Below are 57671 nucleotides of genomic sequence, written 5' to 3' on the forward strand. Positions count from 1 at the left end.
TAATCAAATAATTGTAACAAGCGATGCTCTGAGTCTTCTGTTGATATTTCAGCGGCCATAACCGATTTGTAATGCAAACGCTGCGCTAAATTTTCAATCATTATTATTGAAACACTCGGATTTTCAGCGATTAGCTTTAAGAAGTTTGGTTTTGAAACACAAATTAGCTCGGAGTCTTCAACAGCTTCGGCATTAGCGGGGTACGTTCTCTCTAAAAACAATGGAGGTTCGCCAAAACACTGATGTACTGTAAAAAAGCCTTGAATGAACTCCCGACCCTCGTCATTGAAGTTATTCATTTTAACGGATCCCGAAATGATTTGGTAATAATGCGTAGCAAAACTATCCTTTTCAAAAATTATTTCTGATTTTTTATAAAACCTACGTACTGCATCATATTTTTCGAGAATTTCTATTGGGATCATGCGCTTTTTACTATTAGATTAGATATCTACAAACAAAGATAAGTTTTCTTAAAGTAATGCTAACTTTCACAAAAAAGGATACTTTTACGCCAATTATGAAAAATAGAAAGGAGAATATATACAACCAGATACTAAATGCTAAGCTAAACAGGCAAAAGTTACTGGCAATTCTACTGGATCCAGACAAGATTATTTGGTCAGAAATAGATAATCTGATTGCTAAAATAAATCAGTCACCTGCTTCTCATATTTTCATTGGCGGAAGCCTTGTTCAAAATAATATTTTAGACAAATTAATTTTTAGAATAAAAGAGAGCTGCATTTTGCCCATTGTTCTTTTTCCAGGTAATCCGTCCCAAATTTCTAATCAAGCTGATGGAATACTATTTTTATCCTTGCTATCCGGTAGAAATTCTGATTATCTAATAGAACATCAAGTGCAGGCAGCGCCAATTTTAAAAAAAACCGATTTAGAAATTATTTCTACGGGTTATATATTGATAGAAAGCGGAAGCGAAACTGCCGTGCAGCGTGTTAGCAAAACCAAACCATTAGATAGGAAAAATGATTCTTTAGCTTTGGCAACAGCTCAAGCAGGTGAGATGCTTGGTAATAAATTAATTTATCTCGAAGCTGGAAGTGGAGCTAAACAAGCGGTTCCCTTAAAAATGATTGACTTAGTTTCTAGAAATATAGAAATTCCTTTAATTGTAGGTGGCGGAATTGTAAGTTTACAAGGGATTCAAGATGCGTATGAAGCAGGAGCTGATCTAGTAGTAATTGGAACTGCTTTTGAAAATAATATAGAATTTTTTAATTTGGATAAAATATAAACTTTTATGTTTGATTATTTTTTTGCTCAATATAGTACGTATCCACTTCATGAAGTTTACTTAGAGCTTGTTGCAGTGTTTTTTGGATTATGTAGTGTTTGGTATGCTAAAAAAGATAATCTTTTAGTTTTTCCTACAGGATTAATAAGCACTTCGATTTACGCCTATTTATTATGGCAGTGGAGTTTATTAGGCGATTCAATGATTAATGTTTATTATTTTATAATGAGTATTTACGGTTGGTATCACTGGACTCGTAAAAAAGATGACGTTGAAGAGTTTCCTATCTCGATAATGACGTTAAAAGAGAAAAAGATGGCCGTAATTATTTTTATAGCCACTCTTATTTTTGTTGTAGTAGTCTATTTGTATTTTAATAAGTTTACGAGTTGGTATTCCTATTTAGATACGTTACTGACGGGAATTTTCTTTGTAGGAATGTGGCTTATGGCCAAGAGAAAAATAGAAAACTGGATATTTTGGATTGTTGGAGACATACTTTCTATCCCACTGTATTTAGCAAAGGGATATACTTTTACTAGTTTTCAATATATAGTATTTACAATTATTGCCATTTATGGTTATTTAGAATGGAGAAAAATCTTAAACAAAAACAATCTGCCGTTATAAAAATTGCATTGTTTGGTCCTGAAAGTACAGGCAAAACAACCTTAGCAAAACAACTTGCGGCGCATTATGAGACGGCTTGGGTTCCTGAATTTGCGAGGGATTATCTGCAACAAAAATGGGATCGAGAGCAGAAAATATGTGATGTTGACGATATGCTGCCTATCGCAAAAGGCCAGATGAAGTTAGAAAATGAAAAATTGGCTGTTGCCAATAAATATCTTTTTTGTGACACTAATATTTTGGTAACAAAGGTTTATTCTGAAGTGTATTATAACTTTTGCGAACCTATACTTGACGCTGCTGCGAAAGAGCATGAATATGATTTGTTTTTTCTTACTGATATTGATGTGCCTTGGGAAAAAGATGACTTAAGAGACAAGGCTGAAGGTCGTGAAACTGTTTTTAAGATATTTAAAAAGTCACTAGTTGACAATAAAAAACCTTTTATTAAACTAACTGGTAATAAAGAATTACGGCTAAAAATGGCAATTGCTATTTTAGAAGAATTGACTACCGCTAAAAGTTTAGGCCTTTCATCTACTGATTTCGTCCAAATCTATAATCATGGTATTGCAATAGCAAACATTCAAAAGCAACTGGAATTTCTAAAAACTGGAATTTCTAAAACGGTTTTAATCAGTCCAGCTTCTATCGATAATGGAGTCTTGAAGATTTCTGATGCTGATTTAAAAGACAAAGCTGATCTGTTCACTAGTAAGAAGCAATCTTTAACTTTATTAAAGTTTGTGCCTGCATCTGGCGCTGCAACTAGAATGTTCAAGTTCTTAATCACCTTTATTGAGGAATATAAGTTGGGAACAGAATCGATCAACGCATACATCAATAGGAAGAAAGACAGTGATTTGTCTCTTTTTATTATTGCTATGAACAAGTTTCCTTTTTTTGAGCTAATTGATCAAAAGCTCAGAGCAGAAGTAGTGGACTTTGATTCTTTAGAAAATGATTGTAAGAATTATTATTTTATTAAAGAACTACTTTCCTCTACGGCGTTTAATTATGCTAATAAGCCAAAAGCAATACTATCTTTTCATAAATATAAAAATACAATAGCAACTCCTATTCAAGAACATTTGTATGAGTGCGCTTACTACGGAACTTCTAATGATAAGTCGCAGTTGCATTTCACAATTTCTGAAGAACATCAAAGTCAATTCGAGGAAATTGTCAGCTTGGTAAAAAATGACGTTCAAGAAAAGTTCAACACTACTGTAGATGTTAGCTATTCGTACCAAAACAAGAGTACTGATTCCATAGCAGTTGATTTAAATAATGAAGTACTTAGAGATGCAAATGGTGCCTTGGTATTTAGACCTGGCGGTCACGGTTCGTTAATACAAAACTTAAATGATTTAGATGCTAATATTATTTTTGTTAAAAATATTGATAATGTAATTCATAATCATAGTGATAGAATTGCACTCTACAAAAACGCATTAGCAGGAATACTTCTTGAATTACAGCAGCAGATATTCGCTTATTTAAATTTAATAGAAAGTAAAGAATTAACAGAGAAAGAGATCGAGGAGATTTGCTCATTTATGAGCTTGAAGTTAAATATTAAAGTTGCTGTAAGTAGTTTACCGTTGAGTGAAAAACTTCAATATTTAAAAACCACATTAAATAGACCAATTCGTGTATGTGGAATGGTGAAAAATGAGGGTGAGCCAGGAGGCGGGCCATTTTGGGTTTTAGATAAAAATGGAACAGTATCCTTGCAAATTGTTGAAAGTTCGCAAGTAGATTTAAATAATGAAGATCAAAAAAATATTTTAAACGCCTCTACTCATTTTAATCCAGTGGACTTAGTATGTGGAGTCAAGAATTATAGAAACGAAAAATTTAATTTGGTTCAATTTGTTGATACTAATGCGGGCTTTATTATCGAAAAAAATACTTTTGGCAAAAATATAAAATCCTATGAGTTGCCTGGCCTTTGGAATGGAGCAATGGCAAACTGGATTACTATTTTTGTTGAAGTACCCTTAGTGACTTTTAATCCTGTTAAAACAGTCAATGATTTGTTGAAACCAGGACATCAGATTTCTAAATAAAAAATTTACATGCAATGGAAATAGATAAAATTTTATCTGAAGTGACTTATAAAGCGGTTCGAAGCAGCGGAGCGGGAGGGCAGAACGTAAATAAAGTTTCTTCAAAAGTGGTACTGAGTTTTGATTTAAAAAATTCTCAAGCACTTTCTGATGAAGATAAGTTGCTTTTAGAAACTAATTTGTCGTCGAGGTTAACTAACGATTTAGTCTTAATTTTAAATTGTGACGAAGATAGAAGCCAACTGAAAAACAAAGAAATTGTAACAAAGCGCTTTTTGGCTATTGTGAAAAATGGCTTGATAATTCCCAAGGAACGAAAACCAACAAAAATTCCTAAATCGGTAATTAGAAAGCGAATAAAGTATAAAAAATCTATTTCTGAAATTAAGAAGACAAGAAGAAAGCCTGACTATTGATTTTTTTAGAATTTGTATTTGGATACTTGGACTTTATAGGTTTATCTTTGCGCCGTCTCAAAGGGGTGCTTAGATTCTGAAAATTCAGAATGACAGGCTGAGATCATACCCAACGAACCTGAGCAAGTAATGTTGCTAAGGGAAAAAACGATATAATAGTAGCGTGCACACTATATTTATATCGTAGTAAACAATCAATAATTTAAAAAAAGAATAATTCCCCCTTTTATTCGTAATCTTTTTTACGGATGAAAACTATTTACAATTTTTCTAGCCGCAAAGGCACAAAGACACAAAATGTAACTTTTTTAGTGTCTATCTTCTTTTCTTTATCTTCTATCGGATCTTTTGCGCAAGTAAAAGACAGTACTAAAGTCAATCAATTAGATGAAGTTCTCGTATCAGCAGTTCGTGCCAATTCTAAAACACCAGTTAGTTTTAGCAATCTAAGCAAGAAAGACATCAAATCTCGTAATCTTGGTCAAGACATTCCTATTTTAATGAATTATTTACCATCAGTTGTAACAACTACTGATGCTGGAAATGGAGTAGGCTACACAGGAATTCGCGTTCGTGGGAGTGATGCTACTCGTGTGAATGTGACTATAAATGGAATTCCTTATAATGATTCTGAAAGTCATGGAACCTTTTGGGTTAATATGCCTGATTTTGCTTCTTCGGTAGAAAGTCTGCAGTTGCAGCGTGGAGTAGGAACTTCAACAAACGGTGCAGGTGCTTTTGGTGCTAGTTTGAATATGCTGACTGATACTTACGCTAAAGAAAGCACTGGTGAAATATCTAATTCTTTTGGTAGTTTCAACACTAGAAAACACACTGTGAAATTTAGTACGGGTTTGATGAATGACCATTTTGAAATCGCTGGTCGTCTTTCCGCATTAAAATCAGACGGGTATATTGACAGAGCTTCTTCTGATATGAAATCCTATTTCTTGCAGGGAACTTATCTTGGGGAAACGACTTTAATCAAAGCTTTAGCTTTTGGTGGAAATCAAAAAACGTATCAATCTTGGAACGGTTTAGAAGATTTGGATAAATTAAAAAATGACCGAACATTTAATCCTGCTGGTAAGTATAAGGATGAATTTGGACAACTTCGATTTTATGAAAACGAAACTGATAATTACCAACAAGATCATTACCAATTGCATTGGAACGAAAAAGCTAGTGAAAATTGGAGTACTAATTTAGCTTTTCATTACACTAAAGGGGAAGGGTTTTATGAAAATTATAAAGAGAATCAGAAATTTGCGGGTTACGGATTAACTCCAATTGTTATTAATGGAACAACTATAAATAGGACAGATTTGATTCGTCAGAAATGGTTGGTAAATGATTTTTATGGAACTACATTTTCAGCAAATTATAAACAAGAAAAATTAAATGTGATTTTTGGTGGAGGTTATAACAAATATGAAGGAAATCACTTTGGAAGAATTATTTGGGCTCGCTATGCTTCAAAATCAGAATTAGACGATCATTATTATGATGATTCTGCTACTAAAACTGATGGAAATATTTTTGCAAAAGCAAACTATCAAATCACTGAAAAGTTAAATTTATATGGAGATTTGCAAGTTAGAAATGTTCATTATAAAGCGAATAATGCCGAAGCTGGTTTAGTCAATGATAATTTCAATTTCTTTAATCCAAAAGCGGGTTTGAATTACGAACTCAGCGCTAAAAACGCCTTGTATTTTTCATATGCAAGAGCGAATCGCGAACCAAATAGAAACGATTATGAAAACGGAACTCCTAGGCCAGAAAAACTAAATGATTTTGAATTAGGAATGCGTCATGTGGATTCAAAATTAAAACTGAATGCTAATGTGTATTACATGGCTTACAAGGATCAATTGACCGTTACTGGAGCTTTAGACGATGTAGGAGCGCCAATTCGTGAAAACAGTGGCGATAGCTATCGTTTAGGAATTGAACTTGATGCTACAATTTCCATTTTAAACAATTTATTTATTAGACCAAACGTAACCATTAGTTCGAATAAAAATAAAGATTTTTTCTTTAAAAGAGATGGTGTTTTAACATCATTAGGCGATACCAATATTGCTTTTTCACCTGATTTTATTGCAGGAAATATTGTGAGCTTCGTGCCAACAAAAAATCTTCAAGTATCATTTTTATCGAAATATGTTGGTGAGCAATACATGGCAAATATCGATGCCGAAGGCTCTAAGCTGAAATCCTATTTTACAAACGATTTAAATGTTTCGTATGAGTTTACTCCAAAAGCGGTTTTTAAATCAATTTATCTTTCTGCTTTAGTGAACAACATCTTTGATTACAAGTATATTTCAAATGGTTTCTTCTATACTTTCGATGATGATGAATCTAATCCTCCAGCTATTGCTACATTTGAAGGAGCAGGTTATTATCCTCAAGCAGGAATCAACTTTTTAGTAGGAATGACTTTGAAGTTTTAATTAGAAGGAAACATTTTTGAAGAAGGCTAAAGGTTTATGAACTTCTAGCCTTTTTTTAGTTCTGTGTAGGAATTTTATTTATCTGCATGTTTACTAGTTTAAGCGATAAGACTTGTTAAATTCTTGTTAAAAAATTAATTAAATTCTTATTAATTAATTTTTTTTTTTTTGATATTTACCTTGGTTAACCAGAAAACTATTTATAAATTTAAACCAATTTAATTATGAAAAAATTAGTATTTACCGCTTTTGCAGTGGTAGCGTTTAGTGGAGTTGCAATGGCAAATACTTTGGTATTGAAAGAGGGGAAAAAATAGAAACAGAAAAAGGAAGTTGTTTTAAAAGTGCAAGATTGTACTACAAAAGCAATGAATTATGTAGACGGCGTTTATGATCGTAATGGCACACATTCTGCAGAGCAAAATTATGCAGCTTATCAAGGTTATTACCAAGCTTGTGAAGATGCGAAAACTGCACAGAATTAATTAATTATTAAAAAATACAAACAAAACTATTGAAAGTTTTGTTTGTATTTTAAAGTTTAAATCATGAAAAAATTAAAAATTATATTCATTTGTATTTTCGCTGCAACGATGGCTAATTGTTTTGCACAATCAGTTTCTGGTAAAGTTATTTATAAAATTCAATTAGTTGGTTATGGGGCAGATAGTAAAGACCCAGAATTTACGAAATTAAATGAGGCAACAGTTGAAATCGCAAACAAGCAAACTTGTACTTTGCAATTTAACAGTACACAGTCAAGTTCTATTTTGGACAAGTATCTAATTTCTGACGCTGAAAATAATGGCTTAAGAAAAATGGCTAGGACAATGGCTTTTATTGTAACGAACGAAAGTGATTATTTTTTCGATAAACACACTAATACTGCAATAAAACGGGAGGACAATGGAAAACTCATAAAGAAAACACATGAAAAATTAGAATGGGAAATATCGAGTGAAAGTAAGATAATTGATAATTATTTATGTTACAAAGCCACTTATTTTATGAAGTTTGTTAATAGGTTAGGAGTAAATACCAGCATTCCTATTACTGCATGGTTTAATCCAAGTTTACCTTATGCATATGGTCCTAAATATTTTAATGGCTTGCCAGGACTCATCTTGGAACTAGTGGATAGAGAAACCACTTTTTATGCTACATCCATAGAGATTTTCACAGATAAGGAACTTGAAATTGATTTTCCAAAAGGCAAAACAATTAGTGCAGAGGTTTATGAGAAAGAAATAAAAACACAAATGGGAATGTAAATTTTTAAGTTCATTTTTATTCATATTTCATTTTTAATGTTTAAAATACTTTTTTTATTACTTTTCAGCACTCTCTCCTTCTCCCAAACAAAAATTCTTGTAGGAGTAGTTTCTGACGATCTAAATAAACCATTAGAATCTGCTAATGTTATTGCTAAACCATTACAAGAGAAAGCCAATCTAAAATTTGCTATTGCAGATAACAAAGGACGTTATCGACTAGAACTAGATGCGGATGTAAAATACGAAATCACTGTTTCCTATATTGGTTTTGTAGAAGAGGTCTTTATAATGACACCTGATGCCACTACTAAAAGTCATGATTTTAAGCTCAAACCTACGGGAGAACAACTCAAAGAAATTGTCATCAAACATGAGTTTAAGCCTATAGTAATCAAGAAAGACACGATGACATTTGATGTTAAAAGTTTTGCCAACGGTAACGAGCGCAAAATGAAAGAAATTCTCGAAAAATTACCCGGTGTTGAAGTAGATAAAAAAGGAAATGTTACGGTACAGGGTAAAAAAGTAACCAAAATGCTTGTTGAGGGAAAATCATTTTTTGGCGGAGGCTCAAAACTAGCTGTCGAAAATATTCCTGCTGATGCGATGGACAAAATTGAAGTTATAGACAACTTTAATGAGGTAGGCTTTATGAAACAAGTTTCGGACAGTGATGAACTGGCTATGAACGTAAAACTAAAAGCCAATAAAAAAAAGTTTGTCTTTGGTGATGTCGAAGCGGGTGCCGAAGTAGGCAATGCTGATAACGGTTTTTATCTCGCTCATGCTGCTTTGTTTTATTATGCACCTAAAACAAATTTGAGTTTTATAGGAGATGCCAATAACATCGGCAGAAGCACTTTTACTTTTGACGATTTAATGCGCTTTGGCGGTGGCATGAGCACGTTTCTTTCGGGGAGAAAATCGTTTACTAATCTATATTCTTTTGCAAATGATAATACGGATGTGGTAACCAATCAATCCCAATTTGCAGCTTTAAATTTTAGCCACGAAACCTCTTCAAAATTGACAATTTCGGGTTTCAGTATTTTTTCTAAAGTGTTAACTACAACCAAAACAGAAAGTAAAAACGAATATCTACAAAATAATGCCATTGCTTTCGAAAATAAAGTGCAAAATGGCGAAAATCGTTCCGTACTGGGAATAGGGAATATAAAACTAGATTATTCGCCTACCAATAAAGAGAAATGGTATTACAACGCCCAATATCAATCCAGTACTAATGATTTATCGAGCACTGTAAATTCAATAACAGCTGCAAATTCAACTATTTTTGAAACCATCAGTAAGGCAGATAATGTTTCGGTAAAGCAATATTTAGAATGGCACAAAAGTTATAATGAGCAGCACACCACGACTTTTGTAATAAACCAAGCGTATGATAACAATTCACCAAAAAATCAATGGTTTACTGATAAACCTTTTTTTGTTGGCTTAATTCCATTACAAAATGATGTTTCTTACACGATTAACCAAATCAAAAAAGTAAGAATTAATAGTATTGATGCTTTATTTAAGCATTATTGGATTATTAATAATTTCAATCATTTGTATACTAATATTGGGAATAATTTGGGTACTACAAGTTTTACAACTGCCGAAAAACAAATTCTTACTAACGGAACTAGTAATGATTTTGCATCGGCTGGATTTGGTAATGATGTAAAATATCAATTGAATGATGCTTACGCTGGCATTGAGTATAAATTTAGAATAGGAAAATGGACTAATAAACCTGGTCTTTATGTCCATTTATATAATTTAAAAACGAATCAAATTAATAAAGAACAACACTTATCTAAAACACTTATACAACCACAGTGGAATAGCGAGTATGAATTTAATAAATCTGAAACGCTAAATTTTACTTACAAATTAGAAAATAATTTTCCAGAAGTAAGTCAACTGGTTTCTAATTATACTTTGCAAAATTACAATTTGGTGTACAAAGGAAATTCACTTTTAGAGAACGAACAATTCCACACTGCTAATTTAAGATATTCAAAAATGAACATGTATCGAGGTATCACTTGGAATGCAATGGCTAATTTCATTAAAAAAATAAAAAGCATTCGAAATGAGATTCAATTAGATGGAATCGATCAATTTAATACTCCAATTTTAAGCGACAATCCAGAAACTACTTATGGTGTAAATGGTTCTTTTAGTAAACGGATTTATCGTTTTAATCTAAAACTAAACACGCGCTTGAATTGGTTTAATTACATTCAAACTATAAATACTGTTGTTACCAAAAATGATAGAAATAGCCAAAATGTAGGTTTAGTTTTTAAAACTGCTTTTCGCAATTGGCCAGATTTTAGTATTGGTTATAATAAAGGATTTAGTCAGCTTTCAGGATTGACAAAGTCAAATTTTCAAACTGATGCAATAAATGCAGATGCAAATGTGAATTTTCTTAAATCTTGGATTTTTAAATTGGAATATGAAAACCTGAAAAACACAAATAACGCAAATCAAAGCAATTTTTATGATATTGCTAATGCTTCTTTACGTTACCAAAAGAAAAATAGTCCATTTGGATTTGAACTAACCGCCAACAACTTGTTTGACAATAAACTAAAAAACGATTATTCATTTTTTGATTATTTAATTAGTGAGAGAACGACTTATGTTTTACCAAGAGTTTTGCTTTTTTCAATAAGCTACAAGTTGTGATTTTAATTATAAACTCGTAAAACTGTACCGTTAACTTCTACTCGATATTGTTTCAACGGATATTGTAATTTTCCTTGTCCGGTAAATAGACTGTATTCTTCACTATCGCATGCACAGACAGCATTTATTCCTTTAATAGTCATAGTGGAGCAAGATGCTAAAGTTTGATTGGGACATGCGGCATCAAATGCATTGTATCCGCTTCCAGTATTAAAAACGATGACGCCACGAACTCCTTTCCCAGTTATTAAAACAGCGTTGCTTATAAATTTTAAATTGGAGTATTCTGGTAAATTTAAGTTGAGGTCTATAAGCACAGAGTAATTAGGTAAGTAAGGATTAGTATTCTTAAAACCAGAATCGCTACACGAAAAAAGTAAAGGGAAAATTAAGAAAAAGAAGGAATATTTTTTCATTTTAAAATAGTGTCAAAGTATTAGCGAAACAAATTTAATTTATTTAACTTTGAATTATATATGATTAACATATATTTATAGACGAAAAAAAAATAATAGTATCTTTGTGGAAACAAATCCCGTCCCGATGGGATTTTTTCTATTTATATAAATAAGGAAGTTATGAGTACAGTATCGTATTACAGCGCAGATGGGTTAAAGAAATTAAGGGAAGAGTTAGATTATTTGAAGAGTGTAATGCGTCCAAAAGCATCAGCTGATATTGCTGAAGCAAGAGATAAAGGTGATCTTTCTGAAAATGCTGAGTACGATGCAGCAAAAGAAGCTCAAGGAATGCTAGAAATGCGCATTGCTAAATTAGAAGAGGTGCATTCAAATGCTCGCTTAATTGATGAAACACATTTAGATCTTTCTAAAGTGTTAGTTTTATCGATTGTGAAGATTAAAAATCAAACTAACGGCATGGAGATGAAATATACTCTTGTTGCTGAAAATGAAGCCGATTTAAAAGCTGGAAAAATCTCAGTTACTTCACCTATTGGTAAAGGTTTACTTGGGAAATCTGTTGGAGAAGTTGCTGAAATTACAGTTCCAAACGGAGTTTTAAAATTTGAAATTTTAGAAATTACAAGAGACTAAATAGCTTTATTTTAACTAACAAATCATTTTTGAAATGTCAAGTATTTTTACCAAAATAGTCAACAAAGAAATTCCTTGTTACAAGATAGCTGAAGATGATAATTTTTTAGCATTTCTTGATGTAAACCCTAATGCCAAAGGACATACGCTTTGTATTCCAAAAAAAGAAATCGATAAGATTTTTGAAATGGAAGAGGATTTATATTTTGGATTGATGCAATTTTCACGAAAAATTGCTATTGCTTTAGAAAAATCAGTTCCCTGCAAGCGAGTAGGAATGGCGGTTGTTGGGCTAGAAGTGCCACATGCTCATGTACATTTGATTCCATTAAATGAAATGGATGAAATGCGTTTTCAAAATAAAGTATCACTGACAAAAGAAGAATTTGAAGCGTTAGCGCAAAAAATCAAAGACAATTTATAAATAAAAATTTATTTTTTTAATTCCACAAATTTGGTAATCATTTATCTGAGTTTGTGGAATTTTTTTATTTTGACCATTATGAAAAAGCTATTATTTTTTATTTTTTTATTATTTCCGTTTTTGGCATTTAGCCAAGAAAAGAGTAGTCATAATTATTACTGGAATGACTACGATGTGCATGAAGCAATAGTTGGTGCTGCAAATTGCTATGTTAGAGAATTGCCTTCTATACAATCGCGATTATTAGATTCTTTACAAATGGGTAAAAAGATAAAAGTGCTAAAAACGACAGACAATGATTTAAAGATTAAAGGTTTAAATGTGTCTTGGGTCGAAATAGAATATGAAAATAATTCAGGAAAATTAACTAAAGGATATTTGTGGAAAGGCTTTGTAGCGCTTGGATCTTTTAAAAAAGAAAATTTTACTTATCTCACTCTGATAGATAAAATTGAAACTAAAAAGGAATCGGAAGATTACGAAATTAGTAATGTTACAATTTCAGTAAAAATTTTAGACGAAAACAATACTCTTGTCGGTCAAAAAACGGTACTAAAACCTCTTGGCGGAAGCTTTTACTTTCAAAATAAAACTATTGGAAATTTAGGTTTAGCTAATTTATCAGATATTTATAGGATCAATTTTAGCGGCGAAGCCTGTGGTATTCCAACACTATACTACTATTTTGGTTGGAACGGAACGACTTTTTTAGAATTGCCAGAAAAAAGAGAAGTAAGTGATGCAGGTGTTTATTATTATGTTGAAAATTTTATATTTCCAAAAGAAGCTGGTGGAAAACCTGATTTAATACTTAAAAATATTGAAGAAGGTGAATACGATCAAAATCAAGGTGAAAATAATAATTATGTTTTAGATGTTTCTAAGTGGACAGAAACTTTCAAATGGACTGGTGAGAAAGCCGTTTTTATTTCAAAATCAAAACCAATTAAATCGAAAAGTAAACAAACTAATTAAAATTTCCTTCTATATATTTACTTCTTTTCAATACGAATAGTGAAAATAGAAAATCTTAATTTTCATTTCATTTATCTTGATTGTACAAATAAAACAAACTGGTATGGTTTTCGTTTAAAGGAATAAGGTGTGCAATTTTTGCATTTTAATTTTTAGAATACTCTTCTACATGAAAAAGACTTTACTATTCTTCAATTTATTATTTACCATTTTAAGCTTTGGGCAATCTCCAAATAAATTTGAAGCAGTCGATGCTAAAATGATTATTATTCCGTCTCGTTCAGCAGCAAGTACTGACGGAATTGCTAGTTATATTAATGATAATTTCAAGTCAGAAAGTGATAAGATTAGAGCAGCTTTTTTTTGGACTGCATCGAATATTAGTTACGATGTTTCAAATATGTACTCTGTTAAGTATGATGAAACCGTTCAAGATAAAATTGCAGGCACATTAAAATCTAAAAAAGGAGTCTGTTCTAACTACGCTGAAGTTTTAAATGATATTACAATAAAGATTGGAATTCAATCTCATATAATTGAAGGCTATAATAAACAGAACGGTAAGATAACAGATCTAGCTCATGCTTGGACGGCAGCAAAAGTAGATAATAAATGGTTTTTATTTGATGCAACTTGGGGTTCAGGATATGTAAATGATGGACGATTTTCCAAAAAACTAAATAATGCTTATTTTAAAGCGGATCCTAATCAATTAATTTCATCACATATTCCATTTGATTATTTATGGCAATTTTTAAATTATCCTATAACTAATGGTGAGTTTTATGAAGGAAAAGTTCAAATTAATAAGTCTAAAAAATATTTTGACTTCGATAAAGAAATTGCCAGATACAATTCTTTGCCAGAGACAGACCAATTATTTGAATCGGCTCAAAGAATAGAGAAAAACGGTTTAAAGAATGCAATGATTGTCGAGCGTTACGAATTTAAAAAGGGCAAATTAGCTTCTATTCGGAAGAATAATAATATTGACAAGTTAAATGCTTTAGTAAACGAAATGAATTACGCTGTTGCGATGCTGAATGATTTTATACACTATAGAAACAATAAATTCAAACCTACTTTTTCTGATAATGAAATCAGTAATATGATTGCTGCGCCAAAAGAAAAACTTTTGAAGTGCCAAAAAGAAATTTTCGAAATAGGGGATGTTGGTAATGCAAACGCAGCGAACTTTGCATTAATAAAGAAAACATTGAATAAGACTTTGGCGCAAGCCGAAGAACACAACGCATTTGTAAAAGAATATTTAGGCAAGTCAAAATTAATTAGAAAAACAATGTTTTCTAAAATGTCTTTTGCTACGAGTAGATCAAAATAATTCATTTTTTTTCAGTCTTACTTGGAACGTTGTGCCTTTTCCAATTTCGGAATGTAGAACTTTGATAGTTCCTTTATGATATTCCTCAACAATTCTTTTTGTTAATGAAAGTCCTAATCCCCAACCTCTTTTTTTAGTGGTAAAGCCAGGTTCAAATATGCTTTTAAATTGTTTCTTGTGGATTCCCGCGCCCGTGTCAGTAACTTTAATAGTTACATAATCAGCTTCGTCTTCAATTTCTAAAGCTAATTTACCTTTTCCCTTCATGGCATCAATTGCATTTTTAACTAGGTTTTCAATAGTCCAACTGTGTAATGTGGGATTCAAAGAAACTAGTATTGGAGATTGCGGTGCTTTAAACGAAAACTCAATTTGTTTAGAAAAACGAGATTGTAAATAATCGTAAGACTGTAGCGTTTCTTCAACGATATCCTTAGTTTCTAATTTTGGTTCTGATCCTATTTTAGAGAAACGATCGGTTATGGTTTGCAAGCGCTCAATGTCTTTCTCAATTTCCAGTGTGGTGCTTTCATCCACATCTTCTGATTTTAGTATTTCGACCCAGCCTATTAGTGATGATAAAGGTGTTCCTATTTGATGTGCTGTTTCTTTAGCCATTCCTGCCCAAAGTTTGTTTTGAGTGGCCATTTTAGTACTTCGATAAAAGTTATAAACTAAACCACCAAAAAGAACTATAATAAGCACTAAAGCAATGGGATAATATTTTAATTTATTAAGTAAAGCTGAATTGCCATAATAGAGTTTTTGAAATTTACCAGCAACATATTCTATGACGATGGGTTCGTTTTCACTTTTTAAATCGTGCAAGAAGTTCATTGCTTTTTGATTGTCCTTTACAATGACCTCATCTACATTTACGGTATTTATTATGCTGTCATTCTCCGTAAGGATGATAGGAATAGAAGTATTATTACTGAAAATTTGAAGCGGAAGCTCCACATCTGTATTTTCTCCAGCATTAATGAAAGTTTTTTGTGCTTTAGCCCAAAGATTCATTTTCAATCGCTCTTCATTTTTGAAAATTTGAAAAAAGGTGTAAGTATTCCAAAGAATTAGCGAAATGATTAAAAAAGAGGCGAAAATAATAGCCCAGCGGGTTGTGTCTCTTCGGTCAGAAAACTGCATAAATAGAATTTTGAGGTATAAATATAACGAATTTAATACGGAAGTATTTTAGTATCAGTTAAAGTATTTTATTTTGGAAAAAAGGAATAAATTTTTAATTCGATTTGTGACTTTGGACCTCTTAAATTTAATTCATTTGCCTACTTTTGTAACCCTAAGCGCTAAATTTAAAAGTATGATTACAGTTGATCCTAAAACTATAGAAACGGCAAAATTACAAGGATATTTGCAAGGATCTGTTGGTCCTAGACCTATTGCTTTTGCTAGTACAATGGACGTTAATGGGAATCCAAATGTATCTCCTTTTAGTTTTTTTAATGTGTTCAGTGCAAATCCGCCCATTCTTATTTTTTCACCAGCTCGACGCGTTCGTGATAACTCTATTAAACACACTTTAATAAATGCTGAAGCTACTTGCGAAGTGGTAATAAATGTGGTTAATTATGATATGGTACAGCAAATTTCACTTGCGAGTACGGAGTATGCTGAAGGGATTGATGAATTCATAAAATCAGGTTTAACGTCTGTGCCTTCAGAAGTTGTAAAACCTTTTAGAGTAAAAGAATCGCCTGTTCAGTTTGAGTGTAAAGTAACGCAGATTATCGCTCTTGGGACAGAAGGTGGAGCAGGAAATTTAATCCTTTGCGAAGTAGTGCGAATTCATATTGATGAAAGTGTCCTAGATGAAAAAGGGGGAATTGATCAACATAAAATTGATTTAGTGTCCAGACTAGGAGGGAATTGGTACTCTAGATCGAATCAAGGACTTTTTGAAGTGCCTAAACCGCTAACTACTTTAGGTATTGGAGTTGATGCAATTCCAGCTCAGGTAAAGCAAAGTAAGGTGTTTGACGGAAACGATTTAGGTATGCTTGGAAATGTAGAAGCCTTGCCAACTGCCGAAGAAATCACTATATTTGTAAAAGAAAATTTTGAAGTAAAAGGGGTATTGAGTGCTGATGATGAAGAGAAAAAATACCAGTTAGCAAAGGAATATCTGAATAAAAACGAAGTGATAATAGCATGGAAAGTGCTTTTAGCTAAAAAATAATTAGAGCCAAACAATTAAAATAGAGAAGATGGAAGTTACAGGAAAAATTAAAATGATCGATCAAACTAAAGAAGTTGGATCTGGAGGTTTCAAAAAAAGAGACATAGTTGTTACAACTGATGAACAATATCCACAGCATATTCTAGTTCAATTTGTTCAGGACAAATGTGATTTATTAAATGGTTTCCAAGTAGGTCAGCCAGTTAAAATCGATATCAACTTAAGAGGTAGAGAATGGACAAATCCACAAGGAGAAACTGTTTATTTTAATACCATTCAAGGGTGGAGAATTTCGCAAGCTCAAGGTGATGCGCCAGCTGCTCAAATGCCTCCTATGCCTGCAGCACAAGCATTTGCTCCAGCAACAAATTTAAATGAAGAAGAAGCAGACGATTTGCCATTCTAATATAAAATTTGTAGAAATTTATAGAAACCAAATTCCATATTTAGCTTGTCTGAAAATGGTATTTGGTTTTTTTTCGTTTTGATAATCTTTGCAATTGCCATTGATTTTTATATTTTTAATTATGGTTACCGCTTAAAATGAGCAAATTATATTACTTGACTACTGATTTATTTTTCCCTTCCGTTTCTCAAGCGAATCGCGACGGGATTTTAGCCGTAGGCGGAGATCTCTCTACTGAAAGATTATTACTCGCTTATAAAAGCGGAATTTTTCCATGGTTTGAACAAGATGATCCTATACTTTGGTGGTCTCCTAATCCGCGAATGGTTTTATTTTTAGAGGATTTAATTGTTTCTAAAAGTATGCGAAACATACTAAATCGGAATAGTTTTACCGTCAGTTTCAATCAAAAGTTTAGAGACGTAATTTCGCATTGTCAAAAAGTGAAACGAGATGGTCAATCAGGAACTTGGATTACAAATGATATGATTGAAGCGTATTGTAAACTGAATGAAAGTGGAATCGCAAAGTCAATTGAAGTATGGCAAAATGATGAATTAGTTGGTGGATTATATGGAATTGATTTAGGCCATGTATTTTGTGGTGAAAGTATGTTTTCACTAGTTTCAAATGCATCTAAGATTGCTTTTATAGCTTTAGTAGAAAAATTAAAAACAGACAACTACAAATTGCTGGATTGCCAAGTATATAATCCTCATTTAGAAAGTTTAGGATGCCGCGAAATTAATCGCTCTGAGTTTATAAAAATTTTACATAATTCTCATTAGGGCCTATTCCAGCTGTTCGTTACAAGTCCTCCTTAAAAATACTTTTTTTCTAAAGTCATAAAAGGAGCTTCCTACCGGTCGCTCTTTTCTGCCTAAAAAAAATAGCCTTTTTCAGTCCGGGCTTTCCACTACCATCTGGGGCAAAAGTATGTATAATTTGATTTTTAAACATCTAGAAAGACCTAATAGGTTTTGAAAACAGGTTGTGCCGAAAATAAAAAAATTCATGTTTATCTGCTCAAACCGTATTATCCGTGTTCCAATTCCTAACTTTAAAAATTAAGCTTTGTAAAACTCCAATCCAAGGTTTTAAATAAAACTAGTTCATTTTTTAAAGTTGGTAAACCAATGATAAATTTTAAAGTTTCGTGAGCCATCATAAGTCCAATCATTCCTGGTAATGTGCCTAAAACTCCATTCAAACTGCAATTTGGTGCATCTTTAGAATTGGGTGGTTCTGGAAATAAGTCACGAAGATTTTTACTTCCTTTATGATTAAAAACGGCTAGCTGACCCTCAAAACCTAATATACTGCCATAAACTAATGCCTTTCCTAGCGCAACGCAAGTGTCATTGACGAGGTATCGAGTAGCAAAATTATCAGATCCATCTACCACCAAATCAAAATCATTTATAATTCCCGAAGCATTCTCAGTAGTTAACTTTTCCTCAAAAGATAAGACTTTTATTAAAGGATTTAGTTTTTCAAGTATGGCTTTCGCCGTTGGCGCTTTTAATAAACCAATTTGCGCTTCCGTATATAAAATCTGCCTGTGTAAGTTGTGAATTTCAATCTTATCAAAATCTATAATTCCAATAGTTCCCAAGCCAGCCGTTGCTAAATATTGTAGAATAGGACATCCCAATCCACCAGCACCAATTACCAGAACTTTTGCATTCTTCAGTTTTTCTTGCCCTTCATCACCTATTTCTGGCAACATGGTTTGTCTGTTGTAGCGTAAAAATTCTTGTATAATGCTCATTTTGATTAAGTCTTAAAGTTTTTAAAGTCGAAAGTTATAAAGTCAATGAAATACTTAATGAAGAATCGAGCTGTCTTTAAGACTTTCGACCTGTGACTTTTGACTAAAGGTTCTGTCCCAATCCTTCCATACGGGTTCATATCCTTTTTGCGTAATAACAGCTGCGATTTCTGCTGCAGAGCGTTCATCGCTAATTTCGAACTGCTCTAAAGATTGCAGGTCTGCGGCATAACCACCGGGATTAGTTTTAGATCCCGCACTCATACTTGTAGTTCCAATAGCTATAATATTATTTCTAAATTTTTCATTCTCTCTAGTCGAAATGGAAATTTCTAAATCCTCGTTCCACAAGCGATACGCACAAATAAGTTGCGTCAAATCTTTATCATCCATTATAAAATTAGGTTCGATAAAACCTTCGGCTGGACGAAGTCGGGGGAATGAAACGGAGTATTTTGTCTGCCAATACGCTTTTTGTAAATAATCTAAATGCAAAGCGTTAAAAAAACTATCGGTGCGCCAGTCTTCTAAACCTAATAAAACACCTAAACCTATTTTGTGGATTCCCGCTTTTCCAATACGATCAGGAGTTTCCAGTCTAAGGTCAAAGTTTGATTTCTTGCCTTTAGTATGATATTTTTTGTAGACTTCTTGATGATAGGTTTCCTGATACACTAATACTGAATACACGCCAGCTTGATGCAGACGTTCATATTCCTCTTGTGAAAGTGGTTGCACTTCGACTGAAATAATAGAAAAATCATTTTTTATTTGGCCAATCGCATTCAAAAAGTAATTGATGTTTACAGTGTAATTCGCTTCACCAGTAACTAACAAAACGTGATCAAAGCCTGCCTTCTTTAAAACTGCTATTTCAAGCTCTATTTCTAGAGCAGACAGAGTTTTTCTATTAATTTTATTATCCAGACTAAAACCGCAATAAGTACAGATATTTTGACATTCATTGCTTAAGTATAAAGGAGCATACATTTGGATTGTTTTTCCAAAACGTTGCTTGGTTAATTTATGACACTGCTGCGCCATTTGTTCTAAATAGGGTTGCGCAGCTGGAGAAATCAATGCTAAAAAATCTTCTAGATTTCTTTTGGTTTTGCTTAGTGATAGCTCTACTTGATCAGTAGTACTTGCATAAATCTTAGATTGGATATCGTCCCAATTGTATTTTTCAAAAACAGATTTGAATGTTTTCATAATTTTAGACCTAAAGAGCGCTAAGTTTTTTGCAAGTGTCGCAAAGCTGTGCTGGCTTAGCGATTTTTCTTTGTGAACTTTGCCGTTAAATTTAATTAATCATATAAAAAAGCAGTCAACGGACTCGAAGCGACAGCGTAATTATATTGCTTTCCTAATTTGGCTTCAAATGCTTTTCTACCTGCTATTACAGCTAATTTAAAAGCTTCTGCCATCAGAATTGGGTTTTCTGCAACTGCGATTGCAGTATTTACTAAAACGGCATCAGCACCTATTTCCATCGCTTTTGCAGCATCTGATGGAGCACCAATTCCCGCATCGACAATTACAGGAACATTGCTTTGTTCAATAATAATTTCTAAGAAGTCAATTGTCTTTAGTCCTTTATTAGTTCCTATAGGTGAACCTAATGGCATTACTGCCGCGGTTCCTACATCTTCCAGTCGCTTACATAAATTGGGATCAGCATGAATATAAGGCAAAACGATAAACCCTAATTTTGCTAATTCTTCAGTTGCTTTCAGAGTCTCAATTGCATCTGGCATTAAATACTTGGGATCTGGGTGAATTTCTAGTTTGAGCCAATTTGTTTCTAAAGCTTCTCTCGCTAATAACGCTGCAAAAACTGCTTCCTTAGCATTTCTCGCTCCTGAAGTATTGGGTAATAAATTGATTCTTGGATGCTGTAAATGTGCTAAAATAGCATCGGTATCTGTTTCTAAGTCTATTCTTTTTAATGCAACCGTAACTAATTCGCTACCTGATGCCAATATCGCTTCTTTCATTATTGCATTCGAACCAAATTTTCCTGTTCCTAAGAATAAACGTGATTCAAAGCTTTTATCTCCAATATTAAATAATGACAGTCCCATATAATTTTTCGTTTAGTTGTATAATAAGTTCGTCTTCTATACTGCTTTGTGTAATTAAGCTAGACGATGCTACTCCATAAATTCCAGTTGCTAGTAGCATTTCTATATCATTCAAATTTATTCCCCCGATAGCATAAATGGGAATTGAGGTATTATACTTTTTCAATTCGTTCATAATATTCTGATATCCTTCCATCCCTAGAATTGGACTTAAGTTTGCCTTAGTATTTGTAAATCGCAGCGGACCTAAACCAATATAATCACAGCCATTTTTAGTTTGACTGATAACTTCTTCGAGAGTGTTTGCAGTACCACCAATAATTTTATCAGTACCTAAAATCTCCCTTGCTTTTGATATTGGCATATCGTTTAATCCTAAGTGAACGCCTTCAGCATCAATAATTTTTGCTAAGGATACATTATCATTTACTATAAAATTTGCATCATATTGATGACAAATCTTTTTTACAGATTCGGCTAGAGCAAAAGTTTCTTCAGAAGTTCCATTTTTAAAACGCATTTGGATCCAGTCGCAACCTTGGTCGAGAGCGTGTTGTATGTTGTGCAGTTGTTCCTGAACAGTGTTACCTTGCGATATATATTGTAATTTACTGAGCATAATGGTAGCCTAATTTTGATGTGTTTGATAATAGAAATTTTTCAGTGTAGTTTTTAGCATTCACACAAGCATCAAAAAGATTTTGTTTTAATGCTAAATTTGCTACTATTGCTGCTGAAAGTACACAGCCTGATCCATGTTTTGAATGTATTTTATTTGTCTTTGGCGGCAGCTTAAAAGTCACTTCTTTTGTTGTTAAATAGTCTATTCCTATTTGGTTAGGATTGTGACCGCCTTTTAAAAGAATGGCACAATTTTTAGCTAGTCGTTCATTTATGCTTGTGTGTGGTTCATTGGGTTTTCCTAATTTTAAAATTTCGTCATAATTAGGAGTTATAATTTCTATTTTGTCTAATAAAGAAAGCAACTCAGTTTCATCCTCAATTTTTAAAAATTCAAATGTTGTGGTAGATTTTAAAACAGTGTCCCAGACAATTTTTAAATTGGGTGAAAGTTCCTTAAGTAGAAAAACTATTGCTTTTAAATATTCTAAAGATGGAACTATACCAATTTTGACTGCTTTAATTGCGTAACTATTGAACAGCGTTTCGATTGATCGTAATACAAAATATAAGTCGGTCCACTGAATGTCTTTAAAACTAGTATCGGTCTGTATTGTGTTAGCAGTACTGATAGCAAGTCCATACACGTGATGTTGTTCAAATGTTTTTATATCAGCTAGTATTCCTGCACCTGCAGAAGGATCAAATCCTGCAATAGTTAATACGAATGGACGATTTGTTGGCATTTTTTAAAATTTTTAAGGGCATTAGTGTTTTTCCAAATAGTTCCCAAAAGCGCGTAATCATCAAATCCGTGGTTTACTACTTTTGCTATAGTATCAAATTGAATTCCACCTAAAGCAATCAATTTAGTATCGAAATTTGTCCTTTTTTTTATCTCTTCAAGCAAATTTGATTTTGCGCTATAATCGTCTTTCGAAATTGAAGGGAATACTGGGCTTAAAAAGGCGTATTCAAAACTTGAATCTATAGTGTTAAATTCCTCAATTGAATGCGTGGACGTTGATACCGTAAACCCATCAGTCTTAAAGTCACTAAAAGAATATTCAAAAGATTTTTTATATCTCAAATGGAATTTAGAAAGGACGTTTCTATTTTTTTCTGTGAAATGAATTCGTTTGATGTCAAATTCAAACGCTAAATGAAGATGACTATGTAATACAAGTTTGCTTCTATATTCAGAATTTATAGTTGATAGAAAAATCTGCATTTCTCTTTCAGAAAATGCTGGCTTTCTTACGTGCAATAATTCCATTCCTTCCTCAAAAAGAGTATAAATGGTTTCAATTTCATTTGGTATACTTGTCGCATTTGAGATAATAATCATATGATAAATTGTTTTAATTAACTGTAAATCTCTCTGCCTTGTTCAATAAATTCCTCTGATTTTTCTTTCATTCCTTTTTCGGCTTCAGCGACATCTCTAATTTCTTGCGAGATTTTCATAGAACAGAATTTAGGTCCACACATAGAGCAAAAATGAGCTACTTTAGCACCATCAGCTGGTAAAGTTTCGTCGTGAAACTCTCTTGCTGTATCTGGATCTAATGACAAATTGAATTGATCTTCCCATCTAAATTCAAAACGTGCTTTACTTAAAGCATTGTCTCGATATTGTGCACCGGGATGTCCTTTAGCTAAATCAGCAGCATGAGCTGAAATTTTGTAGGTTATCACGCCGTCCTTAACGTCTTTTTTGTTGGGCAATCCAAGATGCTCTTTTGGAGTTACGTAACACAACATTGCGCAACCGTACCAGCCAATCATTGCTGCTCCAATCGCAGAAGTAATATGATCATAACCGGGAGCAATATCTGTAGTTAATGGACCGAGCGTGTAAAATGGAGCTTCATCACAATGCTCTAATTGTTTGTCCATATTTTCCTTGATCATGTGCATCGGTACGTGACCTGGACCTTCAATAAACACTTGAACGTCGTGCTTCCACGCAACTTTTGTCAATTGTCCTAATGTTTCTAACTCAGCAAACTGAGCGGCATCGTTTGCATCAGCGATTGATCCTGGACGTAAACCATCTCCTAATGAGAAAGCCACATCGTATTGCTTCATTATTTCGCAAATGTCTTCAAAGTGTGTGTATAAGAAATTTTCCTTATGGTGAAACAAACACCATTTTGCCATTATAGATCCACCGCGAGAAACAATTCCAGTAACACGATTTGCGGTTAAATGAATGTAACGCAGTAAAACTCCGGCATGAATTGTAAAATAGGAAACTCCTTGTTCCGCTTGTTCAATCAATGTATCACGGAATACTTCCCAGGTTAGATCTTCGGCTACTCCATTAACTTTTTCTAGTGCTTGATAGATAGGAACGGTTCCGATAGGCACGGGAGAATTACGAATTATCCACTCTCTCGTTTCATGAATGTTTTTACCAGTAGACAAATCCATAATGGTGTCAGCGCCCCAACGGCAAGCCCAAACGGCTTTTTCTACTTCTTCTTCGATGCTTGAAGTAACTGCGCTGTTTCCAATATTTGCGTTTATTTTGACCAAAAAGTTACGTCCTACAATCATAGGTTCGCTTTCAGGGTGGTTGATATTGTTTGGGATAATAGCTCTCCCTCGTGCTACTTCACTACGAACAAATTCAGGAGTAATTTTTGATTTTGGTGTGTTTGCTCCAAAACTGTAGCCCTCATGTTGGCATTGCATTGCTATAGTTTGAGTCTCTATTTGTTCAATGCGTTGGTTTTCACGAATGGCAATATATTCCATTTCTGGAGTAATAATTCCTTGTTTGGCATAGTATAATTGTGAGACGTTTGCACCTCTTCTAGCACGCATTGGTTTATGTAAATACTCAAAACGCAAGTGATCTAATTTTTCGTCTTCCAAACGTCTTTTACCATATTCAGAGGAGATTTGGGTTAATTCTTCAACGTCATTGCGATCTAAAATCCATTGTTCCCTTATTCTAGGTAATCCTTTTCGAATATCAATTTCAATGTTAGGATCAGTGTAAGGGCCAGAAGTGTCGTAAACAGTCAACGGGGGATTTTTCTCAACGCCACCTTTAGATAATTTAGTGTCAGCTAAATGTATCTCGCGCATTGCTACTTTAATGGGATGAATGTCGCCATCAATGTATATTTTTGTAGAATTAGGAAAAGGTGTTCGAGAGATTTGTTCTTCTTTATTCATGTTTTTTAATCTATAGTTAGAATATTGTGTTGTATATCGTTGTTGTGCTAGGGATAGGAATAGAAAGCTCGCAAAGTGTAAAACGTAGAAAAATAAGGAATAAAAAAGCGACCACAGGAAGCTATTTTTATGATTTTGTTTTTAAGTTTTTAACTGCGAACTTGAAATGGATAGCCCGCTCGAGCAGCCAAATTAGCCTCCTTGAGTAGCTGAAATTATTAAAATAGTATCGGAATCCGTGAGTAGATGTGAATTCCAATTCGATTTTGGAATCACTGTATTGTTAATTGCAACGGCAATACCGTTTTGTTTTTGTGGAATTTCAATATCGAGCATGTCTTGGATGGGAAGTACATCTGCTTGAAATTGTTTAATTTGATTGTTGATTTTTAGTTCCATTCCTTTTAAATTTAGTCCCGAAATTTCGGTATAATTAAACTTTAGGAATGGCTACAAGTACACACAGAAGTGCGTGATGAAGTCATCTTACTTTTCCCTACGCTAGTATGAACTAGATCAGGTTCAGAGGGTAAAATCTCAGCCTACAATTTTGCAGACACCCCTAAAGTGAGCGACAAATGTAACAATTTATTTTAGTTAATTGCAAGTCAAGAGCAATATTTGGCATTTAGAGTTGAAGAGATTGAGAAATTTTGGATGATTTTAATTTGGGTTATTAATCCTTAATCCAGCAATTCTCTAAGTGATCATTGACTATTCCGGTGGCTTGTAAAAACGCATAAACTACTGTTGAACCAACAAATTTAAATCCTCTTTTTTTTAAATCTTTGCTAATTTTATCTGAAAGTAGAGTAGTGGAAGGAACATCAATTAAGGATTTCGGATGATTAATCACAGGTCTATTTGATGTAAAATACCAAATGTAATTCGAAAAGCTTCCAAATTCCTCTTGCACTTTAATAAAAGAATTTGCATTCGAAATTGCTGAACGAATCTTTAATTTGTTTCTAATAATACCTGTGTCTTGTAATAACTCCTGAACCTTATCTTCGTTATAAATAGCTATTTTTTTGTAGTTAAAGTGGTCGAAAGCTAATCTGAAATTTTCTCTTTTTTTTAAAATAGTGTGCCAGTTCAAGCCAGCTTGAAAAGTTTCAAGAATTATGAATTCAAAGAAAGTAGCATCATCGTGAACTGGTTTTCCCCATTCTTGATCGTGATATTTTCGATATAAATCATCTTTTTCGCACCAGGCGCAACGCACTTTGTCTTCCATTTCTTAGTCTATAATTCAAATGTAAATGAAAAAACTCCATTTCAAATGAATTTGAAATGGAGTTTTTATATAAATATGAAATCAGATAGAATATATCTGAAAACAATTATGATTTATCCTAGAGCAGCTCTTTTGAAACCAGTAACAGTAAGATTACTGTCAACAGATTTAACATAAGCAGCAACGTTCATAGAACTATCTTTAATATAATCTTGATTTACTAAAGTGTTGTCTTTGTAAAAACGTTGAATTTTTCCTTTAGAAATGTTTTCCAACATTGCTTCTGGTTTTCCTTCTTGACGCAACAAATCTTTAGCAATTTCGATTTCTTTTTCGATAACAGCAGCATCAACTCCAGCTTCGTTCAAAGCGATTGGGTTCATAGCAGCAGCTTGCATAGCAACGTTTCTTGCAGCTTCTTCAGCACCTTCTACGTTAGCAGAAAGAGCAACTAAAGTAGCAATTTTGTTACCTGAGTGAATGTAAGATCCAACGAAAGCACCTTCTAATTTCTCAAAAGTTCTGATTTCTAATTTTTCTCCAATAACTCCTGTTTGCTCAATTAATTTTTCAGCAACAGTGATTCCGTTGAAATCAGATGCTAAAAATGCTTCAATTGTATCGTAGTTCATTGCTTGATTAGCCATTTCAGTAGCCATCTTTACAAAGCTTTCGTTCATCCCTACGAAGTCAGTTTCACAGTTTAGTGTGATAACAACTCCAGCAGTTTTGTCAGCATTAACAACAGCAATTGCAGCACCTTCTGTAGATTCTCTATCAGAACGGTTAGCAGCTACTTTTTGTCCTTTTTTACGTAGGTTTTCGATTGCTAAATCAAAATCTCCGTCAGATTCAACTAAAGCTTTTTTGCAGTCCATCATTCCTGCGCCTGTAGCTGTTCTTAATTTATTTACGTCTGCAGCAGTAATTGTTGCCATGTTTTTTATATTTTAAATTAAAAAATAGTTTTAATAAAAAATTCCAAACCCAAAATTCCAATTTCCAATTAATAAATTAAATCATTGCTGAGTCTAATTTTTGGAATTTGGAATTTTAGAATTTGGAAATTCTTTTTGTTTTATTCTTCAGTTGCAGTTGGAGCAGCAGCTTCAACAGCAGGAGTAGCTTCAGCAACTGGAGCAGCCTCTACCGTTTCAGCAGCAGGAGCAGCAACTTCTGGAGTCGCTTCACCTTCTTTATCAGAACCTCTATCAGAAAGTCCTTCAGTGATAGCAGCTGTAACTAAAGTTAAAATTTTGTCAATTGATTTAGAAGCATCATCATTTGCAGGAATCACATACTCTACTTCACGTGGATCAGAGTTAGTATCAACCATTGCAAAAACTGGAATGTTTAATTTTTGAGCTTCTTTTATTGCGATATGTTCCGCTTTAATATCAACTACGAACAAAGCAGCTGGTAGTCTAGACATGTCAGCGATTGAACCTAAGTTTTTCTCTAATTTAGCACGAAGACGATCAACTTGTAAACGCTCTTTCTTAGAAAGTGTCATGAACGTACCATCTTTCTTCATTTTATCAATAGTAGCCATTTTTTTAACAGCTTTACGGATAGTTACGAAGTTAGTTAGCATTCCACCAGGCCATCTTTCAGTGATGTAAGGCATGTTTGCAGCTTTTGCTTTTTCAGCAACGATGTCTTTTGCTTGTTTTTTGGTAGCAACAAATAATATTTTTCTACCTGATGCAGCGATTTTTTTCAAAGCTTCATTAGCTTCTTCAATTTTAGCTGCAGTTTTATATAGATTGATAATGTGAATACCATTACGTTCCATATAGATGTAAGGGGCCATGTTTGGATCCCATTTTCTAGTCATGTGTCCAAAGTGAACACCTGCTTCTAGTAAGTCTTTAACTTCTATTTTGTTTGCCATTTTTGTTCTAGTTTACGTTCTGTTGATTAGCAATGTGTAAATGGCGGTTTCCCGGCTTTATACATTTAGATGCTAAACTATTTCCTACCTCGATAGGAGAGCAACAACAACTGTGTTTTTTAATTTCAATAAATAATTGATGATGTCTTGTCCTATTTGAACAAGACGGGTAATATTAACGTTTAGAGAATTGGAATCTCTTACGAGCTTTCTTCTGACCGAATTTCTTACGTTCAACCATTCTTGGATCTCTTGTTAATAAACCTTGTGGTTTCAGTACAGCTCTGTTTTCAGCGTTCACTTCACACATAACACGTGCTAATGCCATTCTTACAGCTTCTGCTTGACCAGTTGAACCACCTCCGTAAACGTTTACTTTAACGTCAAAGTTAGTTACATTTTCTGTCATAGACATTGGTTGTAATACTTTGTACTGTAAAGTTGCAGTTGGGAAATAAGTTTCGAATGCTTTTTTGTTTACAGTGATTACTCCTGTTCCTTCCGAAACATAAACACGTGCAACAGCGGTTTTTCTTCTACCGATTTTGTGAATAACTCCCATTACTTAAGATCGTTAAGGTTAACTGTTCTCGGTTTTTGTGCACCTTGTTTGTGCTCAGAACCTACAACAACATTTAAATTTCTGAAAAGTTCAGCTCCTAATTTATTTTTAGGTAACATTCCTTTTACCGCTCTCTCTACTAGTAATGCAGGGTTTTTTGATTGCAATACTTTAGCAGTTAAAGTTCTTTGTCCTCCTGGATAACCTGTGTGACGAATGTAAGTCTTCTCGTCCATTTTGTTTCCTGTAAGGTTGATTTTTTCTGAGTTGATAACAATTACGTTATCTCCACAGTCAACATGTGGTGTATAACTTGCTTTGTATTTACCTCTAAGGATCATTGCGATCTTTGAAGCCATACGTCCTAAGTTATGCCCATCAGCATCAACAACGATCCACTCTTTTGTAACAGTGGCTTTGCTTGCTGATTGTGTCTTGTAGCTTAATGCGTCCATAATATTATTTTAATTAAACATTCCATCCCCATAAAGGGGTTGCAAAAGTACAATTAATTATTTTAAATGCAAATAGCTTAAAAGAATATTTTTAACTTGTTTTAGTGCTGATTATCAAATGTATATTTAAATTTTGTTTCTGTAATCAAAATTATGATTTTCATTTCTGTTCAGTGATGCACGCGATTAATCTTTGTTTTTTTTGTTTTCTTGAATTTTTCACAATTTTATGTGACAAATTCGATATTTTAAAAGCTATTTTTGTCAGTAATGGCACTATTATTCTAATTATCTCTATCTTGTGCCGCCTTACAACATATCAATTACAATAAATTTTTCTTTATGAAAGCCAAAGCTACATTAAAACAGATTGCAAAAGAACTTAACGTGTCTGTTTCTACAGTCTCAAAAGCGCTTAATGACAGTCCAGAAATTAGTGAGTCGACCAAATTGAAAATCAAAGAATACGCGAAGCTTAAAAACTATAAGCCAAACGTAATTGGTCTTAATCTTAAAAATAGAAAAACTAAAACAATTGGTGTAATTATTCCTAATATTTTAAATTCATTTTTTGCTAAAGTGTTTAGTGGGATCGAAAAAGTAGCCGATGAAAAGGGATACAATGTAATTATGTGTATTTCAAATGAATCTCTAAAGAAAGAAACGCATACACTTGAAATGCTAAGCAACGGAACTATTGATGGATTTATCGTATCGGTTTCTGAAGAAGCACAAAAAAAGCATGAATACGAACATTTTTCAACCATCATAAATGACGGTACTCCCATAGTAATGTTTGATAGAATTGCTGAAGGTGTTGATTGTGACAAAGTAATTGTGGATGATTTTGACTCTGCTTTAAATTCGACCCAACATTTAATAAATCTTGGTTGTAAAAATATTGCTTTACTGTCGTCTATTGACAATTTAAGTGTTGGTAAACTGAGAGCTGCTGGATATTTGAAAGCTTTAGAAATTAATAATATCGTAGTTAATACTGATATTATTCTTCGAACTGATTCTGAAGAAGATTTAAATGACAAAATTGAAGGTATTCTGGATAATAATACTGTTGACGGAATTTTTGCGTTAGAAGAAACTGATTCTGTGGCTGCATTGAAAATCGGTTTAAAGAAAGGATATAAAATCCCAGAAGACTTATCAGTAATAGGTTTTGCTGATGGAATATTAGCTTCAAGAAGGCTTTCGCCAAGATTAACCACCGTAAGCCAACACGGAATAGAAATAGGCGAAGTCGCTGCCAAATTGCTAATTGAAAGATTAGAATCAAAAGAGGAACATCTTCCTTATGAAACGAAGGTCATCAAGACTAAATTGAAAGAGAGAGAATCTACAAGGAAATTATAAAAAGCAAAAATCCATTCGCCGCGGCAAATGGATTTTTTTTTATACTATGGTCATTGCGAGGAACGAAGCAATCACACTAACAATGATTGAGAATGCGTCATTCATAGTAATGACTTTCTGAACACTATCTACTGAAGACTGACCACGGTTTTAATGCGCTTCCAGCCAGTTTTTTCCCATACCAATTTCGACATCTAAAGGAACATCTAGTTTAAATGCATTTTCCATTTCGAATTTGATCATCGGTTGAATTTTTTCTAATTCAGAGTTGTGAACGTCAAACACCAATTCATCATGTACTTGTAACAACATTTTTGATTTCCAATTCTCTTCACTTAACTTTTTGTGAATATTAATCATTGCAATTTTGATAATATCAGCTGCACTTCCTTGAATAGGTGCATTTACAGCATTTCGTTCAGCGCCACTTTTCACCATCATATTAGCTGAATTAATATCTTTTAAATAACGACGCCTTCCTAAAACTGTTTGCACATAACCATTCTCTCTAGCAAAATCAACTTGTTCTGCCATGTAAGATTTTAACTTTGGATAAGTTGCATAATATGCTTCGATCAAATCAGCACTTTCCTTTCGCGAAAGCGAAGTTTGATTAGAAAGTCCAAAAGCAGAAACACCATATATAATACCGAAGTTTACTGTTTTAGCATTACTTCTTTGTTCTTTACTAACTTCTTCTAAAGGAACATTAAAAACTTTTGCAGCCGTACTTTTATGAATGTCCTCATTATTTTTAAAAGCTAGAATCATATTTTCTTCTCCTGATAAAGCCGCAATGATGCGCAATTCAATTTGAGAATAATCGGCAGAAAGTATAGTGTAGTTTTCGTCTCTTGCAATAAAGGCTTTTCTGATTAAACGTCCTTTTTCTGTTCGAATAGGAATATTTTGCAAGTTAGGATTAGTAGAACTTAAACGACCTGTAGCTGCAACTGTTTGCATGTAATCTGTGTGCACGCGACCCGTTATTTCGTCAACTTGATTGGGTAAAGCATCAATATACGTACTTTGTAATTTTACCATTTGGCGCCATTCTAGAATATCACGAACGATTTCATTATCGTTTGCTAAAAAACTCAACACTTCTTCGCCAGTAGCATATTGACCCGTTTTGGTTTTCTTTTGTTTTGCTCCGCCAATCTTCATTTTGTCAAAAAGAACATCTCCTAATTGTTTTGGCGAAGCCAAGTTGAATGTTTCGCCAGCAGTTTCATATATTTTTTGCTCTAGCGCGTTGCTTTCTTTCGCCATCTCATCAGACATTGCTGCTAGAAATGCAACATCAAGATTAATTCCCTCTAATTCCATTGCTGCCAAAACAGGAATCAGCGGAATTTCGATTTCTTCAAATAGCTTTTTGGTTTCGGCTTTATCTAAAATTGGACTAAAAACAGTTGAAAGTTGCAAGGTAACATCTGCATCTTCAGCAGCGTATTCTTTAACTTCTTCCAATGCAACGTCGCGCATCGATTTTTGATTTTTTCCTTTTTTTCCAATTAAATCTTCTATTGACTTTGGTGCATATTTTAAGTAAGTTTCACTTAAAATATCCATATTGTGGCGCATATCCGGATTGATCAAATAATGCGCAATCATTGTATCAAATAATTTCCCTTTAATTCGAATGCCATATTTTGTTAGCACTTTCAAATCATATTTTATATTCTGCCCAATTTTTTCAATACTTTCATTTTCAAAAAACGGTTTTAATTTATCTGCTAAAATTTGAGCTTCCTCTTGATTTTCTGGAAACGGAATGTAAAATGCTTTTCCTTTCTCCCAAGAGAATGAAATTCCAACTAATTCAGCATGCAAAGCGTTTAAACCAGTAGTTTCTGTATCAAAACAAACTGATGTTTGGTTTTGTAAATTATTGAGTAATAATTTGATTCCTAAATCTCCTTGAATTATTTGGTAAGAATGCGTTGTGTTTTCTAAAGTGTCATAAAATGAAGTTCGCGTTTCTGTAGCATTTTCATCGTCAGTAACTGTTGCAAACATGTCAAATTGCTCTACATTTTTTACTGGATTTTTTTTATACAATCTAGGATCAGTGGCGTCATCATTTTTTACTGCTTCTGTAACGGGAGCATTAAAAATTTTGTCGAACTGCGCTTGCATTTGTCTAAATTCTAATTCGTTGAATAACGCGTCAGTCTTTTCAATATCAGGAGTTGATAATTCGTAATCATTTTCATTGAAAACAACAGGACAGTCAATAATGATTGTCGCCAAAGTTTTTGATAATATTCCTTTTTCTTTATTCGCTTCAATATTCTCTTTCATTTTTCCTTTTAGCTTATCTGTATTTGCTAAAAGATTTTCCATGGTGCCAAATTCTTTCAAGAATTTCTTAGCGGTGACTTCGCCCACACCTGGAAGGCCTGGAATGTTATCTGCTGCGTCGCCCATCATTCCAAGGAAATCAATTACCTGATCGGGTCTTTCGATTTCAAACTTTGCTAAAACTTCAGGAACGCCCCAAATTTCTATTCCGTTGCCCATTCGAGCCGGTTTATACATGAATATATTTTCAGATACTAATTGAGCAAAATCTTTGTCAGGCGTTACCATAAAAACTTTGTAATTTTCTTTTTCAGCTTGTTTGGCTATAGTTCCTATTAAATCATCAGCTTCAAATCCAGCAACTTCAATGATAGGAATGTGCATAGCTCTCAATAAATCCTGTATGTATGGAATGGCGATTTTTATGGCTTCTGGTGTTGCATCTCGATGTGCTTTGTATTCTGGGAATATTTCATTTCTAAGTTGGCTCCCTCCTTTATCAAACGCAACTGCTAAATGGTCTGGCTTTTCTCTTTTAATAACGTCCATTAATGAATTCATAAATCCCATAATGGCCGAGGTGTCCATTCCTTTAGAATTAATACGTGGATTTTTTATAAAAGCATAATATCCTCTAAAAATTAAGGCGTAAGCATCAAGTAAGAATAAGCGTTTTTGCTGTGACATGAGTATTATTTTGTATGAATTTCAAAAGTACAAAATTGCTGAGATAAAGAATAGGACGGTTGATTTATTTATGAAAAATCCTTTAGTTCGAATTTGTTTTATTCTAAATTATATCTAGGTAGAAATTAACTCGATCGTAGTTTTACTTTTAAAAGTTTGTTTAACCGTCAACTCTTAGTTGTTTTGATATTTTGCTCTTTAATTGGCTTTAAGCCAAAGATTTTGATTTCAAACTGTAGGAAGGTTTATATAAAAGGTTACCATTAGTTAAATTTAGATTAATAAAAAGGAATAGTATTTTCTTAATTTGTTATTTTGTCGAAAATTTATTTACAATGATCTTTCGCTTTATATTTCTTTTTTTAATTCTTTTCATTGTTGAGCTTTATGCTTTTCAGGTTTTAAAGACGCTTATAAAATCCAGACCTATACTTTTTATAATTGAAGGTTTTAGTTTGCTGTTTTTGGTTTACATCGCTTATTCATTAATGCAATTTGATAGAAGCGTTGGTCAAACGCACAAGACAATGTTTACGATGGCGTTGTTATTAATCGTTTATGTTCCAAAATTAATTTTAACCTTAGTTTTAATAGGTGAAGATATATTTAGATTAGGTGCTGGAGCCGTCAACTATTTTGCTAATTATGATAAAGGCGCTGAATTTCTAAACTCAAGAAGGAAGTTTGTTAGTCAAGTAGGTTTAGGATTAGCTGCAGTTCCTTTTTTGTCGTTGATATATGGAATAACTGTAGGTAAATACAACTACAAAGTAATTAAGCAACGCATTTTCTTTCCGGACTTACCCGCGGCTTTTGATGGTTTTACGATTACTCATATTTCAGATGTTCATAGTGGAAGTTTTGACAATGCCGAAAAAATTAATTATGCCATTGATTTAGTAAACGAACAAAATTCTGATATGATTTTGTTTACAGGAGATATTGTTAATACGCACGCTACCGAAATGCATCCGTGGATCGAGACTTTTAACAAAATTAAAAAACATGAATATGGTAAGTATTCCGTGTTAGGAAACCATGATTACGGTGAATATGTTACTTGGCCATCAGAGAAAGATAAAGACAATAATTTTAATGCTATTAAAAGTTTATACGGAGAAATAGGTTTTAATTTGTTGTTAAACGAGCATACTTTTATTCAGAAGGGCGGTGATAAAATTGCCTTAGTAGGAGTAGAGAACTGGGGACATAATTTCAAACAAGCTGGTGATTTAAATAAGGCTGCAGGCCAATTAAAAAAAGAGGATTTTAAAATATTGATGAGTCACGACCCGTCTCACTGGGAGCACGTTGTACAAAACGATGAAAAGCATTATCAATTAACGCTATCTGGACATACGCACGGAATGCAATTTGGGATTGAAATCCCAGGATATTTTAAATGGAGTTTAGCACAATATGTGTACAAACAGTGGGCTGGACTTTATGAGAATATGGGAAGATATGTATATGTAAACAGAGGTTTTGGTTTTCATGCTTATCCAGGGAGAGTTGGTATCATGCCAGAAATCACAGTAATCGAACTAAAAAAGGGCGGTAAAGTAGCATAATAAGTTAAAAATGCTACATTTGTAAAATAAATAGCTCTGTTTAGTGTATTTTTTTAAAAATTAAATTCTTAGTTTTATGTCAAAATTTGGAGAACTTATAAATACTCAATTACCAGTGTTAATTGACTTTTACACGGAGTGGAACGAGCCTTCAGTTTCTATGCACCCTGTCATTAGAGATGTAGCAGCTGCTCTTGGCGATAAAGCTAAAGTTATAAAAATTGATGTTGATAAAAACCAAGAATTAGCAGAGGCTTTACGTATCAAAGGTTTGCCAACATTAATGATTTATAAAGCAGGAGAAATGATTTGGAGACAATCAGGTGAATTAGATGCTAACACATTGATTGGGATTGTTCAAGAACAATTATAGATTTTAATTTATAAAACTTCGCAAGTAAAATCATTTGTTTTTAAATATTCTAGTGTTTTTGGTAATGCGTATTCAAGATTTTTAAATGCTTTGATGCTGTCGTGAAAAACAATAATACTTCCAGGTCTAATGTTAGATAGTACATTGTCTAGACATTTTTCTTTACTTATTTCAGTGTCAAAGTCGGCACTAAGAACATCCCACATTATTATTTCGTATCCTAAACTTCGCAATGCTCTTGATTGCGATAATTTTATTTTTCCGTAAGGAGGTCTAAATAGCTTTTTATGCAATGAAATGCTGTCATTTCGATAAATTTCATCTTCACATCTTTTTATATTCTCTAAATATGTTTTTGTTGGAGTCTTCCATCCATTCAAATGATTGTACGTGTGATTTCCAACTGAATGACCTGCTTCACTGATTTTTTCAAATAATTCTGGATGCTTTTGAATGTTATCACCGATGCAGAAAAATGTCGCCTTTGCATTATATTTTAATAATTCTTCTAAAACCCAAGAGGTTGCTTCTGGAACAGGTCCGTCGTCAAAAGTCAGGTATACTTTTTTTTCGTCATTGGAAACATCCCATTTATAATTGCGGAATAATTTTTTAATGAGCCAATTTGTCTTTACCCAGTAGAGCTTCATAATCAGGAAATTGAAGAAGAATTTTACTATAAATTAAAATGAGTTAAGCGAAAAATTTATCTTGCAATAAATAATTCTCTTAACTCATTTTAGTATCAATTAATTACTTTGATTTTTTTTGAAAATTATTCTTCGTCTCGCTCAAAACGCTCAAACATTTTGATATACGTATTAAAAGTAATTTTATGCTTATTGTAGAAAGCAGTATCGCCATTTTCTTTCATCACTTGTAGTAAGCTTCTATAACGCTCGAGATCAATAATTATAGGCGTTGCAATACTGCTTTGCTCAGAAGCTTTCAGCTTTCCGTAATAATTCAAATTGTCTTGATATTTACCAATAAGTTTTTCTAATAATTGTTGCGCTTTTACTTTCTCATCAATTTTGTAATATCCAGCAGCAAAAGGTTCTACTAAAGAATAATAGCCAAAATAGTCTACCGGCATTTTAGCCATTGCTAATTCGATTATATTTTTAGCTTTTTCTTTCTTGCCCTCAACAATCAATTGATTCATTAATCTAGATAGATTTGATCGATAGGTAATACTATTTCTTCTAGTTTCAGGATCGTGGTATATTTTTGGACTATCGCTATTTCCCCAATCCCATTTCATCACTTTGTCGTACATCTTGTCACTATCAATTTGTCCCATTTCAAGTGGTCCACCTTCTTTAGGTATTGCAGTTTTTATCGGTACTAATTTATAAACCATTCCTTCTAACTGAAGATAGTCTTTCATCCAGATGTAATCTTCATTATCAAAAGCACCTCCGCTGAAATAGATAGGTCGCTTCCAGTTGTTGTTAGCTACGATATCAAGCATCATCAATCTATTTTTATACAATGCGCCTCCTTTAATATCTACATCGATGTAAGGAACGATAGAGTCGTTATATTTAGGAGAAACCACTTTATTCTTAATGATAATATCCTTGTCAACTGGAATTCTGATTTTATTAGTAGGATAGAAATGGATTGTTTGACCATTTTGCATTCCTACTGTTGATTTTGGATTTTTAATAAAATCCATAAAATCTTTAATATCCCATCTGCTTTCAACTTTTGGAATATGAGCCACATAATCTAAATTATCACCTACATATTGATCGTGAGTGAAAGAAATAGGTAATGGATCTGATTCGTACGTTTTCGTTTTCATCTGATCGATATACCAGTCAGTCATAAATAAACTTGTATTTACGATTTTAACGTCAGTTCGTATTCCTTCAATTTCTTGGGCGTACCAAAGTGGGAATGTGTCATTATCACCTATAGTAAATAAAATAGCATTTGGATCACAAGAAGTAAGGTATGCTTTTGCCATTGACAAAGCAGTATACTTACCAGAACGATCATGGTCATCCCAGTTTTGCGACGCCATAAGCACAGGAGCTGCAAGTAAACTGGCTGCAATAATGATAGGTCCTGCTATTTTTGGAGCTAAATACTTTTGTACACTTTCATATATCGCATAGACGCCAAAACCTATCCAGATGGCAAAGACGTAAAAGGAACCAACCAATGCATAATCTCTTTCCCTTGGTTCGAAAGGTCTTTCGTTTAGATAGATTTTTAATGCAATACCCGTAAAGAGAAATAGCGCTAGCAAGACATAGAAGCTTTTTAAATCTTTATTGGCGTGATACATTAAACCGATTAAGCCTAGAATAAATGGTAAAAAGAAATAAACGTTTCTTCCTTTATTATTTAAAACATCTGCTGGCAAATTGTCTTGACTTCCTAAATGTAAACTGTCTATGAAAGATATTCCACTTAACCAGTTTCCGTCTAAGTAATCGTATCGGCCTTGAACATCATTTTGACGACCAACAAAATTCCACATTAAATACCTCCAATACATATACCCAAATTGGTATTCAACCATAAAGCCAAGATTGTCTGCTGTAGTAGGTTTTTCGACAATTAGATAATCACCGTAACTTTTAAGGAATTTTACATATCCTTCGTTATCAATTTGTTTTTGAGCGTACGCTTGTCTAAACTCATTGATTGTTTTCTCTGTTTCTTGCTTAAGTTGTGCAATAGCTTTGTTGTAATCTTCCTCTGTTAATTCACTTGGATCGATACCGTATTTTGCCAAATCATCTTCGTATGGATAATTAGGATTAAGTCGGAACGCTGGAGGATTTGTGAAATTCATGTAGTTTTCAATATGTCCGTCACTCCACATCCTTGGCAATATCGTTTTCTGATTATCGTCTGTATTTTGAGAGGCGTTTTTGAAATTATTTACAATAACATACTTTCCAGTTTTGTAATCTCTTTCATAATTGGGAGCTTTGTCTTGATAAGGATTGTTTTTGTCTAATCCAGCAAAGTTCTCAGTGTATTGTGGTCCGTAAAACAAAGGATTTACACCGTATTGCTCTCTATTATAATAAGCTAATACTTCACGCGCATCCGAAGGTTTATTTTCATTAATTACCGTATTTGCATTAGCACGAATAGGCAACATAATCCATGTAGAAAATCCAACTAAAATGAAAAGGATGCAAAGAATTAAGGTGTTATATGTTACTAAGCCTTTACTCTTAGTGTACTTTAATCCAAAGTAAAATAATGCAATTAGTAAAGCAGTTACAAATATGGTCCCAGAGTCAAAAGGTAGTCCCAAGCTATTTACCATGAATACTTCGGTTTGACCAAAGAATCCCATAGTAAGAGGTAATAATAATTTAAAGATGAATAGTAAAACTCCAACCACAACAATATTCGCAATGACGAAACTCTTTATTGTAACGACTTTATAATGTTTAAAGAAATATAAAAATCCTATTGCAGGAATGGTAAGTAATGCCATAAAGTGTACTCCAAAAGAAAGTCCAATGACAAGGGATATGATTAACAACCATCTATTTCCTCTAGGTTTGTTCATATCTTGCTCCCATCGTAAACCGAGCCAAAATAGTAGAGCAATAAACAAGGAAGCCATGGCATAAACTTCGGCTTCAACAGCATTAAACCAAAAACTATCAGAGAATGTGTACGCTAAAGCTCCTACAAATGAACCTCCTAATATAACAATATCATTACTTTTATTAATTTGTGTGTCTGAATTATTTTCAACGTCTGACGTTTTGAATCGAATAACTAATTTTCTTAAAATTATCGAAGAAGACCAAAACAAAAATAAAATGGTGAATGCACTTGAAAACACAGACATCATATTTACCATCAAAGCAATTTTTGTGTCATCCGTCGCGAACATCGCGAAAAAAGCACCTATCATTTGGTATAACGGAGCTCCAGGAGGGTGTCCAACCTCTAATTTAGCAGCGGTGGCAATGTATTCTCCACAATCCCAAAAGCTCATGGTAGGTTCAACGGTCAAAGTATAGGTTAATAATGCTATCCCAAATGTAAGCCAACCAATGATTGTATTCCATTTATTGAAATTGAAACTTGCTTTATCCATGTCAAAAATTAAATTTAAATGTAAGTTGCAAAGAAAATCTTTTTTTGTTTATAGATGTAGTCATTAACAAAAATTTCTCGAAAAGTCCTATATATTATTAAAGTATTGATAGTGAATGTCTTTGCTGATCTTTAATTTTGACTTTAAAATTAATTTGATTTTTTTTTGACAAAAAGGCTTAAAAAGTTTGCGCAAACTAAAATTTATTCTAAATTTGCACTCGCTTAGCAGCAATGCTGGTCTATGGTGTAATGGTAACACAACTGTTTTTGGTGCAGTCTTTCTAGGTTCGAGTCCTAGTAGACCAACGGAAAACCCCTCATTTATGAGGGGTTTTTTTATGCATTTTATTTTTCTTGATGATTCGTTCTATATTTTAAATGTGATTACGGGTCTTGGATTATGATTTACCACATCTTGGGTTACGCTTCCATTTATAAAATGAGCTATTCCTGTTCTTCCGTGAGTGCAGATAGCGATTAAGTCAGCTTCCATTTTAGTTGCAAAATTTGTAATACCATTTTCAATAGTGCTGTCATTAAAGATATTTAAAGTGTAGTTTTTAAAGTTATACTTTTGAATGAATTCCTCCATTTTTATTTCAGATTCGATTGTAGTCTTGAAGATGTTGGGAGTTGAAATTAACACTAAATCTATTTGAGATTTAAAAATAGAAGCAAATTCGATTAAGCTTTTAAATGGTGCATGCGCTTCATTAGAAAAATCAGTAGGAAACACTATTTTTTTAAAAGTTGAAGTTCCAATGTCGTCTTTAACGATTAAAACAGGTTTTTCTGAAAGTCGAACTATTTTTTCAGCATTCGACCCAATTAATATTTCTTTAAAACCTGAAGCTCCATTAGAACCCATAACAATTAAATCAATTTCATTTTTTTTGGTGTACGATAAAATTCCTTCAAACGCAGTTTCAATTTGGACAGTAATAAAAACCGAAATACCATCTAGGTATGGATTTCGTGCTATGGTTTGTAAAGTTTCATTTGCTTTATCAACGAAGAGTACTGCTTCAGGAATTAGGCTTTGTGCTTTTATTCCATTGTCTATGTGACTGGGTAGTTCTATTAAGTGTAATAAATATATTTGGGAATCATTTTCTCGAGCAATAAGAGCTGCCGCCTTAAGTGCATTTTCTGCGTACTGGGAAAAATCGGTTGGAACTAAAATACGTTTCATACAGTAAAAGTGTTAATTTATTAAAGAAAATACTTATTTAAATCATCTATTAAAGGTAAGATTTTTTTTTAGAGCAATCGATTATTTTAGTTTATAAAAAAAACACTATATTTGCACCGTTATTTATTAAAATCTAGATAATGAGGGGACTAATATGTCCCCTCTTTTTATAAAAAATATGACATTTAAAGAAAAAGTAAATACGTTGCTGGTAGAATGCCTTTTAGAAAAGCCATCTATTTTTTTGATAGACCTTATTATCACTGATGCTTTCAAGGTTATTGTGAATCTAGACGGGGATGATGGAGTAGCGCTTCAGGATTGTATTGATGTGAGTCGTTTTATAGATGCACACTTGGACCGTGAGGAACAAGATTACTCTTTAGAGGTAGCGTCAGTAGGGGTTGGGTCACCGCTGAAGTTAGTTAGACAGTACAAGAAAAATATAGGTAGAACATTGATTGTTAAGACAGAAGGAGAAACAATTGAAGCAGAATTAGTGGAAGCTGATGATGATTTTGTAGTTTTGTCTTGGGAAGCAAGAGAGCCTAAGAAAATTGGAAAAGGAAAAGAAACAGTTCAAAAAGAATTGAAACTTCCTTACGGAAATATTAAAGAAGCAATTGTTACAGTAACATTTTAATTAAAGAATTCGCATGGAAAACTTAGCATTAATCGATTCATTCTCTGAGTTTAAAGATGATAAACTTATTGATCGTGTAACGCTTATGGCAATTTTAGAAGATGTATTTAGAAATGCATTGAAAAAAAAATACGGATCAGACGATAATTTCGATATTATTATAAATCCTGATAAGGGAGATATGGAAATTTGGAGAAGGAGAGTAATCGTTGCTGATGAGGATCTGGATTTTGAAAACGAAGAAATTACATTAACAGAGGCTAGAAAAATTGAATCTGATTTTGAGATTGGAGAAGAAGTATCAGAAGAGGTGAAATTAATTGACTTAGGTAGAAGAGCTATTTTAGCTTTACGCCAAAATTTAATTTCTAAAATTCATGAGCATGACAATACAAATCTTTACAAGCAATTTAAAGATTTAGTTGGAGATATTTATACAGCTGAAGTGCATCACGTAAGACCTAGAGTTGTTATTTTAGTTGATGATGAAGGTAACGAAATTGTATTGCCAAAAGAAAAACAAATTCCATCTGACTTTTTCCGTAAAGGAGATAATGTAAGAGGAATTATTGAAAGCGTTGAATTGAAAGGAAACAAACCTCAAATTATTATGTCTAGAACTTCTGAGAAGTTTTTAGAAAAATTGTTTGAACAAGAAATTCCAGAAGTTTTTGACGGTTTAATTATGGTTAAAAAAGTGGTAAGAATTCCTGGTGAAAAAGCAAAAGTAGCTGTTGATTCTTATGATGATAGAATTGATCCAGTAGGAGCTTGTGTTGGAATGAAAGGTTCTCGTATTCACGGAATTGTGCGTGAATTAGGAAATGAAAATATTGACGTTATCAATTATACTAGTAATATTCAATTGTTCATTACTAGAGCATTAAGTCCAGCAAAGGTTTCTTCTATTAAAATTAATGAAGAAACTAAAAGAGCAGAAGTTTTCTTGAAGCTTGAAGAAGTTTCGAAAGCTATTGGTCGTGGTGGGCATAATATTAAATTAGCAGGTTTATTAACCGGTTATGAATTAGATGTTATTCGCGAAGGTGATGTTGCTGGTGCAACTGCTGATGAGGATGATGTTGAATTAACTGAGTTTTCAGATGAAATTGAAGACTGGGTTATTGAAGAGTTTGCAAAAATTGGTTTAGATACAGCAAAAAGTATTTTGAAACAAGATGTAGATGATTTAGTGAGAAGAACAGACCTAGAAGAGGAAACGATTCTAGATGTAATGAGAATATTGAAAGAAGAATTTGACAATTAGTCAATAGTTCTTCAACGATAAACACGCCGCTTTACAATTAATTCTTATTCGATAGGTATCGAGTCGGGAGTAAAGCGAGGAATAACAAAAAAGATAATAATAAAAAGGTTTTATGTCTGAAGAGAGAATTATTAGAATAAACAAAGTTTTAAGGGAATTGAATATTTCTTTGGAAAGAGCTGTGGATTATCTAAAAGATAAAGGAATTGCTATTGAGTCAAATCCAAACACAAAAATTTCTGATGATGTATACAAAGTCTTGTGCGGTCAATTTGCTGGTGACAAGGGGAATAAAGAAGCTTCTAAAGAAGTAGGAGAAGAAAAAAGAAAAGAGAAAGAAGCTTTGCGTTTAGAACGCGAAAAGGAAATTGAAGACAAGCGTAAAGTTGAGGAAGATCGCCTTAAACAACAGGAAGTGATAAAAGCGAGAGCGGTTATTGCAGGTCCAGTTCAAGTAGGTAAAATTGATCTTAATCCTAAAAAGCCTTCAATCATTGCACCGGTGAAAGCAGTCGAAAAAGTTGAAACTCCAGTAGCTACAGTTGCTGAGGTAAAACCAGAAATTGCAGAAGCTAAGGCTGAAAAAGTTGTTGCTGAAAAGCCTATTCAGGAAAAGCCTTTAGAAGAAAAAACTGTTGCAGATAAAAAAGTAGTTAAATCGATTCCTGGAATTAAAGAAGTTAAAGTAGAAGCTCCGAAAGAAGTTGCTGCTGAAGTTGTAGCTGCGCCAAAAGCGGATGCTGTTAAGTCTGATGAAGCTCCAGTGGATGAAACTATTGCTACACAATATCAAAAGTTGTCTGGTACAACTTTGACAGGTCAAATAATTGATTTATCTCAATTTAATAAACCTAAAAAGAAAAAAGAAGAGCCTAAGATCACTCCTAATAAACCAGGAGCTCCGGGATCTGCTGCTGCTGCAAATGCAAATAAAAATAAGCGTAAAAGGATTGCTCCTAAACCAGGTGCTCCAAGACCGCCTGCAATACCAGGAGTTCCAGGTGCGCCAAATCCTAACAAGATTACACCTAATGTAGGTGGTGGTGGATTTAACGCTAATAGAAGTTCAAGACCGGGATTTGTTAAAGGAAACCGACCAGCAATTGTTGCTAAAGTTGAGCCGACAGAAGAAGAAGTTAAAAATCAAATTAGAGAGACTTTAGAGAAACTACAAGGTAAAGGTGGTAAATCTAAAGCTGCTAAATATAGAAGAGATAAAAGAGATACACACCGTCAGAAATCTGATGAGGAGCAAAGAGCTATTGACGAAGGAAGTAAAACCATTAAGGTTACTGAGTTTGTAACAGTAGGTGAAATTGCCATCATGATGGATGTGCCAATTACTAAAGTTATTGGTACGTGTATGTCACTTGGAATCATGGTTACCATGAACCAAAGATTAGATGCAGAAACTTTAACTATTGTAGCAGATGAGTTTGGCTACGAAGTGGAGTTTATCACTGTAGATATTGAAGAAGCAATACAAGTTGTAGAAGATAGAGAGGAAGACTTAGTTTTTAGAGCTCCTATTGTAACTGTGATGGGTCACGTCGATCACGGTAAAACATCTTTACTGGATTACATCCGTAAGGAAAATGTTATTGCAGGTGAATCTGGAGGAATTACACAGCATATTGGTGCCTACGGAGTAACATTAGATAACGGACAAAAAATTGCATTTTTAGATACTCCTGGTCACGAAGCGTTTACCGCGATGCGTGCACGTGGAGCTCAAGTTACAGATATTGCTATTATTGTAATTGCAGCTGATGATGATATCATGCCGCAAACTAAAGAAGCAATTAGCCACGCACAGGCTGCAAATGTTCCTATTATTTTCGCAATCAATAAAATTGATAAGCCTAACTCTAATGTAGAGAAGATAAAAGAGAAATTAGCAGGTATGAATTTGCTTGTTGAAGACTGGGGTGGTAAAATTCAATCACATGATATTTCTGCAAAAGTAGGAACTGGTGTGAAAGAGTTATTGGAGAAAGTATTGCTAGAAGCAGAATTGCTTGATTTGAAATCTAATCCAAATAAAGCAGCACAAGGAACAGTTGTTGAAGCATTCTTAGATAAAGGGAAAGGATATGTTTCTACTATTTTAGTTCAAAATGGAACACTGAAAGTAGGAGATTATATGTTAGCTGGAAAACATCATGGTAAAATTAAAGCCATGCATGATGAAAGAGGAAATATAGTTTCTGTTGCAGGTCCTTCAACTCCAGTATCAGTTTTAGGTCTTGATGGAGCAGCTACTGCAGGTGACAAGTTCAATGTATTCGAAGAAGAAAAAGAAGCAAAACAAATTGCATCTAAACGTTCTCAATTAATGCGTGAGCAATCTGTTCGTACACAACGTCACATTACTTTGGATGAAATTGGACGTAGAATCGCGTTAGGTCAATTTAAAGAATTGAACATTATCCTTAAAGGAGATGTAGATGGATCAGTTGAAGCATTATCTGATTCATTCTCTAAATTATCTACTGAAGAAATTCAAATCAATATTATACATAAAGGTGTTGGTGCAATTACAGAAACTGACGTAATGTTAGCTTCTGCATCTGATGCAATTATTATTGGATTTAACGTTCGTCCTGCTGGTAATGCTAGACAATTAGCTGATAAAGAAGAAATCGATATCCGTTATTATTCTATTATCTACGCTGCGATTGATGACTTGAAAGACGCAATGGAAGGAATGTTAGCTCCTGAAATGAAAGAAGAGATTCTGGGTACTGCAGAAATTAGAGAGATATTCAAAATTTCTAAAGTTGGTTCAATTGCTGGTTGTATGGTTATGGATGGTAAAATTGTTAAAAATGCCAAAATGCGTATCATTAGAGAAGGAGTTGTTGTATTTACAGGAGAGTTGTTAGCGTTGAAACGTTTCAAGGATGATGTAAAAGATGTAGCTAAAGGATATGATTGTGGTGTTCAAGTGAAAGGATATAATGATATCGAAGAAAGAGATATTATTGAATCGTACCATGAGGTAGCAATCAAAAAGAAATTGAAATAGTATTTCATATAAATAAATTAAAAAATCCCGATTAGTCGGGATTTTTTGTGTTTTAGGATAAATGTTTTTATTCTTATGACTTAAAGCTAATATCGAAAGTAAGAACTAAGAGATGTAATTTATAATTTTAGAGCAAAAATAAACTTAAGGTTTTAAAAATGTCTTGTAATTTACTTTGGTACGATTTTTAGTTTGAAAATTTTATTCAAAGTTTTGTAATTCTTGTTGAATTTTATGGAGATAATTTGATTAGACAGTTCTTCCTTGAAATACTGTTTATCGAGCTTAAAAACGTTTAGTAGAGATCTCAGATTTAATATTTCAAATCTCCTTCATTGCGAAATAATATTTTTATAAAGTTGATAAAAATATAAAAATGCAGAAAGTGTTTAATCTCATTTCGTGGAATGAGAAAAATTAGTTTAGGTTTAATTAAAACTACTTAATATTCTAAAAATTAAATTCCTATTAAATACAAGTGCTATCAGTGTCTTAAAACAATCAAGCATGTAGACTTTGTTTATTAAATATTGCTGATGAAGGCTTTACTGTACTGAGGCAAATTAGGAGATACAATTTTGATTTTGTTATGTTTCACTAACTTGAAATTTAGCTTTGATGATTAGCTCTTCAGGATAATTTTAATCATTAAGTAACGTAATTGATATAATGATTCAGTTTTAGTGCTTCTGCGTTCCCTTGTTGTTTAAGAACTGCGAATTTCGTACAATAAATCATTTTCGAAACTTAATTAAGTTTCTATTTAAAATCTTTTGTGCGAACTTCATAAAAACAAGAAAGACCACTTAGTTACAGTGGTCTTTCTTGTTTCTATAAAATGTAAAAATTTATTTAGTTGGTTTTATTAAATGAACGTTGTTGTATCGTTTTCTGATTTCAATTAAATTTCGCTCTGCTTCGATGCGCGTTTTGTAGTTTCCAACCCACACTTTGTAATTTGGTGTGAAAAAAAAGATGGTTCCATCGGTGTCTCTAAATTCTTGTCGAAATTCATTTAAAGTACTTTTCGCCTTTTCACTGTCGCCACTAAAGATTTGAATTTGATATCTCTCATTTGCTACATTTGAAAAGTTGCTTTTTCTCTTTTCGTTGAGCAAATTTTCGAATTTAGAGTCTTGTCTTACAGTAATGTTTCCACGTTGCGCATTTGCATAAATGCTACAAACTAATAATGTCAATGTTATATAAAATGCTTTTCTACGGGCTAAAATTCTCATAATGTGATTGTTTTTGTGCAAAAATAATATTTAATGGCTGATGCCAAACTGTAATTGTTATTTAGAATTGATATAAATTGAAATTAAGACTATTTTAAGGTTTTGAGAATAGTTCTTAAGTCGTATTTTTGTCGAAGTTTTAAAATAAAGGACTAGTTTTTATAAATCACTTAGAAAAAACTGTGCCAATTTTTATTAGATAATCATTATATAATATGAAAAAGGTGGGTAACCATAATTCGATCGCAAAGAAATTATTTATAGGCTTAGCCTTATCGTTAATTTTTTCTTTAAATTCATTCGCTCAAGACGCTGCTCCGGTAGCTGATGACGCTGCGGCTCCTGCTGCAACAAGTGGTGGAGATGCTGTAAAAGGTAAAGAATTGTTCAATGCAAATTGTGCGGCATGTCACAAAATGGATGCTAAAGCTACTGGACCCGCACTTAGAGGTGTGGCTGGCAAATATGACACTCCATGGCTGTACAAATGGATTAGAAATAGTTCTGAATTAATTAAATCTGGAGATGCTCAAGCAGTAAAGGTTTACAATGAAAACAATAAAGCAGTTATGTCTGCTTTTCCACAATTGTCTGATTCAGATATTGATAATATCTTAGCATATACATCAGAACCTAAAGTTGAAGCTCCTGCTGCAGCTGCTGGAACTGTTGCTGTTCCTGGAACTTCAGTTTCTGATAGTGGAATTTCAAACAACATTATTCTAGGTGCTTTAGCGCTTGTTATGGTTGTTTTAGTTGTTATGTTATTCTTGGTAAATAAAGTTTTATCTAAAGTAGCAAAAGTAAACGGAATAGAGGTAGAGCCAAAAACGGCTACAACTCCTATTTGGAAAGCATTCGTAAGAAATCAATTTTTAGTATTAGTAACTGCGATATTCTTGTTGTTAGCAAGTGCATATTTCGTGTACGGTTTCTTAATGCAGATAGGTGTTGATCAAGATTACGCTCCAATACAGCCAATCCATTACTCACACAGGATTCACGCTGGTGATAATGAGATTAACTGTAAATATTGCCACTCTGCTGCTAGAGTTAGTAAGAACGCTGGAATACCTTCGTTAAATGTTTGTATGAACTGTCATAAGAACATTGGTGAAGTTGCTGAAAGTACTGCTACACCTGAGTACAGCAAAGCTTTTTACGATGAGCAAATCCAGAAACTATATACAGCGGTGGGTTGGGATCCAGCAAGCCAAAGTTATACTGGAAAAACACAACCTGTTAAATGGGTTCGTATCCATAACTTACCTGATTTTGTATACTTCAATCACTCTCAACACGTAACTGTTGCTGGAATTGAATGTCAGACTTGTCACGGACCAGTTCAAGAGTATGAAATTCAGAAACAATTCGCTCCATTAACTATGGGTTGGTGTATTGATTGCCACAGAAAGACTGACGTTAAAATGGAAGGGAATGAATATTACACTAAAATTCATGCTGAACTTTCTAAGAAATACGGTGTTGAGAAATTGACTGCTGCCCAAATGGGAGGTTTAGAATGTGGTAAATGCCATTATTAATCAAATTATTAAGTTTTTAATATTTATATATGTCATCAAACAAAAAATACTGGAAAAGTGTTGAAGAACTAGACAAAAATAGTTCTATTGTTGAGGCGCTTAGAAATAACGAATTTGTTGAAGAAATTCCTACTGATGAATTTTTAGGAAATGGTGATGCATTATCATCTTCATCAACATCACGTCGTGATTTTTTAAAGTACGTTGGTTTTAGTACTGCGGCGGCAACGCTTGCAGCTTGCGAGGGTCCTGTAAACAAATCGATACCTTACGTTCTTCAGCCAGAGCAAATCATTCCTGGAGTTTCAGATTATTATGCAACTTCAGTTTTTGATGGATTTGATTTCGCTAATCTTTTAGTGAAAACACGCGAAGGTCGTCCTATTAAAATTGATAATAATACGATCGATGGAGCTAAGTTTAGCGCTAATGCTAGAATCCATGCGTCTATATTGTCGCTTTATGACAGTATGCGTTTGAAGGAGCCTAAAGTAGAAGGTAAAGCTTCAACTTGGACTGCTGTAGATTCTAAAATTAAAACTAGTATAGCTGATGCTACTGCGACTGGTGGCCAAGTTGTTCTTCTAACTAACACTTTAGCAAGTCCATCAACTGAAAAGCTTGTCGCTGAATTTTTATCTAAGAATTCAAATGCTAAACACGTTATTTACGATGCAGTATCTGAATCTGAAGCTTTAGATGCTTTCGAATCAGTTTACGGTGAAAGAGCGTTAGTTGATTATGACTTTTCTAAAGCGTCACTTATCGTATCTGTTGGAGCTGATTTCCTTGGTGATTGGCAAGGTGGTGGATACGGTGCTGGATATGCTAAAGGAAGAAGTCCTAAATTAGGAATGATGTCACGTCACTTCCAATTAGAGTCTAATATGACTTTATCTGGTGCTGCTGCTGATAAGCGTTTGGCAATGTCAACTGCTAATCAAAAACAAGCATTAGTTCATATATATAATATTGTAACAGGTTCAGCTGTAGGCGTAACTTTAGATGCTGCTTTTAAAGCAGAGGTTACTAAAGCGGCTCAGCAATTAAAGGCAGCTGGATCTAAAGGTCTATTGGTTTCTGGTATTCAAGATAAAAACGCACAATTATTAGTTTTGGCTATTAACCAAAATTTATCAAGTGAGTCTTTTAGTACATCAGGCGTTAGACAAATTAGAAAAGGTTCGAATGCTAAAGTAATGCAGTTAATTGCAGATATGAAAGCAGGTAGTGTTCATACACTAATGATGAGTGGCGTTAACCCTGTATATACTTTAGCAGACAGTAATTCTTTCGTAGAAGGAATTAAAAAAGTTAAAACAACAGTTTCTTTTTCTCTTAAAGAAGATGAAACGGCTTCGATTAGTACAATCGCAGCTGCAGTTCCTCATTATTTAGAGTCATGGAATGATGTTAGTATTACAAAAGGTACTTACGGAATTACTCAACCAACAATTCGTCCATTATTTAATACAAAACAATTTCAAGATATTTTATTGTCTTTGAATGGTGTTTCTGGGACGTTTTACGATTATATTAAAACGAATGCTTCTTCAATGATCTCTGGTTCATCTTGGAACAAAGTTTTACATGATGGTATATACGTTGGTGCTGCTTCAAGCCTTTCTGGTGGTTCAGCTGATTATAGTGCTGCTGCAAATGCTCTAGCGCAATCAAAAGCTTCACAAGGTCTAGAATTAGTATTGTATACTAAAACTGGAATGGGAGATGGTCAACAAGCAAACAATCCATGGTTGCAAGAATTTCCAGATCCAATCACAAGAGTTTCATGGGATAACTATGTTACTGTTTCGAATGCAGATGCGAAGAAATACGAACTTCATAATGAAATCGTTGCAAATGGTGGTCTTAACGGAAGTTATGCTACTATTACTACGGCTCACGGATTGAAATTAGAAAATGTTCCAGTAATTGTTCAACCAGGTCAAGCTGTTGGTACAGTTGGATTAGCATTAGGTTACGGTCGCAAGGCTGCTCTTAAAGAAGAAATGATGGTAGGTTTAAATGCTTACTCTCTATATAAAGGTTTCAATAATGTACAGTCTATTACCTTAGCTAAGGCTGGAGGAGAGCATGAGTTCGCTTCTGTTCAAGGGCAAAAAACATTAATGGGTAGAGGAGATATTATCAAAGAAACTTCTTTGGAAATCTTCAATACTAAAGATGCAAAGGTTTGGAATCCACAACCTATGGTTTCATTAGATCATAAAGAAGTAGAAGCTACTAAAGTAGATTTATGGACTTCATTTGATCGTAGTACTGGTCATCATTTTAATCTTTCGATTGATTTGAATTCATGTACAGGATGTGGGGCTTGTGTTATAGCTTGTCACGCTGAAAATAACGTTCCAGTTGTTGGTAAATCTGAAATTAGAAGAAGCCGTGATATGCACTGGTTGCGTATTGACAGATACTACTCTTCTGAAAGTACATTTGCTGGAGATAACGAAAGAAAAGAAAACATTGAAGGTTTATCAAGTTCATTATCTACGTTCAACGAGATGGAGAAAGCAGGTGATAATCCTCAGGTTTCATTTCAACCTGTAATGTGTCAGCATTGTAATCATGCACCTTGTGAAACTGTTTGTCCTGTAGCCGCGACTTCTCATGGTCGTCAAGGTCAAAACCAAATGGCTTATAACAGATGTGTTGGTACTCGTTACTGTGCTAACAACTGTCCTTATAAAGTGCGTCGTTTTAACTGGTTCTTGTATAACAAGAATAGTGAATTTGATTATAATATGAATGACGATTTAGGACGTATGGTTTTAAATCCTGATGTGAATGTTCGTTCTCGTGGTGTAATGGAAAAATGTTCTATGTGTATTCAAATGACACAAGCTACAATTTTGAAAGCAAAAAGAGAAGGAAGAGTTGTAGTTGATGGTGAATTCCAAACTGCATGTTCAAATGCTTGTTCTACTGGAGCAATGAAATTTGGAGATGTAAATGATTCTGAAGCTGAAATTACTAAATTAGCAGCTGATGAGAGAATGTATCATTTATTAGAGCATGTTGGAACAAAACCAAATGTGATTTATCACGTTAAAGTTAGAAATACCTAGTACAAAATAAATTAATTAAGAATCAATATAAAGGATTATGTCGTCTCACTACGAAGCAACCATTAGAAAACCCTTAGTTATAGGTGATAAAACTTATCACGATGTAACTGTAGATGTAGCTAGACCTGTTGAAGGTAAAGCAAACAAACATTGGTGGATTGTATTTTCAATCGCATTAATAGCCTTCCTTTGGGGACTTGGCTGTATTATCTACACCGTGTCTACAGGTATTGGTACATGGGGATTAAATAAAACTGTCGGATGGGCATGGGATATTACTAACTTTGTTTGGTGGGTTGGTATTGGTCACGCAGGAACGTTAATTTCTGCAGTACTTTTACTTTTCCGTCAACGTTGGAGAATGGCGATTAACCGTTCTGCTGAAGCAATGACAATTTTCTCTGTAATTCAAGCAGGTTTGTTTCCAATTATACACATGGGTCGTCCATGGTTAGCATACTGGGTTCTTCCTATCCCGAATCAATTTGGTTCGTTATGGGTTAACTTCAACTCTCCATTACTTTGGGATGTATTTGCTATCTCAACTTACCTTTCGGTTTCATTAGTTTTCTGGTGGACTGGTTTGCTACCTGATTTTGCAATGCTACGTGATAGAGCAATTACTCCTTTTAACAAAAGAGTTTATTCTATATTAAGTTTCGGATGGAGCGGTAGAGCAAAAGACTGGCAACGTTTTGAAGAAGTATCTTTAGTTCTTGCAGGTTTAGCTACTCCACTTGTACTTTCTGTGCATACTATTGTATCGATGGACTTTGCAACCTCAGTTATACCAGGATGGCATACTACGATTTTCCCTCCTTACTTTGTTGCTGGAGCAGTTTTCTCTGGATTTGCGATGGTAAATACCTTGCTTATTATAATGAGGAAAGTATCAAATCTTGAAGCTTACATTACGGTTCAACATATTGAGCTGATGAATATTGTTATCATGATTACTGGATCTATAGTAGGTGTAGCTTACATTACTGAACTGTTTGTTGCTTGGTATTCTGGTGTAGAGTATGAGCAGTATGCTTTCCTTAACAGAGCAACAGGACCTTACTGGTGGGCATATTGGTCAATGATGACATGTAACGTTTTTTCTCCACAATTTATGTGGTTCAAAAAATTAAGAACAAGTATCATGTTTTCATTTATAATTTCAATTGTTGTTAATATTGGAATGTGGTTCGAAAGATTTGTAATTATCGTAACTTCGTTACATAGAGATTACTTACCATCTTCTTGGACAATGTTTTCACCAACGTTTGTTGATATAGGTACATTTATTGGTACAATAGGTTTCTTCTTTGTATTGTTTTTATTATATTCTAGAACTTTCCCTGTGATTGCACAAGCTGAAGTAAAAACAATTTTGAAAGGAACTGGAGATAATTATAAAAGAGAAAGAGAAGCAAATAAAGATTCACACCATGAGTAATAAAGTAATATACGCCATTTATAATGACGATGATATTTTGATGGATGCGGTTAAACAAACCAGAGCAGCTCATCATCATATTGAAGAAGTTTTTACTCCATTCCCTGTACACGGTTTGGATAAAGCGATGGGACTTGCACCTACAAGATTAGCAATTTGTGCTTTCCTTTATGGTTGTGTTGGATTATCATTTGCAACTTGGATGATGAACTATATTATGATCGAAGACTGGCCGCAAGATATTGGTGGTAAACCAAGTTTTAGCTACATTGAAAATATGCCAGCATTCGTTCCAATTATGTTTGAGCTTACTGTATTTTTTGCTGCTCACTTAATGGTAATTACTTTTTACATGAGAAGTAGATTATGGCCATTTAAACAAGCAGAGAATCCAGATGTTAGAACTACAGATGACCATTTTTTGATGGAAGTTGCTGTAAGGGATAATGAAGAAGAATTAATTTCATTTTTTCAAAGTACCGGAGCTGTAGAAGTTAAAGTAATAGATAAGCATTAAATTAGATATGAAAAGCGTATATAAAATAACACTTTTATTTGGTATAACTATTTTAGTTTCATCTTGCCATAATACATCGGCACCAAACTATCAATATTTTCCAAATATGTACGAATCAGTAGGTTATGAAACTTACTCTGAATCGAATGCATTTAAAGATGGTAAAGAGGCTCAGCTTCCAGCAGAAGGATCAATAAACAGAGGTTTTGAACCGTTTGATTATGAAAATTCTACTGCGGGTTACGAGTTAGCTAAAGCTAATTTAAAGTCGCCTCTAGCTGTTGAAGATAGAAATTCAGAAAAAGGAAAAGAGCTTTATGATATTTACTGTATGACTTGTCACGGTTCAGCCGGGAATGGTAAAGGTAAATTAGTAGAGAGAGAGAAATTTTTAGGAGTTCCTAGCTATGCAGATAGAGTTATAACAGAAGGTAGTATTTATCATGTTGTAACTTATGGTTTGAATTCAATGGGTTCACACTCAAATCAATTGAATCCCCAAGAACGTTGGTTAGTTGCTGACTATGTTCTAAAACTAAAAAGCGAATTATAATTGTTGAACAAACTGATCGTAATAGATATGTATACATTTTCAAGTAAATTAAAAACTCTTTCATTCATCTTAATGGCCGTTGGTATATTAGGAATTGGATATGGTTTTTATACTGCACCAAAAGATATTCAAGAAGTTGAAGCGCTTCTTGCAGCGGAGAGTCATGGTGGTCATGGTGAAGCAAAACACGAAGTTTCTGCGGAAGCTGGAGCTGCACATGATGCGACTGATTCTCATAATGTAGCCGCAGCCGATAAAAAAGTAGAGGATTCTAAAGTAGTTATGGCTATTGAAACAGACACTGCTAAAGTTATGAATGAAACTACGGTTGCGCCTGTTGAAGTAGTTTCAAAAATTAACAGAGAAAAACATGTTGTTAATGCTGAAGAAGAGCATGCAGAACACTTAAATCATGTTTTACATCAATTACAAAATAAGCCATGGGCTGCTTTTTATGTAGCGTGTATATTCTTTATGCTTGTTTCGCTTGGTGTTTTAGCTTTCTATGCTATTCAACAAGTAGCTCAAGCGGGATGGTCTCCTGTTTTATTTAGAGTAATGCAAGGTATTACGTCATATTTACCTGTAGGATCTGTTATATTCTTTATCATACTATTGCTGTCAGGTTTTCATTTTAATCATCTTTTTGTATGGTTAGATCCTGCTGTAGTTGCTGCAGATAAATTGATTGCTAACAAGGCAGGTTATTTAAACTTTCCTTTTTGGATTATTAGAGCTGCAATTTTCTTAATTGGTTGGAATTTATATCAGTATTATTCTAGAAAAAATTGTTTAGCTCAAGATGAGGCTAACGACAATCTTAATTATAAAAAGAATTTTAATATTTCAGCGATATTTCTTGTATTCTTTATTGTAACTGAATCTATTATGTCTTGGGATTGGATTATGTCAATCGACCCACACTGGTTTAGTACATTATTTGGATGGTATGTTTTTTCAAGTTTCTTCGTAAGTGGTATTACAGTTATTGCATTGGTAACTTTATATCTGAAATCGAAAGGTCTTTTAGAACATGTTAATACAAGTCATATTCATGATTTAGCTAAATTTATGTTTGGTTTCAGTATTTTCTGGACTTACTTATGGTTTTCACAGTTTGTTTTAATATGGTATGCTAATATTCCTGAAGAAGTTACTTACTTCATCACAAGAATAGAAATATATAATCTTCCATTTTTTGCAGCTGTAACGATGAACTTTATTTTTCCTTTATTAATATTGATCAATACAGATTTCAAGAGAATTACGTGGGTTTTAGTTATGGCGGGAGTTGTAATGTTGTTAGGACATTACCTAGATTTCTTCCTTATGATTATGCCTGGAACAGTTGGAGACAGATGGTTTATTGGAGTTTCTGAGATAGCTTCTATCCTTTTCTTCCTTGGATTATTTATATTTGTTGTTTTCACAGCATTAACTAAATCACCATTGTTACCAAAAAGAAATCCTTTCATTGATGAAAGTAAACATTTCCATTATTAATATTTAAAGTAGAAAACAGATGACAAGTTTGTTGGTAATTATAGTTTTAGTTTTATTAGCTGTTGCTCTATGGCAATTGACTAAAATATTCGACCTAACGCAAGTTGGTTCTAATAGAGATACATCAGAAGTAGCGACAGATGATGATAATAACGTTCAAGGTTATATCATGTTCACATTTCTTGCTTTTCTTTATATCTTCACAATATACGGATTGTTTAAATGGGGTCCTTTAGTTTTACATACACCAGCTTCTGAGCATGGTGAAGATGTTGACTTTTTAATGAACATTACATGGGTTCTTATATTCATTGTTCAGGCAATTACACAAGCGCTTTTACACTATTTTGCTTTTAAATACAGAGGTAAAAAAGATCAAAAAGCACTTTACTTTGCTGATAACAATAAGTTAGAGGCATTATGGAGCGTTATCCCTGCGGTTGTATTAGCTGGTTTGATTTTGTACGGTTTGTATGCATGGACAAATATTATGTTTGTTGATGAGGATGAGGATACAATTGTTATTGAGCTTTATGCACAGCAGTTTAACTGGAAAGCTAGATATTCAGGTGAAGATAATGTACTAGGTAAAGCTAACGTAAGATTAATTGAAGGAGTAAATAGTCTAGGTGTTGATATGGCAGATCCATATTCTCAAGATGATATCGTTGTTACTGAACTGCACATTCCGATAGGAAAGAAAGTTCATTTCAAAATGAGATCTCAAGATGTTTTGCACTCTGCTTATTTTCCTCACTTTAGAGCACAAATGAATGTTGTTCCTGGTATGGTTACTGAATTTGCTTTTACTCCAGTATTTACTACTGCTGAGTATAGAGAGTTGCCTTATATGATTGAAAAGGTAGCACACATTAATGATTTAAGAGCGAAGAAAAGTGTTGAATTAGTTGCTAAAGGCGAAACAGCTTTAGATCCTTACGCTTTTGATTACTTACTACTTTGTAATAAAATATGTGGTGCATCTCACTACAATATGCAAATGAAAGTAATTGTTGACACTCCTGAAGATTATAAAAAGTGGATCAATGAGCAAGCACTTCTTGTAACTCAAGTAAAAGAAGCTAACGCTACTCCAGTTCCAGCAATTGACGGAGCTACTAAAATGGACTCGACAAAAGGCGCAGATACTACGGTTGTTGCTAAAATGGCAATGAAATAATATTATTAAGAAAATTTAAAGTATACATATATGTCAGCAGAAGGTCACGATCACGCATTGGATCACGAACACGAACATCATCATAAAGAAACTTTTATTACTAAATACATCTTTAGTATAGATCATAAAATGATTTCCAAGCAATACTTAATTACAGGTATTATAATGGGAGTTATCGGGGTACTAATGTCATTGCTTTTTAGAATGCAATTAGCATGGCCTGAGGAATCTTTTAAAATATTTAATATTTTATTAGGTGATAAATTTGCTCCTAATGGAGTTATGGCTAATGATATTTATTTAGCATTAGTTACCATACACGGGACGATAATGGTCTTTTTCGTTTTGACGGCCGGTCTTAGTGGAACATTTAGTAACTTATTGATTCCACTTCAAATTGGTGCACGAGATATGGCATCAGGGTTTATGAATATGGTTTCTTATTGGTTATTTTTCATATCAGCTGTTGTAATGCTTAGTTCATTATTTGTTGAAGCTGGTCCTGCATCATCAGGTTGGACAATTTATCCTCCTTTAAGTGCGTTGCCACAAGCAATCCCTGGCTCAGGAATGGGTATGACTCTTTGGTTAATATCTATGGCGATATTTATTGCTTCTTCTTTATTAGGATCTTTAAATTATATCGTAACAGTTATCAACCTTAGAACAAAAGGAATGTCGATGACTAGGTTACCATTAACAATCTGGACATTTTTTGTAACTGCAATTATTGGAGTTGTTTCGTTTCCAGTTCTTTTATCTGCTGCGTTATTATTAATTTTTGATAGAAGTTTTGGAACATCATTCTTCTTATCTGATATTTATATAGCTGGAGAAGTTTTACATTATCAAGGTGGTTCTCCTGTATTGTTTGAACACTTGTTCTGGTTCTTAGGTCACCCTGAGGTTTATATCGTTATTTTACCAGCAATGGGAATTGTATCTGAAGTTATGGCTACGAGTTCTCGTAAACCAATCTTTGGTTATAGAGCGATGATCATGTCTGTTTTAGCAATTGCATTTTTATCAACGATCGTTTGGGGTCACCATATGTTCGTTTCAG

General features: G+C 33.5%; 50 protein-coding genes, 1 tRNA gene and 1 riboswitch (2 of these 52 running past the window's edge). Of the genes, 30 read left to right on the forward strand and 21 right to left on the reverse strand.

The window, feature by feature from the left end; translation table 11 throughout:
• A protein-coding gene (locus tag RCH19_RS02550) for a Crp/Fnr family transcriptional regulator (protein WP_343021902.1) crosses the window boundary here: on the reverse strand, positions 1–425 show its 5' portion. The gene continues 172 nt to the left of window position 1, outside the view; only the first 425 of its 597 coding nucleotides appear in the window; its start codon is at positions 423–425; its stop codon lies off the left edge, out of view.
• Positions 426–520: 95 nt separating this feature from the next.
• Between RCH19_RS02550 and RCH19_RS02555 the strand changes: the two genes are divergently transcribed.
• From RCH19_RS02555 to RCH19_RS02590, 8 genes are all read left to right on the forward strand, one after another.
• On the forward strand, positions 521–1258 hold the full coding sequence (locus tag RCH19_RS02555) for a geranylgeranylglyceryl/heptaprenylglyceryl phosphate synthase (protein WP_343021941.1): 738 nt from the start codon (positions 521–523) through the stop codon (positions 1256–1258).
• Between the two features lie 6 nt (positions 1259–1264).
• Positions 1265–1888, forward strand: coding sequence for a nicotinamide riboside transporter PnuC (gene pnuC, locus RCH19_RS02560; RefSeq protein ID WP_343021903.1), 624 nt, complete (start codon positions 1265–1267; stop codon positions 1886–1888).
• Positions 1849–3960, forward strand: coding sequence for a DUF4301 family protein (locus tag RCH19_RS02565; protein ID WP_343021904.1), 2112 nt, complete (start codon positions 1849–1851; stop codon positions 3958–3960). Before pnuC ends, RCH19_RS02565 begins: the two co-directional genes overlap by 40 nt.
• 14 nt (positions 3961–3974) lie before the next feature.
• Positions 3975–4376, forward strand: a complete 402-nt coding sequence (gene arfB / locus RCH19_RS02570) for an alternative ribosome rescue aminoacyl-tRNA hydrolase ArfB (protein ID WP_343021905.1) — start codon at positions 3975–3977, stop codon at positions 4374–4376.
• 248 nt (positions 4377–4624) lie between these two features.
• Complete coding sequence (locus RCH19_RS02575) at positions 4625–6835, forward strand: TonB-dependent receptor (protein ID WP_343021906.1); 2211 nt, start codon at positions 4625–4627, stop codon at positions 6833–6835.
• 344 nt (positions 6836–7179) lie between these two features.
• Positions 7180–7320: a hypothetical protein gene (locus tag RCH19_RS02580; RefSeq protein ID WP_343021907.1), complete on the forward strand. Its 141-nt coding sequence runs from the start codon at positions 7180–7182 to the stop codon at positions 7318–7320.
• Positions 7321–7383: 63 nt separating this feature from the next.
• Positions 7384–8106, forward strand: coding sequence for a GLPGLI family protein (locus RCH19_RS02585; RefSeq protein WP_343021908.1), 723 nt, complete (start codon positions 7384–7386; stop codon positions 8104–8106).
• A gap of 36 nt (positions 8107–8142) precedes the next feature.
• Positions 8143–10809, forward strand: coding sequence for a carboxypeptidase-like regulatory domain-containing protein (locus RCH19_RS02590; protein ID WP_343021909.1), 2667 nt, complete (start codon positions 8143–8145; stop codon positions 10807–10809).
• Between the two features lie 2 nt (positions 10810–10811).
• Here the strand turns inward: RCH19_RS02590 and RCH19_RS02595 are convergent, their stop codons facing one another.
• The gene (locus tag RCH19_RS02595; RefSeq protein WP_121923920.1) at positions 10812–11225 is read right to left on the reverse strand and encodes a hypothetical protein; all 414 of its coding nucleotides are present in this window, start codon (positions 11223–11225) and stop codon (positions 10812–10814) included.
• Positions 11226–11387: 162 nt separating this feature from the next.
• Between RCH19_RS02595 and greA the strand changes: the two genes are divergently transcribed.
• The 4 genes from greA to RCH19_RS02615 all read left to right on the forward strand — a co-directional run bounded on the left by greA (position 11388) and on the right by RCH19_RS02615 (position 14605).
• Positions 11388–11864, forward strand: coding sequence for a transcription elongation factor GreA (greA, locus tag RCH19_RS02600; RefSeq protein WP_121923921.1), 477 nt, complete (start codon positions 11388–11390; stop codon positions 11862–11864).
• Positions 11865–11898: 34 nt separating this feature from the next.
• Positions 11899–12288: an HIT family protein gene (locus RCH19_RS02605; protein ID WP_343021910.1), complete on the forward strand. Its 390-nt coding sequence runs from the start codon at positions 11899–11901 to the stop codon at positions 12286–12288.
• Between the two features lie 78 nt (positions 12289–12366).
• Positions 12367–13263 (forward strand): SH3 domain-containing protein, encoded by an 897-nt coding sequence (locus RCH19_RS02610; RefSeq protein WP_343021911.1) that lies wholly within the window; start codon positions 12367–12369, stop codon positions 13261–13263.
• 169 nt (positions 13264–13432) lie between these two features.
• The gene (locus RCH19_RS02615; RefSeq protein ID WP_343021912.1) at positions 13433–14605 is read left to right on the forward strand and encodes a transglutaminase domain-containing protein; all 1173 of its coding nucleotides are present in this window, start codon (positions 13433–13435) and stop codon (positions 14603–14605) included.
• Here RCH19_RS02615 and RCH19_RS02620 read toward each other — a convergent pair.
• Entirely contained in the window at positions 14597–15751 is a 1155-nt protein-coding gene (locus RCH19_RS02620) for a HAMP domain-containing sensor histidine kinase (RefSeq protein WP_343021913.1), read from the reverse strand. The genes RCH19_RS02615 and RCH19_RS02620 overlap by 9 nt on opposite strands.
• Positions 15752–15926: 175 nt before the next feature.
• On the opposite strand from RCH19_RS02620, the gene RCH19_RS02625 reads away from it, so the two are divergent.
• From RCH19_RS02625 to aat, 3 genes are all read left to right on the forward strand, one after another.
• Entirely contained in the window at positions 15927–16802 is an 876-nt protein-coding gene (locus tag RCH19_RS02625; RefSeq protein ID WP_343021914.1) for a flavin reductase family protein, read from the forward strand.
• A 28-nt stretch (positions 16803–16830) separates the two neighbouring features.
• Positions 16831–17208 (forward strand): DUF3127 domain-containing protein, encoded by a 378-nt coding sequence (locus RCH19_RS02630; RefSeq protein ID WP_121923927.1) that lies wholly within the window; start codon positions 16831–16833, stop codon positions 17206–17208.
• 137 nt (positions 17209–17345) lie between these two features.
• The gene (gene aat, locus RCH19_RS02635) at positions 17346–17996 is read left to right on the forward strand and encodes a leucyl/phenylalanyl-tRNA--protein transferase (RefSeq protein ID WP_343021915.1); all 651 of its coding nucleotides are present in this window, start codon (positions 17346–17348) and stop codon (positions 17994–17996) included.
• A 272-nt stretch (positions 17997–18268) separates the two neighbouring features.
• Here aat and RCH19_RS02640 read toward each other — a convergent pair whose 3' ends face one another.
• The 13 genes from RCH19_RS02640 to rplM all read right to left on the reverse strand — a co-directional run bounded on the left by RCH19_RS02640 (position 18269) and on the right by rplM (position 29021).
• Positions 18269–18979: a HesA/MoeB/ThiF family protein gene (locus tag RCH19_RS02640; protein ID WP_343021916.1), complete on the reverse strand. Its 711-nt coding sequence runs from the start codon at positions 18977–18979 to the stop codon at positions 18269–18271.
• Between the two features lie 54 nt (positions 18980–19033).
• Complete coding sequence (gene thiH / locus RCH19_RS02645) at positions 19034–20191, reverse strand: 2-iminoacetate synthase ThiH (protein WP_343021917.1); 1158 nt, start codon at positions 20189–20191, stop codon at positions 19034–19036.
• Between the two features lie 95 nt (positions 20192–20286).
• On the reverse strand, positions 20287–21063 hold the full coding sequence (locus RCH19_RS02650) for a thiazole synthase (RefSeq protein WP_343021918.1): 777 nt from the start codon (positions 21061–21063) through the stop codon (positions 20287–20289).
• Positions 21044–21682, reverse strand: coding sequence for a thiamine phosphate synthase (locus RCH19_RS02655; protein WP_343021919.1), 639 nt, complete (start codon positions 21680–21682; stop codon positions 21044–21046). The genes RCH19_RS02650 and RCH19_RS02655 overlap by 20 nt, the downstream gene beginning before the upstream one ends.
• The gene (locus RCH19_RS02660; protein WP_343021920.1) at positions 21672–22430 is read right to left on the reverse strand and encodes a hydroxymethylpyrimidine/phosphomethylpyrimidine kinase; all 759 of its coding nucleotides are present in this window, start codon (positions 22428–22430) and stop codon (positions 21672–21674) included. Before RCH19_RS02660 ends, RCH19_RS02655 begins: the two co-directional genes overlap by 11 nt.
• On the reverse strand, positions 22403–23032 hold the full coding sequence (locus RCH19_RS02665; RefSeq protein ID WP_343021921.1) for a thiamine phosphate synthase: 630 nt from the start codon (positions 23030–23032) through the stop codon (positions 22403–22405). Before RCH19_RS02665 ends, RCH19_RS02660 begins: the two co-directional genes overlap by 28 nt.
• 17 nt (positions 23033–23049) lie before the next feature.
• On the reverse strand, positions 23050–24873 hold the full coding sequence (gene thiC, locus RCH19_RS02670; protein ID WP_343021922.1) for a phosphomethylpyrimidine synthase ThiC: 1824 nt from the start codon (positions 24871–24873) through the stop codon (positions 23050–23052).
• Between the two features lie 192 nt (positions 24874–25065).
• Entirely contained in the window at positions 25066–25272 is a 207-nt protein-coding gene (thiS, locus tag RCH19_RS02675) for a sulfur carrier protein ThiS (protein ID WP_343021923.1), read from the reverse strand.
• Positions 25273–25349: 77 nt separating this feature from the next.
• A riboswitch (TPP riboswitch) is annotated at positions 25350–25447 on the reverse strand.
• 102 nt (positions 25448–25549) lie between these two features.
• Positions 25550–26110, reverse strand: coding sequence for a DNA-3-methyladenine glycosylase I (locus tag RCH19_RS02680; protein WP_343021924.1), 561 nt, complete (start codon positions 26108–26110; stop codon positions 25550–25552).
• A gap of 113 nt (positions 26111–26223) precedes the next feature.
• The gene (gene tsf / locus RCH19_RS02685) at positions 26224–27048 is read right to left on the reverse strand and encodes a translation elongation factor Ts (protein ID WP_121923937.1); all 825 of its coding nucleotides are present in this window, start codon (positions 27046–27048) and stop codon (positions 26224–26226) included.
• A gap of 140 nt (positions 27049–27188) precedes the next feature.
• Positions 27189–28004, reverse strand: coding sequence for a 30S ribosomal protein S2 (rpsB, locus tag RCH19_RS02690; RefSeq protein ID WP_343021925.1), 816 nt, complete (start codon positions 28002–28004; stop codon positions 27189–27191).
• A 175-nt stretch (positions 28005–28179) separates the two neighbouring features.
• Complete coding sequence (gene rpsI, locus RCH19_RS02695) at positions 28180–28566, reverse strand: 30S ribosomal protein S9 (protein ID WP_072987959.1); 387 nt, start codon at positions 28564–28566, stop codon at positions 28180–28182.
• Complete coding sequence (rplM, locus tag RCH19_RS02700) at positions 28566–29021, reverse strand: 50S ribosomal protein L13 (RefSeq protein ID WP_121923939.1); 456 nt, start codon at positions 29019–29021, stop codon at positions 28566–28568. Before rplM ends, rpsI begins: the two co-directional genes overlap by 1 nt.
• Positions 29022–29363: 342 nt before the next feature.
• Here rplM and RCH19_RS02705 point away from each other — a divergent pair, with 342 nt between their 5' ends.
• The gene (locus RCH19_RS02705) at positions 29364–30389 is read left to right on the forward strand and encodes a LacI family DNA-binding transcriptional regulator (protein ID WP_343021926.1); all 1026 of its coding nucleotides are present in this window, start codon (positions 29364–29366) and stop codon (positions 30387–30389) included.
• A 150-nt stretch (positions 30390–30539) separates the two neighbouring features.
• Here the strand turns inward: RCH19_RS02705 and polA are convergent, their stop codons facing one another.
• Positions 30540–33383, reverse strand: a complete 2844-nt coding sequence (polA, locus tag RCH19_RS02710) for a DNA polymerase I (protein ID WP_343021927.1) — start codon at positions 33381–33383, stop codon at positions 30540–30542.
• A 335-nt stretch (positions 33384–33718) separates the two neighbouring features.
• Here polA and RCH19_RS02715 point away from each other — a divergent pair, with 335 nt between their 5' ends.
• A complete protein-coding gene (locus RCH19_RS02715; RefSeq protein WP_343021928.1) occupies positions 33719–34954 on the forward strand; it encodes a metallophosphoesterase in 1236 nt (411 codons plus the stop codon).
• A gap of 76 nt (positions 34955–35030) precedes the next feature.
• Positions 35031–35327 carry a thioredoxin family protein gene (locus RCH19_RS02720; RefSeq protein ID WP_121923944.1) on the forward strand — a complete coding sequence of 99 codons (297 nt, stop codon included), beginning with the start codon at positions 35031–35033 and terminating at the stop codon, positions 35325–35327.
• A gap of 8 nt (positions 35328–35335) precedes the next feature.
• Here the strand turns inward: RCH19_RS02720 and RCH19_RS02725 are convergent, their stop codons facing one another.
• Entirely contained in the window at positions 35336–35977 is a 642-nt protein-coding gene (locus RCH19_RS02725; protein WP_343021929.1) for a polysaccharide deacetylase family protein, read from the reverse strand.
• Positions 35978–36102: 125 nt separating this feature from the next.
• The gene (locus RCH19_RS02730) at positions 36103–39414 is read right to left on the reverse strand and encodes a DUF2723 domain-containing protein (protein ID WP_343021930.1); all 3312 of its coding nucleotides are present in this window, start codon (positions 39412–39414) and stop codon (positions 36103–36105) included.
• A gap of 237 nt (positions 39415–39651) precedes the next feature.
• On the opposite strand from RCH19_RS02730, the gene RCH19_RS02735 reads away from it, so the two are divergent.
• Positions 39652–39722 (forward strand) — tRNA-Gln (locus RCH19_RS02735).
• Between the two features lie 61 nt (positions 39723–39783).
• On the opposite strand, the gene RCH19_RS02740 is transcribed toward RCH19_RS02735, so the two are convergent.
• Positions 39784–40608, reverse strand: a complete 825-nt coding sequence (locus RCH19_RS02740) for a universal stress protein (RefSeq protein WP_343021931.1) — start codon at positions 40606–40608, stop codon at positions 39784–39786.
• A gap of 178 nt (positions 40609–40786) precedes the next feature.
• On the opposite strand from RCH19_RS02740, the gene rimP reads away from it, so the two are divergent.
• The 3 genes from rimP (at position 40787) to infB (ending at position 45546) form a co-directional block, all read left to right on the forward strand.
• Positions 40787–41251 carry a ribosome assembly cofactor RimP gene (rimP, locus tag RCH19_RS02745; RefSeq protein WP_343021932.1) on the forward strand — a complete coding sequence of 155 codons (465 nt, stop codon included), beginning with the start codon at positions 40787–40789 and terminating at the stop codon, positions 41249–41251.
• 13 nt (positions 41252–41264) lie between these two features.
• Entirely contained in the window at positions 41265–42518 is a 1254-nt protein-coding gene (gene nusA, locus RCH19_RS02750; RefSeq protein WP_343021933.1) for a transcription termination factor NusA, read from the forward strand.
• A gap of 112 nt (positions 42519–42630) precedes the next feature.
• Entirely contained in the window at positions 42631–45546 is a 2916-nt protein-coding gene (gene infB, locus RCH19_RS02755; protein ID WP_343021934.1) for a translation initiation factor IF-2, read from the forward strand.
• A gap of 848 nt (positions 45547–46394) precedes the next feature.
• Here infB and RCH19_RS02760 read toward each other — a convergent pair.
• Entirely contained in the window at positions 46395–46784 is a 390-nt protein-coding gene (locus tag RCH19_RS02760; protein ID WP_343021935.1) for an SPOR domain-containing protein, read from the reverse strand.
• A 215-nt stretch (positions 46785–46999) separates the two neighbouring features.
• Here RCH19_RS02760 and RCH19_RS02765 point away from each other — a divergent pair, with 215 nt between their 5' ends.
• The 8 genes in view from RCH19_RS02765 to RCH19_RS02800 are tightly spaced (at most 37 nt apart) and all read left to right on the forward strand, a layout consistent with a single transcriptional unit that may run on beyond the window.
• Positions 47000–48328, forward strand: a complete 1329-nt coding sequence (locus RCH19_RS02765) for a c-type cytochrome (protein WP_121923952.1) — start codon at positions 47000–47002, stop codon at positions 48326–48328.
• Positions 48329–48357: 29 nt separating this feature from the next.
• Positions 48358–51414, forward strand: a complete 3057-nt coding sequence (locus RCH19_RS02770) for a TAT-variant-translocated molybdopterin oxidoreductase (RefSeq protein WP_343021936.1) — start codon at positions 48358–48360, stop codon at positions 51412–51414.
• Positions 51415–51451: 37 nt separating this feature from the next.
• Positions 51452–52855, forward strand: coding sequence for an NrfD/PsrC family molybdoenzyme membrane anchor subunit (gene nrfD, locus RCH19_RS02775; RefSeq protein WP_121923954.1), 1404 nt, complete (start codon positions 51452–51454; stop codon positions 52853–52855).
• Entirely contained in the window at positions 52848–53372 is a 525-nt protein-coding gene (locus RCH19_RS02780) for a DUF3341 domain-containing protein (RefSeq protein WP_121923955.1), read from the forward strand. Before nrfD ends, RCH19_RS02780 begins: the two co-directional genes overlap by 8 nt.
• A gap of 7 nt (positions 53373–53379) precedes the next feature.
• The gene (locus tag RCH19_RS02785) at positions 53380–53925 is read left to right on the forward strand and encodes a cytochrome c (protein ID WP_343021937.1); all 546 of its coding nucleotides are present in this window, start codon (positions 53380–53382) and stop codon (positions 53923–53925) included.
• A 27-nt stretch (positions 53926–53952) separates the two neighbouring features.
• Positions 53953–55428, forward strand: a complete 1476-nt coding sequence (locus RCH19_RS02790; protein ID WP_343021938.1) for a quinol:cytochrome C oxidoreductase — start codon at positions 53953–53955, stop codon at positions 55426–55428.
• A 19-nt stretch (positions 55429–55447) separates the two neighbouring features.
• Positions 55448–56608, forward strand: a complete 1161-nt coding sequence (locus RCH19_RS02795) for a cytochrome c oxidase subunit II (RefSeq protein ID WP_343021939.1) — start codon at positions 55448–55450, stop codon at positions 56606–56608.
• Between the two features lie 30 nt (positions 56609–56638).
• On the forward strand, positions 56639–57671 hold the 5' portion of the coding sequence (locus RCH19_RS02800) for a cbb3-type cytochrome c oxidase subunit I (protein WP_121923959.1). It continues 764 nt past the right edge of the window; 1033 of the gene's 1797 nt are visible here — the first part of the coding sequence; it begins with the start codon at positions 56639–56641; its stop codon lies beyond the right edge, outside the window.

It is taken from the genome of Flavobacterium sp. PL12 (assembly GCF_039123485.1).
Classification (GTDB): domain Bacteria; phylum Bacteroidota; class Bacteroidia; order Flavobacteriales; family Flavobacteriaceae; genus Flavobacterium; species Flavobacterium weaverense.

Excerpts from the sequence above, each read along its gene's own strand:
- polA (WP_343021927.1), bottom strand. The coding sequence starts at position 33,383 with ATGTCACAGCAAAAACGCTTATTCTTACTTGATGCTTACGCCTTAATT.
- RCH19_RS02595 (WP_121923920.1), bottom strand. The coding sequence starts at position 11,225 with ATGAAAAAATATTCCTTCTTTTTCTTAATTTTCCCTTTACTTTTTTCG.
- RCH19_RS02770 (WP_343021936.1), top strand. The coding sequence starts at position 48,358 with ATGTCATCAAACAAAAAATACTGGAAAAGTGTTGAAGAACTAGACAAA.
- RCH19_RS02565 (WP_343021904.1), top strand. The coding sequence starts at position 1,849 with ATGGAGAAAAATCTTAAACAAAAACAATCTGCCGTTATAAAAATTGCA.
- RCH19_RS02715 (WP_343021928.1), top strand. The coding sequence starts at position 33,719 with ATGATCTTTCGCTTTATATTTCTTTTTTTAATTCTTTTCATTGTTGAG.
- tsf (WP_121923937.1), bottom strand. The coding sequence starts at position 27,048 with ATGGCAACAATTACTGCTGCAGACGTAAATAAATTAAGAACAGCTACA.
- RCH19_RS02555 (WP_343021941.1), top strand. The coding sequence starts at position 521 with ATGAAAAATAGAAAGGAGAATATATACAACCAGATACTAAATGCTAAG.
- RCH19_RS02630 (WP_121923927.1), top strand. The coding sequence starts at position 16,831 with ATGGAAGTTACAGGAAAAATTAAAATGATCGATCAAACTAAAGAAGTT.
- RCH19_RS02720 (WP_121923944.1), top strand. The coding sequence starts at position 35,031 with ATGTCAAAATTTGGAGAACTTATAAATACTCAATTACCAGTGTTAATT.
- RCH19_RS02575 (WP_343021906.1), top strand. The coding sequence starts at position 4,625 with ATGAAAACTATTTACAATTTTTCTAGCCGCAAAGGCACAAAGACACAA.
- rplM (WP_121923939.1), bottom strand. The coding sequence starts at position 29,021 with ATGGACGCATTAAGCTACAAGACACAATCAGCAAGCAAAGCCACTGTT.
- infB (WP_343021934.1), top strand. The coding sequence starts at position 42,631 with ATGTCTGAAGAGAGAATTATTAGAATAAACAAAGTTTTAAGGGAATTG.
- pnuC (WP_343021903.1), top strand. The coding sequence starts at position 1,265 with ATGTTTGATTATTTTTTTGCTCAATATAGTACGTATCCACTTCATGAA.
- RCH19_RS02655 (WP_343021919.1), bottom strand. The coding sequence starts at position 21,682 with ATGCTCAGTAAATTACAATATATATCGCAAGGTAACACTGTTCAGGAA.
- thiC (WP_343021922.1), bottom strand. The coding sequence starts at position 24,873 with ATGAATAAAGAAGAACAAATCTCTCGAACACCTTTTCCTAATTCTACA.
- rimP (WP_343021932.1), top strand. The coding sequence starts at position 40,787 with ATGACATTTAAAGAAAAAGTAAATACGTTGCTGGTAGAATGCCTTTTA.
- RCH19_RS02625 (WP_343021914.1), top strand. The coding sequence starts at position 15,927 with ATGATTACAGTTGATCCTAAAACTATAGAAACGGCAAAATTACAAGGA.
- RCH19_RS02585 (WP_343021908.1), top strand. The coding sequence starts at position 7,384 with ATGAAAAAATTAAAAATTATATTCATTTGTATTTTCGCTGCAACGATG.
- RCH19_RS02605 (WP_343021910.1), top strand. The coding sequence starts at position 11,899 with ATGTCAAGTATTTTTACCAAAATAGTCAACAAAGAAATTCCTTGTTAC.
- RCH19_RS02650 (WP_343021918.1), bottom strand. The coding sequence starts at position 21,063 with ATGGGACTGTCATTATTTAATATTGGAGATAAAAGCTTTGAATCACGT.
- arfB (WP_343021905.1), top strand. The coding sequence starts at position 3,975 with ATGGAAATAGATAAAATTTTATCTGAAGTGACTTATAAAGCGGTTCGA.
- rpsB (WP_343021925.1), bottom strand. The coding sequence starts at position 28,004 with ATGGCAAACAAAATAGAAGTTAAAGACTTACTAGAAGCAGGTGTTCAC.
- thiS (WP_343021923.1), bottom strand. The coding sequence starts at position 25,272 with ATGGAACTAAAAATCAACAATCAAATTAAACAATTTCAAGCAGATGTA.
- RCH19_RS02590 (WP_343021909.1), top strand. The coding sequence starts at position 8,143 with ATGTTTAAAATACTTTTTTTATTACTTTTCAGCACTCTCTCCTTCTCC.
- RCH19_RS02615 (WP_343021912.1), top strand. The coding sequence starts at position 13,433 with ATGAAAAAGACTTTACTATTCTTCAATTTATTATTTACCATTTTAAGC.
- RCH19_RS02725 (WP_343021929.1), bottom strand. The coding sequence starts at position 35,977 with ATGAAGCTCTACTGGGTAAAGACAAATTGGCTCATTAAAAAATTATTC.
- RCH19_RS02790 (WP_343021938.1), top strand. The coding sequence starts at position 53,953 with ATGTATACATTTTCAAGTAAATTAAAAACTCTTTCATTCATCTTAATG.
- rpsI (WP_072987959.1), bottom strand. The coding sequence starts at position 28,566 with ATGGGAGTTATTCACAAAATCGGTAGAAGAAAAACCGCTGTTGCACGT.
- RCH19_RS02760 (WP_343021935.1), bottom strand. The coding sequence starts at position 46,784 with ATGAGAATTTTAGCCCGTAGAAAAGCATTTTATATAACATTGACATTA.
- RCH19_RS02660 (WP_343021920.1), bottom strand. The coding sequence starts at position 22,430 with ATGCCAACAAATCGTCCATTCGTATTAACTATTGCAGGATTTGATCCT.
- RCH19_RS02705 (WP_343021926.1), top strand. The coding sequence starts at position 29,364 with ATGAAAGCCAAAGCTACATTAAAACAGATTGCAAAAGAACTTAACGTG.
- RCH19_RS02740 (WP_343021931.1), bottom strand. The coding sequence starts at position 40,608 with ATGAAACGTATTTTAGTTCCAACCGATTTTTCCCAGTACGCAGAAAAT.
- RCH19_RS02640 (WP_343021916.1), bottom strand. The coding sequence starts at position 18,979 with ATGAGCATTATACAAGAATTTTTACGCTACAACAGACAAACCATGTTG.
- aat (WP_343021915.1), top strand. The coding sequence starts at position 17,346 with ATGAGCAAATTATATTACTTGACTACTGATTTATTTTTCCCTTCCGTT.
- RCH19_RS02730 (WP_343021930.1), bottom strand. The coding sequence starts at position 39,414 with ATGGATAAAGCAAGTTTCAATTTCAATAAATGGAATACAATCATTGGT.
- RCH19_RS02765 (WP_121923952.1), top strand. The coding sequence starts at position 47,000 with ATGAAAAAGGTGGGTAACCATAATTCGATCGCAAAGAAATTATTTATA.
- RCH19_RS02780 (WP_121923955.1), top strand. The coding sequence starts at position 52,848 with ATGAGTAATAAAGTAATATACGCCATTTATAATGACGATGATATTTTG.
- thiH (WP_343021917.1), bottom strand. The coding sequence starts at position 20,191 with ATGAAAACATTCAAATCTGTTTTTGAAAAATACAATTGGGACGATATC.
- RCH19_RS02665 (WP_343021921.1), bottom strand. The coding sequence starts at position 23,032 with ATGATTATTATCTCAAATGCGACAAGTATACCAAATGAAATTGAAACC.
- nrfD (WP_121923954.1), top strand. The coding sequence starts at position 51,452 with ATGTCGTCTCACTACGAAGCAACCATTAGAAAACCCTTAGTTATAGGT.
- RCH19_RS02610 (WP_343021911.1), top strand. The coding sequence starts at position 12,367 with ATGAAAAAGCTATTATTTTTTATTTTTTTATTATTTCCGTTTTTGGCA.
- RCH19_RS02785 (WP_343021937.1), top strand. The coding sequence starts at position 53,380 with ATGAAAAGCGTATATAAAATAACACTTTTATTTGGTATAACTATTTTA.
- RCH19_RS02680 (WP_343021924.1), bottom strand. The coding sequence starts at position 26,110 with ATGGAAGACAAAGTGCGTTGCGCCTGGTGCGAAAAAGATGATTTATAT.
- greA (WP_121923921.1), top strand. The coding sequence starts at position 11,388 with ATGAGTACAGTATCGTATTACAGCGCAGATGGGTTAAAGAAATTAAGG.
- RCH19_RS02795 (WP_343021939.1), top strand. The coding sequence starts at position 55,448 with ATGACAAGTTTGTTGGTAATTATAGTTTTAGTTTTATTAGCTGTTGCT.
- RCH19_RS02620 (WP_343021913.1), bottom strand. The coding sequence starts at position 15,751 with ATGCAGTTTTCTGACCGAAGAGACACAACCCGCTGGGCTATTATTTTC.
- nusA (WP_343021933.1), top strand. The coding sequence starts at position 41,265 with ATGGAAAACTTAGCATTAATCGATTCATTCTCTGAGTTTAAAGATGAT.